Annotated in this window: 58 protein-coding genes, 1 tRNA gene and 1 other RNA gene (2 of these 60 running past the window's edge); 34 read left to right on the top strand and 26 right to left on the bottom strand. The window is 70.9% G+C overall.

Translation table 11 applies throughout. The features are described 5' to 3' along the window. Window positions 1-351: the 5' portion of an ABC transporter permease gene (locus tag AERO9AM_RS11785; protein ID WP_159576306.1), read on the bottom strand. Its footprint begins 480 nt before the window's first position; 351 of the gene's 831 nt are visible here — the first part of the coding sequence; the start codon lies at window positions 349-351; its stop codon lies beyond the left edge, outside the window. Next, window positions 348-1358, bottom strand: a complete 1011-nt coding sequence (locus AERO9AM_RS11780) for an ATP-binding cassette domain-containing protein (protein WP_159576305.1) — start codon at window positions 1356-1358, stop codon at window positions 348-350. The genes AERO9AM_RS11785 and AERO9AM_RS11780 overlap by 4 nt, the downstream gene beginning before the upstream one ends. 138 nt (window positions 1359-1496) lie before the next feature. Here AERO9AM_RS11780 and AERO9AM_RS11775 point away from each other — a divergent pair, with 138 nt between their 5' ends. After that, the gene (locus AERO9AM_RS11775; protein WP_159576304.1) at window positions 1497-1931 is read left to right on the top strand and encodes a hypothetical protein; all 435 of its coding nucleotides are present in this window, start codon (window positions 1497-1499) and stop codon (window positions 1929-1931) included. Between the two features lie 75 nt (window positions 1932-2006). Here AERO9AM_RS11775 and AERO9AM_RS11770 read toward each other — a convergent pair whose 3' ends face one another. The 3 genes from AERO9AM_RS11770 to AERO9AM_RS11760 are packed head-to-tail and all read right to left on the bottom strand — an operon-like array spanning window position 2007 to window position 3483. After that, window positions 2007-2432 carry an OsmC family peroxiredoxin gene (locus tag AERO9AM_RS11770; protein WP_159576303.1) on the bottom strand — a complete coding sequence of 142 codons (426 nt, stop codon included), beginning with the start codon at window positions 2430-2432 and terminating at the stop codon, window positions 2007-2009. Window positions 2433-2476: 44 nt separating this feature from the next. Then, the gene (locus AERO9AM_RS11765) at window positions 2477-3052 is read right to left on the bottom strand and encodes a DUF4395 domain-containing protein (RefSeq protein ID WP_159576302.1); all 576 of its coding nucleotides are present in this window, start codon (window positions 3050-3052) and stop codon (window positions 2477-2479) included. After that, window positions 3049-3483 carry a TlpA family protein disulfide reductase gene (locus tag AERO9AM_RS11760; protein ID WP_159576301.1) on the bottom strand — a complete coding sequence of 145 codons (435 nt, stop codon included), beginning with the start codon at window positions 3481-3483 and terminating at the stop codon, window positions 3049-3051. Before AERO9AM_RS11760 ends, AERO9AM_RS11765 begins: the two co-directional genes overlap by 4 nt. A gap of 138 nt (window positions 3484-3621) precedes the next feature. On the opposite strand from AERO9AM_RS11760, the gene AERO9AM_RS11755 reads away from it, so the two are divergent. Genes AERO9AM_RS11755 through AERO9AM_RS11745 form a run of 3 tightly spaced genes read left to right on the top strand, consistent with a single transcriptional unit; the run spans window position 3622 to window position 5680 of the window. Beyond that, window positions 3622-4431, top strand: coding sequence for a thymidylate synthase (locus tag AERO9AM_RS11755; RefSeq protein WP_159576300.1), 810 nt, complete (start codon window positions 3622-3624; stop codon window positions 4429-4431). Further along, window positions 4428-4904 (top strand): dihydrofolate reductase, encoded by a 477-nt coding sequence (locus tag AERO9AM_RS11750; RefSeq protein ID WP_159576299.1) that lies wholly within the window; start codon window positions 4428-4430, stop codon window positions 4902-4904. Before AERO9AM_RS11755 ends, AERO9AM_RS11750 begins: the two co-directional genes overlap by 4 nt. Before the next feature lie 14 nt (window positions 4905-4918). Next, window positions 4919-5680 carry an SDR family NAD(P)-dependent oxidoreductase gene (locus AERO9AM_RS11745; protein ID WP_159576298.1) on the top strand — a complete coding sequence of 254 codons (762 nt, stop codon included), beginning with the start codon at window positions 4919-4921 and terminating at the stop codon, window positions 5678-5680. A 146-nt stretch (window positions 5681-5826) separates the two neighbouring features. Here AERO9AM_RS11745 and AERO9AM_RS11740 read toward each other — a convergent pair whose 3' ends face one another. Beyond that, a complete protein-coding gene (locus AERO9AM_RS11740) occupies window positions 5827-6366 on the bottom strand; it encodes an NUDIX domain-containing protein (protein ID WP_159576297.1) in 540 nt (179 codons plus the stop codon). A gap of 64 nt (window positions 6367-6430) precedes the next feature. Between AERO9AM_RS11740 and dapA the strand changes: the two genes are divergently transcribed. From dapA to AERO9AM_RS11680, 12 genes are all read left to right on the top strand, one after another. Next, a complete protein-coding gene (dapA, locus tag AERO9AM_RS11735; RefSeq protein WP_159576296.1) occupies window positions 6431-7408 on the top strand; it encodes a 4-hydroxy-tetrahydrodipicolinate synthase in 978 nt (325 codons plus the stop codon). Between the two features lie 77 nt (window positions 7409-7485). Then, a complete protein-coding gene (locus tag AERO9AM_RS11730; protein WP_159576295.1) occupies window positions 7486-9162 on the top strand; it encodes a ribonuclease J in 1677 nt (558 codons plus the stop codon). A gap of 116 nt (window positions 9163-9278) precedes the next feature. Beyond that, window positions 9279-12080, top strand: a complete 2802-nt coding sequence (locus AERO9AM_RS11725) for a DNA translocase FtsK (RefSeq protein WP_159576294.1) — start codon at window positions 9279-9281, stop codon at window positions 12078-12080. Next, window positions 12080-12667: a CDP-diacylglycerol--glycerol-3-phosphate 3-phosphatidyltransferase gene (gene pgsA / locus AERO9AM_RS11720; protein WP_159576293.1), complete on the top strand. Its 588-nt coding sequence runs from the start codon at window positions 12080-12082 to the stop codon at window positions 12665-12667. The genes AERO9AM_RS11725 and pgsA overlap by 1 nt, the downstream gene beginning before the upstream one ends. Further along, the gene (locus AERO9AM_RS11715) at window positions 12667-13194 is read left to right on the top strand and encodes a CinA family protein (RefSeq protein WP_159576292.1); all 528 of its coding nucleotides are present in this window, start codon (window positions 12667-12669) and stop codon (window positions 13192-13194) included. Before pgsA ends, AERO9AM_RS11715 begins: the two co-directional genes overlap by 1 nt. Before the next feature lie 141 nt (window positions 13195-13335). Next, window positions 13336-13644 carry a helix-turn-helix domain-containing protein gene (locus tag AERO9AM_RS11710; RefSeq protein ID WP_045251803.1) on the top strand — a complete coding sequence of 103 codons (309 nt, stop codon included), beginning with the start codon at window positions 13336-13338 and terminating at the stop codon, window positions 13642-13644. 7 nt (window positions 13645-13651) lie between these two features. Further along, complete coding sequence (locus AERO9AM_RS11705) at window positions 13652-13876, top strand: DUF3046 domain-containing protein (protein ID WP_159576291.1); 225 nt, start codon at window positions 13652-13654, stop codon at window positions 13874-13876. 272 nt (window positions 13877-14148) lie between these two features. Beyond that, a complete protein-coding gene (gene recA, locus AERO9AM_RS11700) occupies window positions 14149-15198 on the top strand; it encodes a recombinase RecA (protein ID WP_159576290.1) in 1050 nt (349 codons plus the stop codon). Between the two features lie 225 nt (window positions 15199-15423). Continuing rightward, window positions 15424-16128: a regulatory protein RecX gene (locus tag AERO9AM_RS11695; RefSeq protein ID WP_236602596.1), complete on the top strand. Its 705-nt coding sequence runs from the start codon at window positions 15424-15426 to the stop codon at window positions 16126-16128. 78 nt (window positions 16129-16206) lie between these two features. Beyond that, window positions 16207-17757: a tRNA (N6-isopentenyl adenosine(37)-C2)-methylthiotransferase MiaB gene (gene miaB / locus AERO9AM_RS11690; RefSeq protein WP_159576288.1), complete on the top strand. Its 1551-nt coding sequence runs from the start codon at window positions 16207-16209 to the stop codon at window positions 17755-17757. Beyond that, window positions 17754-18731 carry a tRNA (adenosine(37)-N6)-dimethylallyltransferase MiaA gene (miaA, locus tag AERO9AM_RS11685; RefSeq protein WP_159576287.1) on the top strand — a complete coding sequence of 326 codons (978 nt, stop codon included), beginning with the start codon at window positions 17754-17756 and terminating at the stop codon, window positions 18729-18731. Before miaB ends, miaA begins: the two co-directional genes overlap by 4 nt. Then, window positions 18724-19221 carry a GNAT family N-acetyltransferase gene (locus tag AERO9AM_RS11680; protein WP_159576286.1) on the top strand — a complete coding sequence of 166 codons (498 nt, stop codon included), beginning with the start codon at window positions 18724-18726 and terminating at the stop codon, window positions 19219-19221. The genes miaA and AERO9AM_RS11680 overlap by 8 nt, the downstream gene beginning before the upstream one ends. Before the next feature lie 23 nt (window positions 19222-19244). On the opposite strand, the gene AERO9AM_RS11675 is transcribed toward AERO9AM_RS11680, so the two are convergent. Then, a complete protein-coding gene (locus AERO9AM_RS11675; protein ID WP_159576285.1) occupies window positions 19245-21812 on the bottom strand; it encodes an ATP-binding protein in 2568 nt (855 codons plus the stop codon). Between the two features lie 16 nt (window positions 21813-21828). Further along, a complete protein-coding gene (locus AERO9AM_RS11670; RefSeq protein ID WP_045251811.1) occupies window positions 21829-22080 on the bottom strand; it encodes a DUF4242 domain-containing protein in 252 nt (83 codons plus the stop codon). A gap of 191 nt (window positions 22081-22271) precedes the next feature. Between AERO9AM_RS11670 and AERO9AM_RS11665 the strand changes: the two genes are divergently transcribed. Continuing rightward, window positions 22272-22640, top strand: coding sequence for a helix-turn-helix domain-containing protein (locus AERO9AM_RS11665; RefSeq protein ID WP_159576284.1), 369 nt, complete (start codon window positions 22272-22274; stop codon window positions 22638-22640). Here AERO9AM_RS11665 and AERO9AM_RS11660 read toward each other — a convergent pair. Further along, on the bottom strand, window positions 22622-23287 hold the full coding sequence (locus AERO9AM_RS11660; RefSeq protein WP_159576283.1) for a ClpP family protease: 666 nt from the start codon (window positions 23285-23287) through the stop codon (window positions 22622-22624). The genes AERO9AM_RS11665 and AERO9AM_RS11660 overlap by 19 nt on opposite strands. Window position 23288: 1 nt before the next feature. Then, window positions 23289-23909, bottom strand: coding sequence for a ClpP family protease (locus tag AERO9AM_RS11655; RefSeq protein ID WP_159576282.1), 621 nt, complete (start codon window positions 23907-23909; stop codon window positions 23289-23291). Between the two features lie 151 nt (window positions 23910-24060). On the opposite strand from AERO9AM_RS11655, the gene dapF reads away from it, so the two are divergent. Beyond that, a complete protein-coding gene (gene dapF, locus AERO9AM_RS11650; protein WP_159576281.1) occupies window positions 24061-24933 on the top strand; it encodes a diaminopimelate epimerase in 873 nt (290 codons plus the stop codon). 5 nt (window positions 24934-24938) lie between these two features. Here the strand turns inward: dapF and AERO9AM_RS11645 are convergent, their stop codons facing one another. Further along, a complete protein-coding gene (locus tag AERO9AM_RS11645; RefSeq protein ID WP_159576280.1) occupies window positions 24939-25580 on the bottom strand; it encodes a class I SAM-dependent methyltransferase in 642 nt (213 codons plus the stop codon). Between the two features lie 74 nt (window positions 25581-25654). On the opposite strand from AERO9AM_RS11645, the gene hflX reads away from it, so the two are divergent. Next, window positions 25655-27160 (top strand): GTPase HflX, encoded by a 1506-nt coding sequence (hflX, locus tag AERO9AM_RS11640; protein ID WP_159576279.1) that lies wholly within the window; start codon window positions 25655-25657, stop codon window positions 27158-27160. Between the two features lie 50 nt (window positions 27161-27210). Here hflX and AERO9AM_RS11635 read toward each other — a convergent pair whose 3' ends face one another. Next, window positions 27211-27867, bottom strand: coding sequence for an SIMPL domain-containing protein (locus AERO9AM_RS11635; protein WP_159576278.1), 657 nt, complete (start codon window positions 27865-27867; stop codon window positions 27211-27213). Between AERO9AM_RS11635 and AERO9AM_RS17510 the strand changes: the two genes are divergently transcribed. Beyond that, on the top strand, window positions 27832-28374 hold the full coding sequence (locus AERO9AM_RS17510; RefSeq protein WP_236602595.1) for a hypothetical protein: 543 nt from the start codon (window positions 27832-27834) through the stop codon (window positions 28372-28374). The two genes, AERO9AM_RS11635 and AERO9AM_RS17510, sit on opposite strands and share 36 nt — an antisense overlap. 180 nt (window positions 28375-28554) lie before the next feature. Next, window positions 28555-28924: a transfer-messenger RNA gene (gene ssrA, locus AERO9AM_RS11625) on the top strand. 321 nt (window positions 28925-29245) lie between these two features. Here ssrA and AERO9AM_RS11620 read toward each other — a convergent pair. Both AERO9AM_RS11620 and AERO9AM_RS11615 read right to left on the bottom strand, forming a co-directional pair. Then, window positions 29246-29824 (bottom strand): hypothetical protein, encoded by a 579-nt coding sequence (locus AERO9AM_RS11620; protein ID WP_159576277.1) that lies wholly within the window; start codon window positions 29822-29824, stop codon window positions 29246-29248. After that, complete coding sequence (locus tag AERO9AM_RS11615; protein ID WP_159576276.1) at window positions 29824-30648, bottom strand: inositol monophosphatase family protein; 825 nt, start codon at window positions 30646-30648, stop codon at window positions 29824-29826. Before AERO9AM_RS11615 ends, AERO9AM_RS11620 begins: the two co-directional genes overlap by 1 nt. Window positions 30649-30811: 163 nt before the next feature. Here AERO9AM_RS11615 and AERO9AM_RS11610 point away from each other — a divergent pair. After that, a tRNA-Lys gene (locus AERO9AM_RS11610) sits at window positions 30812-30887 on the top strand. A gap of 176 nt (window positions 30888-31063) precedes the next feature. Here the strand turns inward: AERO9AM_RS11610 and AERO9AM_RS11605 are convergent. The 5 genes from AERO9AM_RS11605 to AERO9AM_RS11585 form a co-directional block, all read right to left on the bottom strand. Then, window positions 31064-31660 carry a M15 family metallopeptidase gene (locus tag AERO9AM_RS11605; protein ID WP_159576275.1) on the bottom strand — a complete coding sequence of 199 codons (597 nt, stop codon included), beginning with the start codon at window positions 31658-31660 and terminating at the stop codon, window positions 31064-31066. 305 nt (window positions 31661-31965) lie between these two features. Next, window positions 31966-32241: a hypothetical protein gene (locus AERO9AM_RS11600; RefSeq protein ID WP_159576274.1), complete on the bottom strand. Its 276-nt coding sequence runs from the start codon at window positions 32239-32241 to the stop codon at window positions 31966-31968. A gap of 124 nt (window positions 32242-32365) precedes the next feature. Then, window positions 32366-33595: an MFS transporter gene (locus AERO9AM_RS11595; RefSeq protein WP_159576273.1), complete on the bottom strand. Its 1230-nt coding sequence runs from the start codon at window positions 33593-33595 to the stop codon at window positions 32366-32368. After that, window positions 33592-34023 carry a MarR family winged helix-turn-helix transcriptional regulator gene (locus AERO9AM_RS11590; protein ID WP_159576272.1) on the bottom strand — a complete coding sequence of 144 codons (432 nt, stop codon included), beginning with the start codon at window positions 34021-34023 and terminating at the stop codon, window positions 33592-33594. Before AERO9AM_RS11590 ends, AERO9AM_RS11595 begins: the two co-directional genes overlap by 4 nt. Before the next feature lie 129 nt (window positions 34024-34152). Then, window positions 34153-34950, bottom strand: a complete 798-nt coding sequence (locus tag AERO9AM_RS11585; protein ID WP_159576271.1) for an IclR family transcriptional regulator — start codon at window positions 34948-34950, stop codon at window positions 34153-34155. A gap of 160 nt (window positions 34951-35110) precedes the next feature. On the opposite strand from AERO9AM_RS11585, the gene AERO9AM_RS11580 reads away from it, so the two are divergent. The 4 genes from AERO9AM_RS11580 to AERO9AM_RS11565 are packed head-to-tail and all read left to right on the top strand — an operon-like array spanning window position 35111 to window position 38229. After that, the gene (locus AERO9AM_RS11580; RefSeq protein WP_159577511.1) at window positions 35111-35899 is read left to right on the top strand and encodes a CoA transferase subunit A; all 789 of its coding nucleotides are present in this window, start codon (window positions 35111-35113) and stop codon (window positions 35897-35899) included. A gap of 1 nt (window position 35900) precedes the next feature. Next, a complete protein-coding gene (locus AERO9AM_RS11575) occupies window positions 35901-36545 on the top strand; it encodes a CoA transferase subunit B (protein WP_201298625.1) in 645 nt (214 codons plus the stop codon). Between the two features lie 2 nt (window positions 36546-36547). Next, on the top strand, window positions 36548-37732 hold the full coding sequence (locus tag AERO9AM_RS11570) for an acetyl-CoA C-acetyltransferase (RefSeq protein WP_159576270.1): 1185 nt from the start codon (window positions 36548-36550) through the stop codon (window positions 37730-37732). A 50-nt stretch (window positions 37733-37782) separates the two neighbouring features. After that, window positions 37783-38229 carry a GNAT family N-acetyltransferase gene (locus AERO9AM_RS11565; protein WP_159576269.1) on the top strand — a complete coding sequence of 149 codons (447 nt, stop codon included), beginning with the start codon at window positions 37783-37785 and terminating at the stop codon, window positions 38227-38229. A 37-nt stretch (window positions 38230-38266) separates the two neighbouring features. Here the strand turns inward: AERO9AM_RS11565 and AERO9AM_RS11560 are convergent, their stop codons facing one another. Then, a complete protein-coding gene (locus AERO9AM_RS11560) occupies window positions 38267-38545 on the bottom strand; it encodes a hypothetical protein (RefSeq protein WP_159576268.1) in 279 nt (92 codons plus the stop codon). 206 nt (window positions 38546-38751) lie between these two features. On the opposite strand from AERO9AM_RS11560, the gene AERO9AM_RS11555 reads away from it, so the two are divergent. The 6 genes from AERO9AM_RS11555 to ilvC all read left to right on the top strand — a co-directional run bounded on the left by AERO9AM_RS11555 (window position 38752) and on the right by ilvC (window position 46145). Further along, window positions 38752-39978, top strand: coding sequence for an MFS transporter (locus tag AERO9AM_RS11555; protein WP_159576267.1), 1227 nt, complete (start codon window positions 38752-38754; stop codon window positions 39976-39978). 69 nt (window positions 39979-40047) lie between these two features. Next, window positions 40048-41466 (top strand): alpha,alpha-trehalose-phosphate synthase (UDP-forming), encoded by a 1419-nt coding sequence (locus AERO9AM_RS11550; protein WP_159576266.1) that lies wholly within the window; start codon window positions 40048-40050, stop codon window positions 41464-41466. Further along, on the top strand, window positions 41463-42251 hold the full coding sequence (otsB, locus tag AERO9AM_RS11545; RefSeq protein WP_159576265.1) for a trehalose-phosphatase: 789 nt from the start codon (window positions 41463-41465) through the stop codon (window positions 42249-42251). Before AERO9AM_RS11550 ends, otsB begins: the two co-directional genes overlap by 4 nt. Before the next feature lie 424 nt (window positions 42252-42675). After that, window positions 42676-44478, top strand: coding sequence for an acetolactate synthase large subunit (locus AERO9AM_RS11540; protein WP_159576264.1), 1803 nt, complete (start codon window positions 42676-42678; stop codon window positions 44476-44478). A gap of 3 nt (window positions 44479-44481) precedes the next feature. Beyond that, on the top strand, window positions 44482-44991 hold the full coding sequence (ilvN, locus tag AERO9AM_RS11535) for an acetolactate synthase small subunit (protein ID WP_159576263.1): 510 nt from the start codon (window positions 44482-44484) through the stop codon (window positions 44989-44991). 125 nt (window positions 44992-45116) lie between these two features. Further along, window positions 45117-46145, top strand: coding sequence for a ketol-acid reductoisomerase (ilvC, locus tag AERO9AM_RS11530; protein ID WP_159576262.1), 1029 nt, complete (start codon window positions 45117-45119; stop codon window positions 46143-46145). Window positions 46146-46299: 154 nt separating this feature from the next. Here the strand turns inward: ilvC and AERO9AM_RS11525 are convergent, their stop codons facing one another. From AERO9AM_RS11525 to AERO9AM_RS11510, 4 genes are all read right to left on the bottom strand, one after another. Next, entirely contained in the window at window positions 46300-47424 is a 1125-nt protein-coding gene (locus AERO9AM_RS11525; protein ID WP_159576261.1) for an ABC transporter ATP-binding protein, read from the bottom strand. Continuing rightward, window positions 47421-48980 carry an ABC transporter permease gene (locus tag AERO9AM_RS11520; protein WP_159576260.1) on the bottom strand — a complete coding sequence of 520 codons (1560 nt, stop codon included), beginning with the start codon at window positions 48978-48980 and terminating at the stop codon, window positions 47421-47423. The genes AERO9AM_RS11525 and AERO9AM_RS11520 overlap by 4 nt, the downstream gene beginning before the upstream one ends. 96 nt (window positions 48981-49076) lie before the next feature. After that, window positions 49077-50129: an iron ABC transporter substrate-binding protein gene (locus AERO9AM_RS11515; RefSeq protein ID WP_159576259.1), complete on the bottom strand. Its 1053-nt coding sequence runs from the start codon at window positions 50127-50129 to the stop codon at window positions 49077-49079. Between the two features lie 123 nt (window positions 50130-50252). Further along, window positions 50253-51110, bottom strand: coding sequence for an amidohydrolase family protein (locus AERO9AM_RS11510; RefSeq protein WP_159576258.1), 858 nt, complete (start codon window positions 51108-51110; stop codon window positions 50253-50255). Between the two features lie 77 nt (window positions 51111-51187). Here AERO9AM_RS11510 and AERO9AM_RS11505 point away from each other — a divergent pair, with 77 nt between their 5' ends. Next, window positions 51188-51865: a FadR/GntR family transcriptional regulator gene (locus tag AERO9AM_RS11505; RefSeq protein WP_159576257.1), complete on the top strand. Its 678-nt coding sequence runs from the start codon at window positions 51188-51190 to the stop codon at window positions 51863-51865. A 36-nt stretch (window positions 51866-51901) separates the two neighbouring features. Here AERO9AM_RS11505 and AERO9AM_RS11500 read toward each other — a convergent pair whose 3' ends face one another. Both AERO9AM_RS11500 and AERO9AM_RS11495 read right to left on the bottom strand, forming a co-directional pair. After that, window positions 51902-52672: an SDR family NAD(P)-dependent oxidoreductase gene (locus tag AERO9AM_RS11500; protein WP_159576256.1), complete on the bottom strand. Its 771-nt coding sequence runs from the start codon at window positions 52670-52672 to the stop codon at window positions 51902-51904. Further along, window positions 52669-53529, bottom strand: coding sequence for a fumarylacetoacetate hydrolase family protein (locus AERO9AM_RS11495; RefSeq protein ID WP_159576255.1), 861 nt, complete (start codon window positions 53527-53529; stop codon window positions 52669-52671). Before AERO9AM_RS11495 ends, AERO9AM_RS11500 begins: the two co-directional genes overlap by 4 nt. 165 nt (window positions 53530-53694) lie before the next feature. On the opposite strand from AERO9AM_RS11495, the gene AERO9AM_RS11490 reads away from it, so the two are divergent. Beyond that, window positions 53695-53864, top strand: the 5' portion of a protein-coding gene (locus AERO9AM_RS11490) for an L-fuconate dehydratase (protein ID WP_159576254.1). Its footprint extends 1138 nt past the window's final position; the window shows 170 of its 1308 coding nt (coding positions 1-170); its start codon is at window positions 53695-53697; its stop codon lies beyond the right edge, outside the window.

Below are 53864 nucleotides of genomic sequence, written 5' to 3'. Positions count from 1 at the left end.
CGAGCGGAACCGATCGAACACGCCCTTGTCCATGTCTTCGCGCAGCTGCACCCCGGTGACGACCGAGGTCGTGATGACGGTCTGCACGAGGATGCCGGGGATGATCACCGGGAGGTAGTTCGTGACGTTGCCCGAGATCGCTCCGCCGAAGATGTACGTGAACATCAGGGTGAACAGGATCGGCTGCACCGTCACATCGACGAGCTGCTCGGGCGTCCGCCGGATCTTGATGAGGCCGCGCGCCGCCATGGTGACGGTGTTGCGGAGGGTCAGCGACAGGCTGGCGCGCGGGCTCAGCCGGCGCTCGGACGCCGGCACGATGCGGCCGGCGACGGGGGAGAGAACGGTCATGCGCGGACCTCCTGGGTGGCTGCGGGCGTGTGGGGGGAGGCGTCGGCGGCGTCCTCCTCGGCCGGGTGGCCGGTGATCGTGAGGAACACCTCGTCGAGGGTGGGCTTCTGCACGCTCATCTCGGCGAGCGAGATGCCGGCTTCGCGGAACATGATCAGCAGTTCGGCGACGCGGTCCGGATCCGCCATGGGGGCGGTGATCCGGGAAGCCTCGGGGGACAGGACCCCGCGGACGCCGAGGGTCTGCTCGATGGCCTTCAGCGCATCGGCCGTGTCGCCGGCGTCGCGCACCCGCAGCTGCAGCGAGGAGGTGCCGACCGATGCCTTGAGGTCGTCGGGGGTGCCCTCCGCGACGACCTTGCCGCGGTCGATCACGGCGATCCGGTCGGCGAGCTGATCGGCCTCATCCAGGTACTGGGTGGTGAGCAGCACCGTGGATCCTGTGTTCACGAGCTCGCGGATCGTGTCCCACATCTGTCCCCGGGTGCGCGGGTCGAGACCCGTGGTGGGCTCGTCCAGGAAGATCAGCGGCGGCTGCGCGAGCAGCGAGGCGGCGAGGTCGAGGCGGCGTCGCATCCCGCCCGAGAAGTTCTTCAGCGGGCGGCGGGCCGCATCGGACAGCCCGAAGCGCTCGAGGAGGTCGGCGGACTTCGCCCGCGCCTCGCTGCGGCTGAGCCCCAGGAGGCGGGCGAAGATCATGAGGTTCTCCGTGGCGGACAGGGACTCGTCGACAGAGGCGAACTGCCCGGTGACGCCGATGAGCTGCCGCACGATGTGCGGTTCGCGGACGACGTCGTGCCCGAACACGCGGCCCGTGCCGCCGTCCGGACGCAGCAGCGTCGCCAGCATGTTGATGGTCGTGGTCTTTCCGGCGCCGTTGGGGCCGAGGACGCCGTAGACGGCGCCGGTGCGCACCTGCAGGTCGACGCCGTCGACTGCGCGGTTCGTTCCGAACACCTTCACGAGTCCGTCGGCCTCGAGGGCCCAGTCGGTGGTGGGATTCGTCATGCTCCGAGCATCCGCCGACCCGCTTTCGCCGTGCTGTCGCGGCGCTGTCACGGTCTTTCGGGCGCTGTCGGGGTGCCGTCCCGCCGAGTCGACGGCAGCGACCCGGTTGCGTCGAACCCGCCGACCTAGGATGGAGGGATGGGATCCCGCATCGGCGTCGCCGTCATGGCCGTGCTCCTCGTGCTGTACATCGCGCTGGTCGGCTGGCGCGCGGTGGTGCTGCTCGGCTCGGGCCAGGTGCTGGGCGTCACGATGGGCGTGGCACTGCTGGTGATGCCGCTGATCGGCGCTTGGGCACTGGTGCGCGAGCTGCAGTTCGGTCTCGCCGCCGACCGGCTGGGGCGCACGCTGGACGCCGAGGGCGGCATGCCCGCTGCCCCCGACCGGCTGCGGCCCAACGGGCGCCTGCTGCCCGAGGATGCGGACCGGCTGCTCGCCGAGTACGGCGCTGCGGCGGCCGCGGAGCCCGCGGACTGGCGCGCCCAGTACCGGCTCGGCGTCGTGCAGGACGCCGCGGGGCACCGCAAGGACGCCCGCGCCGCCATCCGTGCGGCGATCCGGCTGGCGAAGTAGACCTCACGGCCCCGGCACGACGAAGGGCCGCATCTCCGAGGAGACGCAGCCCTTCGCGGAGTGCGGGAACGTCGCTCAGGCGAGCGTCGCCTCGAGGGTGATCTCGATCCCCGAGAGGGCGGCCGAGACGGGGCAGCCCTTCTTCGCCTCCTCGGCGAGACGCTGGAAGGCCTCCGCGTCGAGCCCGGGGACGGATGCGTTCACGTTGAGGTGGCTGCCGGTGATGCCGACGCCGGGCTTGAAGGTGACCGACGCGGTGGTGTTCACGCGCTCGGGCGGGGTCCCGTTCTCGGCCAGGGCGTGCGAGAGCGCCATGCTGAAGCACGACGAGTGCGCGGCGGCGATGAGCTCCTCGGGCGTGGTCGTCGTGTCGGAGCCTTCCGAGCGGGCCTTCCAGTTGATGGGGAAGGTGCCCAGGTGCGAAGAGGAGAAGGAGACGGATCCCTCACCCTCGATGAGACTTCCGGTCCAGGTGGCAGCGGCTTCGCTCGTGACGGACATGGTTCCTCCAGTCGGGGGTGGGTGTGTGGCTGCCAGCCTACCGATCAGCCCAGGGCGGAGGAACCGCCGCGGCCGAGGACGCCGGCACGCTGCAGCAGCAGGTAGATCTGGCACCCGAGGCAGAACCCGAACGCCGCGTTGAGGAACGCCGCGACGAAGGCGAGCGCCGTGGCGATCGGCAGCGCCCACGGCACGCCGAGCAGGTGGAGCAGCAGGCCGGCCGTCACCACGAAGAGTCCGACACCCTGGGCGAAGCGCGGTGGACGCGGATCCTCCAGTTCGGCCGGCGGCGCGACGCGGGGGCGCACGACGCCGCGGAACAGCACGCTCCACGGCTGCGTGCGCGGCGACACCACGCCCCACAGGAACAGGAGCGCGATGACCAGCGTGAGCAGGAACGCGGGCTGAGCGGCGCGGTACTGCAGGAGCAGCCACCACGGGCCGGGGCCCACCGTGAAGCCGGCGCCGGCGAGGGGCTGATACGCGAACCAGCCGAAGGACGCGGCGGTCGACGTCGGCGCCGCGACCAGCCCGAGCACCGTCGCGACGAGCAGCAGGGCGGAGGTGATCCACGCGGCGAAGCGCGGGCCGCGGGGATCGATGCCGGCGGGAGCGGTCATGGGCGGGCCTCCTCGGGAAGGGCGCGGTCGAGTGCGGTCAAGACGTCGGCGCGGCTGGGCGCACCGGTGAAACGGGAGCGGATCCGGCCGTCCGGATCCACGACGAGCGTGGTCGGCGTGGCGAGCACCCGGTAGCGGGCGGCGAGGTCGGCGCGCGAGGTGAGGTCCACCTCGGTGTGCACCACGCCGGGGCGCTCCGCGGCGACGGATCCCAGCAGGCGACGCACCTGCGGGCAGCGCGCGCAGAACTCGGTGCTGAACTGCACCAGCGTCGCGCGGGCGCCCAGCGGTCGCATGAGGTCGGCAGGATCCACGACCCGATCGCCGTGCACGGCGACGGCGCGTCCGTCTCTGCGCCGCAGCAGCACGCCGACGAGCACGGTGGCGGCGAGCAGCGCCGCCACGATGACGAGGGCGATCGGCAGGGACATGGTCAGAGGCTACGTCCGCGACCCGGGCGGTGGGGCGGATATGACGGATCGAGTCAGCGCGCGCGATGCACGTCCCCGTGCGCGCGCGGCCGCCGGTCCACGGCCCGTTCGTCCGCCGTCGCCGGTACGCTGAAACCCATGAGCGCCGCGATCCCCACGCCGTACGAAGACCTGCTCCGCGACGTGCTGGCCACCGGCACGCACAAGGACGATCGCACCGGCACCGGGACGACGAGCGTGTTCGGCCGGCAGATCCGCTTCGATCTTTCGCAGGGCTTCCCGCTCATCACCACCAAGCGCGTGCACTTCAAGTCCATCGCGTACGAGCTGCTCTGGTTCCTCCGCGGCGACTCCAACGTGCGCTGGCTGCAGGAGCACGGCGTCACGATCTGGGACGAATGGGCCGACGCGGACGGCGATCTGGGCCCGGTCTACGGCGTGCAGTGGCGTTCCTGGCCGACGCCGGATGGTGGTCACATCGACCAGCTCCAGCAGGTGATCGACCAGATCCGCACCTCGCCCGACTCCCGCCGCATCATCGTGTCGGCGTGGAACCCGGCGGACATCCCCGACATGGCGCTCGCACCGTGCCACGCGCTGTTCCAGTTCTACGTGGCCGACGGCAAACTGTCCTGCCAGCTCTATCAGCGCAGCGCCGATCTGTTCCTGGGCGTGCCGTTCAACATCGCGTCCTACGCGCTGCTGACCCTGATGGTGGCGCAGCAGACAGGTCTGGAGCCCGGCGACTTCGTCTGGACGGGCGGCGACTGCCACATCTACGACAACCACATCGAACAGGTGCGCGAGCAGCTCAGCCGGCCTCCTTACCCCTACCCGACGCTGCGGATCACGCGGAAGCCCGACTCGATCTTCGACTACGCGTACGAGGACTTCGTGGTCGAGGACTACCAGCACCACCCGGCGATCCGCGCCGCGGTCGCAGTATGACCCGTGTCGGCCTGATCTGGGCGGAGGCGCACGGCGGCGTCATCGGCGCCTCGGGCACCATGCCGTGGCACGTCCCGGAGGACCTCGCGCATTTCAAGGATGTCACCCTCGGCGCGCCCGTCGTGATGGGGCGGCGCACGTGGGAGTCGCTGCCGGAACGGTTCCGTCCGCTGCCCGGCCGCGAGAACATCGTGATCACGCGGCAGACCGGCTGGGCGGCCGACGGCGCGCGCACCGCGGACTCCGTGGCGGCGGCGCTGGCCGGTCTCGACGAGGCGTGGGTGATCGGCGGCGGGGAGATCTTCCGCGAGGTGGTCGGTGAGGCCGACCGGCTCGAGGTCACCGAGCTGGACCTCGACGTCCCGGGCGACGCGTTCGCGCCCTCGCGCGACGGCTTCCGGCTGGTGGCGCAGGGGGAGTGGCAGACCAGCAGGACCGGGATCCGCTATCGCTTCCTGAGCTACGAGCGCTGAGAGGACGGATCCGCATGCCCACAGCCCTCATCACCGGAGCCAGCGCCGGGCTCGGCGCGGAATTCGCCCGGCAGCTCGCCGACCGCGGCGCCGACCTCGTGCTCGTCGCCCGCTCGCAGGACGCGCTGGATGCGCTCGCCGCAGAGCTGCGCGCGCGGCACCGCGTCGCCGTGGAGGTGATCGTCGCCGATCTCGCGGAGGAGCCGGGCGTCGCCCGCGTCGTGGCGCGGATCGCCGACGCCGAGCGCCCGATCGACGTGCTCGTGAACAACGCCGGGTTCGGGCTGCCGCTGCAGTTCGCCGACAACGACATCGCCGACGAGGTGCGGCACCTGCGCGTGCACGTGGAGGCGCCGATGCGGCTCATGCACGCTGCGCTCCGGGTGATGCGCGGCCGGGGCGGCCGAATCATCAACGTGGCCTCCGTGGCCGGCTTCATCTCGCGGTCGACGTACTCGGCCTGCAAGGCGTGGCTGATCGGCTTCAGCCGTTGGGCCAACGACGAGTACGCGCGCGACGGGGTGACCGTCACCGCGCTGTGCCCCGGCTTCGTGCACACCACGTTCCACGCCCGGATGGGCCTCGCGGCCGGGCAGGAGGGCGTGCCAGGGATGCTCTGGCTCGACGCGCCCTACGTCGTCCGCGCCGGTCTGCGCGCCGCCGCCCGCGGGCGATCCGTCGTGATCCCGTCCCTGCGCTACAAGGCGGTCGTCGCACTCTCGCGCCTCGTCCCGCGTGCCGTCACGGCCCGGGTCGCCCGCCGCGGCCGCATGTAGCGGCGATCACCGGCTCGGTCACGCCGGAACAGGCGGACGCGCGAGAACAGGCGGATCGCCCGGCCGATGGCCTGATCCGGCGTGTTCGCCTGTCCCCACGTGCGGCGCGGACGACGCTGGCGTCGACGGACCGGCGGCGCGGATCTTCAGGCGAAGCGCCCGAGCCGGATCCCGGCGTACGCGAGCGCGGCCACGGTCTCGCCGTCGGTGATGCGCCCGTCGGCGACCATGGCCAGGGCCTCGCCGAACGGCACCCACGACACGTCGTCGATGCCCTCCTCGGCCCGGGAGTGCGCGCTGTCGCCCGCCTGGCGCAACCCGCGGGCCAGGAACACGTGCTCGGGCGCGACGGTCACGCCGTTGAGGGCGTTCATGGTGCCGATCGGCGTCCACTCGTCCGCCTCGAGCCCCGTCTCCTCCCGCAGCTCGCGGCGGGCGGCGAGCAGCGGATCCTCGCCGTCGGTGCCGCCGGCGGGCACCTCGACGGAACGCCCCGTGGTGTAGCGGTCGATCGTGACGAGGCACACGCGGTCCTCCTCGTCGAGGGCGACGACGAAGACGGCCGCGTTCTTCAGCGTGACGACGCCGTAGATCCCGTCACCGGCGGGGCCGGTCACCGCATCCTCGCGGACCGAGATCCATCGGTTGTCATAGACGATGCGCGATTCCCGCGTGTGCCAGGCCATGGCGTGAGCCTAACCGGCGGACCGAGGGCCACGTGAGAACCGGCCGACCCGATACGCTGGAGGCATGACGCACACGGGCAATCCCTTCGGACAGGTGCTCGTCGCCCTCATCACCCCGATGACGGCCGACGGCGAGGTCGACTGGCCTTCCGTCGAGAAGCACATCGACCGTGTGATCTCCGACGGCGCCGACGGCATCGTCGTGACCGGCACGACCGGTGAGACGTCGACCCTCACCGACGCCGAGAAGCTGCGTCTGGTCGAGGTCGGCAAGGACGTCGCCGCGGGCCGCGCCAAGATCATCACCGGCGGCGGATCCAACGAGACCGCGCACGCGATCGAGCTGTACAAGGCCAGCGAGAAGGCCGGCGCGGACGGCATCATGATCGTCACGCCGTACTACAACAAGCCCACGCAGGCCGGGATCCTCACGCATTTCCGTCTCGTCGCGGACGCCACCGACCTGCCCGTGATCCTCTACGACATCCCCGGCCGCACGGGTGTGCCGATCAAGTACGAGACGATCCTGCGCCTCGCCAAGCACCCCAACATCCTCGCGGTGAAGGACGCCAAGGGCGACTTCTCCGAGGTCAGCCGGGTGCTCAACCAGACCGACCTGATGTACTTCTCGGGCGACGACGCGAACGTGCTGCCGCACCTGTCGATCGGCGCCACCGGACTCATCGGCGTGACCGCCAACATCACGTCCGCGCCCTACCGCACGATCGTCGATGCGGTGAACCGCGGAGACCTGGCCACCGCCACGGCCGAGCACAAGCGCTTGGAGCCGCTCGTGCGCGCCGCCATGACGCACGTTCCCGGCACGGTCGCGGCGAAGTACATCCTGCACGGCCTCGGCCGCATCACCAGTCCCCGCGTCCGCCTGCCGCTGGTGGGCCCGGAGGAGTGGGAGGCCGCCCTCATCGAAGACGAGCTCGCGCTCGTCAAGGACGTCCCGGGCGCGGACTTCTCCGACTTCCGTCCCGACCGCAACGCCGCCGCCGGCGGCGCTCTCCCCAAGGTGCACGGCACCACCCGCTGAGGGCCGTCCGTCGTGCCCTTCGGCAGGCTCAGGGACCAGATCTTCGGGCGCGCCGCGCCCCGCCTAGGAGGCACCACATGACCCTTCCCCTTGCCGAGCCCGAAGCGCTCGCCCCCGGCACCCTCCGCGTCACGCCCCTCGGCGGGCTCGGAGAGGTCGGCCGCAACATGACGATCTTCGAGTACGACGGGAAGATCCTCGTCGTCGACTGCGGCGTGCTGTTCCCGGAGGAGCACCAGCCGGGCGTCGACCTGATCCTGCCCGATTTCGAGCCGATCAAGGACCGCCTCGACGACATCGTCGGCGTCGTGCTCACCCACGGTCACGAGGACCACATCGGAGCCGTGCCGTACCTGCTGCGGCTCAAGAGCGACATCCCGCTGATCGGCTCGAGCCTCACCCTCGCGCTGGTCGAGGCGAAGCTCAAGGAGCACCGGATCAAGGCCTTCACGCTCACCGTGAAGGAGGGCCAGCACGAGAAGGTCGGCCCGTTCGACCTCGAGTTCGTCGCGGTCAACCACTCCATCCCGGACGCGCTGGCCGTCGCGATCCGCACGCCGGCGGGCCTCGTGCTCGCCACGGGCGACTTCAAGATGGACCAGCTCCCGCTGGACGGCCGCATCACCGACCTGCGCGCGTTCTCCCGCCTGGGGGAGGAGGGCGTGGATCTGTTCCTCGTCGACTCCACGAACGCCGACGTTCCGGGGTTCACGCCGACCGAGCGCTCGATCGGCCCGGTGCTGGACCAGGTCATCGGCAAGGCGCCGCGCCGGGTGATCGTCGCGAGCTTCTCCAGCCACGTGCACCGGGTGCAGCAGGTCATCGACGCCGCGCACGCGCACGGCCGCCGGGTCGCTTTCCTGGGGCGCTCGATGGTGCGCAACATGACCATCGCGGAGCAGCTCGGATACCTCAAAGTGCCCGACGGCGTCCTCATCGACTACAAGAAGGCCCGCGACCTCCCCGACGACCGCATCGTCTACATGTCGACCGGATCCCAGGGCGAGCCCATGGCGGTGCTCAGCCGCATGGCCAACCTCGACCACGCGATCGAGCCCGGTCCTGGCGACACCGTGATCCTCGCCTCCAGCCTGATCCCCGGCAACGAGAACGCGGTCTACCGCGTGATCGACGGCCTCACCAAGCTCGGCGCGAACGTCGTGCACAAGGCGAACGCCCGCGTGCACGTCTCCGGCCACGCCGCCGCCGGCGAGCTGCTGTACTGCTACAACATCCTCTCGCCGCGCAACGTGCTGCCCGTGCACGGCGAGTACCGCCACCTGATGGCGAACGCGAAGCTCGCCCAGGACACCGGCATCCCCGAGGAACGAACCATCCTGGGCTCCAACGGCACCGTGATCGACCTCAAGGACGGCGTCGCCCGCGTGGCCGGGCAGCTCGACATCGGCTTCGTCTACGTGGACGGCTCCACGGTGGGCGAGATCACCGACGCCGACCTGAAGGACCGCCGGATCCTCGGCGAGGAGGGCTTCGTGTCCGTCATCGTCGTGGTCGACTCGACCACGGGCCGGATCATCTCCGGCCCGGAGATCCACGCCCGGGGTGTCGCCGAGGACGACGCGGTGTTCGACGACGTCGCACCCAAGATCGTGGCGGCCCTCAAGGAGGCCGCGTCCAACGGCGTGCGCGACAACCACGCGCTGTCGCAGATCGTGCGCCGCACGATCGGGCGCTGGGTGAACCAGAAGCTGCGCCGCCGTCCCATGATCGTCCCGCTCGTCATCGAGGCGTGATCCCGCTCGCGTCGAAGCGAGACGCGCGGTGGGCCGGGCCGGATCCGCGGTCTGCAATCACCCGGAATGCCGCGTCATTGCGGCGTGATGTCGGCCTGCGGCCCTAGCGTGGAGGCATGCCCAGGAGTTCGAATGCGACCAAGAGCGTGGCCGACCGGCCCTCGACGCGCGGTCGTTCCACGTCCGGGGCGAAGCCGCGCACTCAGGCCAAGGCCGCGCCCGCCCCGAAGAAGTACGTCGACGAGCCCGACAAGCCGCCGGTGATGGTGCGCGCCTGGGTCGGGCTCGCGCACGGAGTCGGCGGGCTGTTCCGCGCCTTCGGGCTGGAGACTCTCGAGAAGGACCAGCGTCGCGACGGCTTCCCGTTCCTGCTCGTGCTGCTCGCCGTGGCCGGCGCCGTGAACGAGTGGTTCTTCATCGGCAACGCCGTCGCGACCAACATCAGCGCCTATTCGGTCGGCGCCCTCATCGGGCGGGCGGCCTTCATCATGCCGGTGCTGCTGCTCCTCCTCGCGGGCTGGCTCTTCCGTCACCCGTCGTCCGTGCACGACAACGGCAGGATCGGCATCGGATTCGGGTTGTTCGTGATCGCCCTGGCCGGCTTCTGCCATGTCGCCGGCGGGATGCCGCAGCCTCGGCAGGGCATGGTCGCGCTGAGCGCCGCGGGAGGGCTCTTCGGCTGGCTGCTCGGTCAGCCGCTCAGCTACCTGACCGCGATCCCCGCGTACATCGTGCTGTCGCTGCTCTCCGGGCTCAGCGTGCTGATCCTCACCAAGACCCCGCCGAACCGGATCGGGCAGCGCCTGGGGGACCTCTACGCCTGGATGTTCGACGCGGAGCGCCCCGCGAAGGCCGAGCCGTCCGATGCCGCCGCGGTCGACGAGGCGGACAAGGTCGACGACCCCGACGTGCTGCCCTGGTGGCGGCGCAACAAGACGGGCCGCGAGGAGGATCCGGAGGGCGGTCTCGGCTCGCAGGACCTCACGGAGCTGCTCACGGCGGCGGACGATACGCCCACCGCCGCGCAGGCGACGGCGTACGACCAGGCGGTCATCACCGACGATCCGTATGACGCGGCCACCGAGGTGCTCACGGACGTGCGCGCGGTCGCCGAATCCCTCGCCGAACAGCAGTCCACCGCGCTCCTCGACGACGGCGACACCGGAGAGCTCGAGCTGGCCGGCTTCGACGGGTTCGGCACCGACGGCCCCGGCAAGGACGGCCCGCAGGCGCCCGTGGCGCCGTACATCCTGCCGTCTCCGGCCACGCTGAAGGCGGGCCCGCCCTCGGTCGCACGCTCGGAGGCGAACGACCGCGTGGTCGAGCAGATCACGAACGTGCTCACCCAGTTCAACGTCGACGCGAAGGTCACCGGCTTCTCCCGGGGTCCGACAGTGACCCAGTACGAGGTCGAGGTGGGGCATGGCGTCAAGGTCGAGAAGATCCTGCAGCTGAGCAACAACTTCGCCTACGCGGTGGCGTCGAACGACGTGCGGATCCTCTCGCCGATCCCCGGCAAGAGCGCGATCGGCATCGAGATCCCCAATGCCGACCGCGAGACGGTCGCGCTCGGGGATGTGCTGCGCTCGTCGGCGGCGCAGAAGAGCACCCACCCGCTGACCATCGGCGTCGGCAAGGACGTCGGCGGCAACTTCGTCGTCGCAAACCTCGCCAAGATGCCGCACCTGCTCGTGGCCGGATCCACCGGATCCGGAAAGTCCAGCTTCGTGAACTCCATGATCACGAGCCTGCTGATGCGGGCGCGCCCGGCGGACGTGCGCATGGTGCTCATCGACCCGAAGCGTGTGGAGCTCACCAGCTATGCCGGCGTCCCGCACCTGATCACGCCCATCATCACGAACCCGAAGAAGGCCGCCGAGGCGCTGCAGTGGGTCGTGAAGGAGATGGACATGCGGTACGATGACCTCGCGTCGTTCGGGTTCCGCCACATCGACGACTTCAACCGCGCGGTCCGCGCGGGAGAGGTCGAGGTGCCTCCCGGCAGCGAGCGCGTGCTCAAGCCGTACCCGTACCTGCTCGTGGTCGTGGACGAGCTCGCCGACCTCATGATGGTCGCCCCGCGCGACGTCGAGGACTCGATCGTGCGCATCACGCAGCTCGCCCGCGCGAGCGGCATCCACCTGGTGCTGGCCACGCAGCGCCCGAGCGTCGACGTGGTCACGGGGCTCATCAAGGCCAACGTGCCGTCGCGCCTCGCGTTCGCGGTGACGAGCGTCACCGACAGCCGGGTCATCCTGGACAGCCCCGGAGCCGACAAGCTGATCGGCCAGGGCGACGCGCTGTTCTCCCCGATGGGGTCGTCGAAGCCCTTCCGTCTGCAGGGCGCCTGGGTGGACGAGAGCGAGATCGACGCCGTCGTCAAGCACGTCACCGGTCAGGCGCGGCCGGAGTACCGCCCGGACGTCGCCGAGGCCGTCGAGGGCAAGAAGAAGGAAGTCGACGAGGACATCGGCGACGACCTCGAGCTCCTGCTCGCGGCCGCGGAGCTCATCGTCTCCTCGCAGTTCGGGTCGACCTCGATGCTGCAGCGCAAGCTGCGCGTCGGCTTCGCCAAGGCCGGGCGCCTCATGGATCTCCTCGAGTCGCGCGAGATCGTCGGGCCGTCCGAGGGGTCCAAGGCCCGCGACGTGCTCGTGACGCCGGAGCAGCTGCCCGGGGTGCTGGCGAAGCTGCGCGGGGAGGATGTCCCGTCCGTTCCGGCGGCCCCCTCAGCCGCGGCGGCCCCCGCGGCCCCGGCCGCGGCGCTGCCGCCCCGTCCGGCCGATCCGGTCCCGGCGGCGTCGGGGTACGGATCCGATCGCTACGGCGAGGACCCGCTGGAGGCGCAGTACCGCGGCCTCCCTGAGGTCGAGGCGGAGTCGGATGAGGACGCCTGGGGTCTGACGGGACGCGACTGATGGCCATCCCGCGGCAGCTGCCTAACGCGATCACCGTCGCTCGCATCCCGCTGGCGGTCGTCTTCTTCGTCCTCCTGCTGCTGGGCGGCACGAACGGCGCGGCCCAGCCCGTGCTGCGCTGGGTCGCCGCCGCGCTGTTCATCCTCGCGATCTCGACGGACTGGGTGGACGGCTACCTCGCTCGCAGATACGACCTTGTCAGCGACTTCGGCAAGCTCTGGGATCCGATCGCGGACAAGCTGCTCACCGGAGCGGGCTTCATCGGCCTCGCCATCCTCGGCGAGGTGTGGTGGTGGCTCGTGCTGATCATCCTCGTCCGGGAATGGGGCATCACCATCCACCGGTTCACGATCGTCAAGGAGCACGTCGTCGCCGCGGCGTGGATGGGCAAGATCAAGACCACGGTGCAGGCGATCGCGCTCTCCTGGGCGCTGCTGCCGCTGCACGTGTGGATCGGCCTCCCGGTGTGGTCCGTGACGACCACCGTGCTCATGGTGATCGCGCTGATCCTCACGATCCTCAGCGGGATCGACTACATCGTGGCTCAGGTGCGGGGATCCCGGGCTGACCGCGATGCGGCGTCCTGATGCGTGACGCGGCGGCCGAGGCGCTCGACGCCCTGCGCGACCGCGGCTTGACCCTGGCGGTCGCCGAGTCGCTCACCGGAGGCGCGCTCTCGGCGGCCCTCGTCGGGGTGCCCGGCGCCTCGGATGTGCTCAACGGCGCGGTCGTCGCCTACGCGACGCCGGTCAAGGCGTCCCTGCTCGGCGTGGACCGCGCGCTGCTGGCGGCGCACGGTCCGGTGGATCCGGAGGTCGCACGGCAGATGGCCGCAGGGGCCCGCGTCGCGCTGGCCGTCGATGGGCGCGCGGCGGACGTCGGCGTCGCCACGACGGGGGTCGCCGGTCCCACGGCGCAGGGCGGGCAGCCGGTCGGCACCGTGCACATCGGGGTGAGCGCGGGGGCGCGCACCACCAGCCGCGCCTTCCTGTTCACCGGGGAACGGGCGGCGATCCGCGCGGCGACCGTGGACGCGGCGCTCGCACTGGTCGTCGAGGCGCTGACCGAGCTGGATCCGGATGGCGGCGCGCCCGGGGGCGTCGACGGGGAATAGACTTCCTGTCAGAGAAGTTGAGTCGAGTGTGCTCACATTCAATGCACAGGACGAAACACTAGTGTCGAACATGTCAGGTCGGGTTAGACTGACCATCCGATCCGGCGGCCACGCCGGGGCGATGGGGGAGAGGAGGTCCCGATGATTCTCGTACGACAGGAGATCGGTGACGTGCTGCGGGACTTCCGTCTGCAGAAGGGCCGCACCCTCCGCCAGGTCGCCGGCAAGGCGTCGGTCGCTCTCGGATACCTCAGCGAGGTCGAGCGCGGTCAGAAGGAGGCGTCGAGCGAGATCCTCGCCTCGGTCGCCGAGGCGCTCGACGTGCCTATCTCGACGATCATGCGCGAGGTCGGCGACCGTATCGCCGTGCTCGAGGGCCTGCAGGTCATCCCGGACGTCGTCCCGGACGAGCTGGTGGCATCGGTCGAGTCCGAGCTGTCCCTGCGCTGATCGTCGGATGCGGCGAAGCGAATTCCTCCGCGCGGTGGACGCGGAGTTCGGCTCGCGCGGTGCTGCCCTCGTGGCGGATCTCGTGCTGACGGCCGTCGGCGGCCGCACCGCTGCGCAGGCTATGGAGGCCGGCGTGCCTCCGCGTGAGGTGTGGCTGGCGCTGTGCGCCGAGACGGATGTGCCGGAATCGCGGCGCTACGGGGCGGGGCGGCTCGAGCCGAAGCGGCGCTGAGCCGGCACCGCGGGTTCCCCGGTGTTCGATCCCGGATCCGTCTCGTGCCGGCGTGTCGTCGAAGACATGTTCGAGATGCGGGTATCGTCCTGCACAAATGGTTTCGTGATCGGGTTCCCCACGGATCGAGGCGATTCCGGCGCTATGTCGGTGGCCCCTCCTACCGTGTTCCTCATGACCACGAGGTCATACGCCTTGTCGGAGAGTTCGCCCCAGCCGGGGCGGCCGCGACAGCCTACAGGCGGCAGTTCACGAGCACGAAGGAGCACGTCATGCCCTCACCCGCAGACCGCGAGAAGGCCCTGGAGTCGGCACTCGCCCAGATCGACAAGCAGTTCGGAAAGGGCTCGGTCATGCGGCTGGGCAGCGACGAGCGCGCCCCCGTCGAGGTCATCCCGACCGGTTCGATCGCCCTCGACGTGGCCCTCGGCGTCGGCGGACTGCCGCGCGGCCGCATCATCGAGATCTACGGCCCCGAGTCCTCGGGTAAGACCACGCTGACCCTGCACGCGATCGCGAACGTGCAGCGCGCGGGCGGCATCGCGGCCTTCGTCGATGCGGAGCACGCGCTCGACCCCGACTACGCGAAGAAGCTCGGCGTCGACATCGACCAGCTGCTGGTCTCCCAGCCCGACACGGGTGAGCAGGCGCTCGAGATCGCCGACATGCTGATCCGCTCCGGCGCGATCGACCTCGTCGTCATCGACTCCGTCGCGGCCCTCGTGCCGCGCGCCGAGATCGAGGGTGAGATGGGCGACTCGCACGTGGGTCTGCAGGCGCGCCTGATGTCTCAGGCGCTGCGCAAGCTGACCGGTGGCCTGAACCAGACCAAGACGACCGCGATCTTCATCAACCAGCTGCGCGAGAAGATCGGCGTGTTCTTCGGCTCCCCGGAGACCACGGCCGGTGGAAAGGCGCTGAAGTTCTACGCGTCTGTCCGCCTCGACATCCGTCGCATCGAGACGCTGAAGGACGGCGCCGAGGCGGTCGGAAACCGCACCCGCGTCAAGGTCGTGAAGAACAAGATGGCTCCGCCGTTCAAGCAGGCCGAGTTCGACATCCTGTACGGCACGGGCATCTCCCGCGAGGGAAGCCTGATCGACTTCGGTGTCGACCACGGCATCGTGAAGAAGTCGGGTGCCTGGTACACCTACGACGGCGACCAGCTCGGCCAGGGCAAGGAGAACGCCCGGAACTTCCTGCTGAAGAACCCGGACATCGCCGAGACGATCGAGACGCAGATCAAGCAGAAGCTCGGCATCGGCGGCGCCGCGGCGACCGTCGCGGCGACCGACGAGCTGGCCCAGCGCCGCCCGGCTTGATGTTTCGACGTCGCTCAACAACCGTGTTTCGACGTCGCTCAACAACCGTGTTTCGACCTCGCTCAACAACCGTGTTTCGACGTCGCTCAACAACCGGGGTGAGCTATGGATAACGGGAGCGGGGCGCCGTCCGACGGCGAGCGCCTCGCCCCCGTGATCCCGCTCTTCGGAGCACGCCGGTCCGAGGCTGCGGGTCGACCGGGCCCGGCAGGTGCGGGCGCCGGCATGCCCAGGACCGAGGCGGAGTGGCGCTCGACCTGGGCTGAGGAGTCGGCGGCGGAACGACGCGGACCCAGCCTTCGGCACCCGGCTGCAGCGGCCCTTGCGGCCGAGGAGTCGGACGGCGAGGCGCAGCATGCGACCTCGGGCCAGCGACGCGGTCTGCGCGCCGTCGGGCGGCACCAGGAGGCGGAGGCTGCCGCGGCGGATGATCCGATCGCGGCGGCGACGGAGTCTCTGGTCCGCAGGCTGCGCTCCAAGCAGCTGTCGAGCAGAGAGGCGCGGGACGCGCTCCGCGAGTTCGGCGTCTCCGCAGAGGACAGAGACTCGATCATCGGGGAGTTCGAACAGCGCGGCTATCTCGACGACGTCTCCCTCGCCGAACTGCTGGTGACCTCGGGCTCGCAGCGGAAGGGCCAGGGGAGGGTCGCGATCGCGCGGACGCTCAGCCAGCGGGGGATCCCGCGCGAGATCGCCGATGAGGCGCTCTCCGTGCTGGAGGACGATGATGCCGAGCGCGCCCTCGACTACGCGCGGTCCAAGGTCTCGAGCCTGCGCCGCTACGACGAGGACACGGCCATCCGGCGCCTCGTGGGTCAGCTGTCCCGCCGGGGCTACGGCGGGAGCACCGCGCTGACGGCGGCTCGCACCGCATGGCGCGAGGCGCAGCGCGGCGCGGGCGTCGGCAGAGTGCGGTTCGAAGAGAGCTGACGTCGCCGCGCCGACCGTTCGCGCCGCACGCTCCGAGCGATCCGATTCCCACCGGGCGAAAGTAGAATGGCAGGCACTATGACCATTCCCCTCTCAGAGCCCACGATCATCGCGCCTTCCGCCGCGGCGCTCGATGAGGCCGGGCGTCCGCGCACCTACGAGGTGCGCACCTTCGGCTGCCAGATGAACGTGCACGACTCCGAGCGGCTCTCCGGATCGCTGGAGAGCGCAGGCTACGTCCGCGCCGGGGCCGACGACGAGGCCGACATCGTCATCATCAACACCTGTGCCGTGCGCGACAACGCCGCCGGCAAGCTGTACGGCACACTGGGCCACCTGAAGAGCCGCAAGGACAAGCACGCGGGCATGCAGATCGCCGTCGGCGGCTGCCTCGCGCAGATGGACAAGCAGGCCGTGCTCGACAAGGCCCCCTGGGTCGACGTCGTGTTCGGCACGCACAACATGGGGTCGCTCCCGGGGCTGCTCGAGCGCGCCCGCCACAACGGTGAGGCCGAACTGGAGATCCTCGAGTCGCTCGAGGTGTTCCCGTCCACCCTGCCGACCCGGCGCGACTCGGCGCACAGCGGCTGGGTGTCGATCTCCGTCGGCTGCAACAACACGTGCACGTTCTGCATCGTGCCGAGCCTGCGCGGCAAGGAGAAGGACCGCCGCCCCGGCGACATCCTCAACGAGATCCGCCTGCTCGTCGAGGACGGTGCGATCGAGGTCACCCTGCTCGGCCAGAACGTCAACTCCTACGGCGTCGAGTTCGGCGACCGTCAGGCGTTCGGGAAGCTCCTCCGGGCGGCGGGGGAGATCGAGGGCCTGGAGCGGATCCGCTTCACCAGCCCGCACCCGGCCGCCTTCACGGACGACGTCATCGATGCCATGGCCGAGACGCCGAACGTCATGCCCCAGCTGCACATGCCGCTGCAGTCCGGCAGCGACCGGATCCTGCGCGCCATGCGACGCTCGTATCGCAGCGAGAAGTTCCTCGGCATCCTCGACCGCGTGCGGGCGAAGATCCCGAACGCGGCGATCTCGACGGACATCATCGTCGGCTTCCCCGGTGAGACCGAGGAGGACTTCGAGGACACGATGCGCGTCGTCGAGCAGGCCCGTTTCGCGAGCGCGTTCACGTTCCAGTACTCGATCCGCGAGGGCACGCCCGCGGCGACGATGGAGGACCAGGTTCCGAAGGAGGTCGTCCAGGCGCGCTACGACCGCCTGATCGCCCTGCAGGAGCGCATCTCTCTCGAGGAGAACCAGAAGCAGCTCGGCCGCGAGGTCGAGGTGCTCGTGTCCGTGGGCGAGGGCAAGAAGGACGCCGAGACCCACCGTCTCACCGGACGCGCCGAGGACAATCGGCTCGTGCACTTCGAGCTTCCGAACGGATCCGAACGGCCTCGTCCCGGCGACGTTGTCACGGTCACCATCACGCACGCCGCGCCGTTCCACCTGCTCGCGGACGCGCCCGACGGCGCGCCGCTCCGCATCCGGCGCACCCGTGGCGGCGACGCGTGGGACCGTGCGCAGTCCGAGTCCTGCGCGGTGCCGGCCGCGCCCGCGGCGGACGGGAAGCCGCGGGCGGTGTCCCTGGGCCTGCCGACGCTCCGCGTCGGCGTGTGACCGAGCCCGCAACGGTGCCGGTCGCCGCTCCCCTCGACGGATCGGCGACCGTGCCGCGGCTGTGGGCGGTCGTCGGGGCGACGGGCACGGGGAAGAGCGACCTCTCCCTGGATCTCGTGGAGGCCCTCGCCGCGCGCGGTCGCCGCGCCGAGATCGTGAACGCCGACGCCATGCAGCTGTACCGCGGCATGGACGTCGGCACGGCCAAGGTCCCGGTCGCGGAACGCCGCGGGATCCCGCATCATCTCCTGGACGTGCTCGATGTGACCGCAGAAGCAGCGGTCGCCTGGTACCAGCCGCGCGCCCGTGAGGCGATCGCCGAGATCCACGGCCGTGGCGCCGACGCCGTCCTCGTCGGCGGATCCGGGCTCTACGTCTCCAGCGTGCTCTACGACTTCCGCTTCCCGCCGCGGGATCCCGGGCTGCGCGCCCGGCTCGAGGCGGAGCTGGAGGAGCACGGTACGGGCCCGCTGCTGGCGCGCCTCCAGGAGCAGGATCCGCAGACCGCTGCACGGATCGACCCCCGAAACGGCCGGCGCATCGTTCGCGCGCTCGAGGTGCTCGCCCAGGGCGAGCGCACGCACGGCGCCGCGTTGCCGGATCAGCCGGTGCTCTGGCACCCGCAGACGCGTGTGCTGGCCCTCGGCGTCGACCGCACCGCGCTGGTGCAGCGGCTCGACCGCCGGGTGGAGCGGATGTGGGCCGAGGGCATGCTCGCCGAGGTGCAACAGCTGCGCGAGGAAGGGCTCGAGCAGGGCACGACCGCACGCCGCGCCATCGGGTACGCGCAGGCTCTCGCGCAGCTCGAGGGCGCCCTCACCGAGGACCAGGCGATCGCCGAGACCCAGGCGCTCACCCGGCGGTATGCGCGTCGGCAGGTGTCGTGGTTCCGGCGGTACACGGAGGCGGAGTGGATCGACGCCCTTCAGCCGATCGACGTGCACGCCATCGTGGGAGGGGGAGCGGATGAGTGAGGGCATCAGGATCCGGGCGTTCGAGCGTCGCGACACGGATGCGGTCGTCGCGCTCTGGGAGGACGCCGGCCTCACCCGGCCGTGGAACGACCCCCGCGCCGACATCGAGCGGAAGCTCGCCGTGCAGCCCGAGCTCTTCCTCGTCGCCGAGGAACCGGCGCCCGTCGGGGCCGGAGCGAAGGGCGCAGCAGCGGAGGAACCGGATCCGGAGACGACGGATGCCACGCGCATCGTCGGATCGGTGATGGCGGGCTACGACGGACACCGCGGCTGGCTCTACTACCTCGCGAGCGCATCCGAGCGGCGCGGTGCGGGAATCGGCCGCGCGCTGGTCGCCGAAGCGGAGCGGCTCCTGCTCGCGATGGGCTGTCCGAAGGTGCAGCTCATGGTCCGCCGGGGGAACGAGCACGTGCTCGGCTTCTACGACGCGCTCGGCTACGAGCGCTTCGAGGTGAGCAACACCGGCAAGCGCCTCATCCACGACGTCTGAACGGCCGCCGCGCGCAGGCGCCCTCAGACCGGCAGCAGTCCTAGACGCGTCGCCGCGGCGACGGCGCGGCCCCGTGTCGGTTCGCCGAGCTTTCGGAGCACCGCGGCGATGTGGTGCTCGACGGTGCGCCGGGACAGGATCAGGCGCTCGGCGATGTCCGGGGTCGACAGGCCCTCGCCCAGCAGCCCCAGCACCTCGAGCTCCCGCGCGGTGAGCTGAGCCGGGTTGCCGCGCGCCTGCGCCCGGGGCCGGCGGGGGAGCGCCAGACCGCGCTCGCGCCGGGTGCGGAGGATCGCGTCGACCACGGCGGCGGCGCCGAGCCCGTCGAGCACGCGGATGCCGTGGTCCACTGCGGCCGGATCCGAGTCGAGCATCGCGGCGTATGCGGCCCACACCGGGCAGCCGCGTTCGGACCATGCCGAGACGGCCCTCGGGTCTCCGGCGAGCATGAGCGCGAACGGCTCCGCCACGCGCCGGCCCGCCTCGAAGTCCGCGCCGCCGAGCATGCGCCACCAGGCGAGCTCACCCACGGCCCATTCCTCGTCGTGGGCGAGAGCGAGCTCCCACGTCGATGCGGTCAGCGCGCCGATGGCCCCCGCGTCGCCGGTGAGCCAGGCGTGCTCGGCGGCAGCGCACACCGCGGGGGCGAGCCGCTGCAGCTCGCCGGCCTCCACGGCCAGCTGCTGGGCGAGCGTCAGCCGCGCCGTCGCGTCGGATCCCCGTCGGGCCAGCACTCGGGCCGCCGCTCCCGCCGCGGGCATGAGGGAGACCGGAGCGGTTCCGATGTGGTCGAGCAGCGAATCGGCGGCGGCGAGGGCCTCCTCGAAGCGGCCCTCGTCAACGAGGGCGAGGCTGAGGCACGCGGACATGTAGCAGGCCCAGGAGTCGAGGTCGCGGTCCTCGCAGAAGGCGATCCCGGCGTCGAGCGCGGCGTGCGCGTCGGCGAAGCGCTTCTGCAGCACGGCCGACGAGCCGAGGTTCGTGTACGCCCGCGCGACGTGCTCGGGAAGATCGGCGGCGCGGGCGATCTCGAGACTGCGGGTCAGGTCGCGCTGCCCCTGTTCCACACGGCCGGACTGGAGCTCCGCCGTGCCGAGGTTGTTCAGCGCGTGGCTCTCGATGTCCTGCCGGCCCAGGGCCCGGGCGAGGTCGAGGGCCTTGCGTCCCCAGAACTCGACCTCCTCCGGATCCTCGGCGAGCATCCGCAGCTGGGCGTAGTTGCTGTACGCCCACGCGAGCTCCACGCCCGGTGGCTCCTGTTCCAGGGTCGCGACGGCGCGGCGGCCGTACCGCTCCGCGTCCCCGCCCCGCCCGGAAAACCAGGAGAGCCGAGAGAGCCACCGCTCGTCGTCTCCGCGGCGCAGCGTGTCGCCCACGAGCTCGTGCAGTTCCAGTGCCTGCTGCCTCGCGGTGAGCGCCTCCGGCAGCTGGTCGGTCAGATAGCACTCGTAGGACAGCGCGACGAACAGCGCCGCCCGCTCGGCGCTGCCGATGCAGTGCCGCAGCGCGAGCCGGTAGTGCTCCGCCGCCTCCCTGTGCGCGCTCGCATGCGCGGCCTTCTCCGCGGCGGCCGCGGCGTGCGCGACCACCGCTGCCTCGTCCCCGCAGCCTGCCGCGTGGTGGGCGAGGGCGCGGTGGTCCTCCGGAGTCCGCTCGGTGAGCGCGTGCAGCGCACGCCCGTGCAGCTGCCGGCGGCGCACGGCCGAGAGGCTCGCCTCGACCGCCTCCCGGGCGAGCTCGTGACGGAACCCCAAGGCTCCGTCGAGTTCGATCAGCACGCCGGCGTCGACGCACTCGTCCACGGCGTCCACCGACTGCGCGCCGACTCGCGCGAGCAGATCCGCGTCCGCGCCGGGGCCGACGATCGCGGCGGCGGCCGCCACGTCCTGGGCGGCGGGGGTCAGCCGTGCGACGCGGGCGAGGATGGCGTCGCTGACCGTGGCGGGCAGCGCGACCCCTCCGACCGCCAGGCTCTCCGTCACGAAGAAGGCGTTCCCTCCGGTGCGCAGATGCAGGGCGCCCGGATCGACGGCATCGCCCGAGGCCGCGACCAGCCGGGCGACGCCGTCGACGGTCAGCGGCGGCACGAGCATCCGGCGCACCTCGCTCACCGTGGCGAGGTCGCCGAGCAGCGCGGTGAGCGGATGCCGCGCCGTGATCTCGTCGTGCCGGTAGGTGACCACCACCAGCACCGGCGCGGACTCGATCCGTCGTGCGAGGAAGCGGAGCGCGTCCAGCGTCGCCTCATCCGCCCAGTGCAGGTCCTCGAGGACGAGCAGGCCGGGCGTCGAGCCGATCAGATCGCGGAGCTTCTGGAACAGCCGGATCCGGTCCCCGCCGGCCGTGACCGAGGCGGAGATCTCCGGTATCGCGTCCTGGACGGCGCCGAGCGGACCCGGTGTCGTGATGTTGTCCGCACCCCCGATGCGCACACGGCAGCGGGAGCGCACGGCCCGGGCGAGTGAGCGCACCAGCGCGGTCTTGCCGACTCCGGCCTCGCCGCCCAGGAAGACGACGCGACCGGATCCGGCGAGCGCGTCGTCGAGATCGGTGACGAGCTCGGCCAGGAGGGCCTCCCGTTCGACGAGCACGCTCTCATTCAACCGCTCAGACACCCTCGTTGACGAGATGGATCTCGTCGGCGACGAGACCGTGCGCCTCGCGGTGCACCGTGTTCGCGGCTTCCGCGTCGGGCGCGTCGACGAGGCAGAAGATCTTCCCCGCGGACTCGTCGACCCAGTAGCGCAGGTAGTGCACGCCGTGCTGGTCCTGCGTGGCGAGGTCGGCGGCGTGCGCGGCGGCGACATCGGCCATCGTGACCGGGCCGTCGAGAGTGTGGACATCCATGTAGAGCGCCATGAGCGTCTCCTTTCGGTGAGATCGCGGGGTTGTCCCGCTCTTCGATTCCATCTCTCGAGCGCAGATCCGGGATCGGGGAACTCACCCATCTTTCGAGGCCGCCGTGGCGGCATTCGGCCGTGCGCGGCGCAGGGTTCTGCTCAGAGCGGATCCGCTCGCGGCGTCGGAAGCACCGTGCCTACCATGGCGCCATGACCGCCACACCGGAGATCCCCCGCATCGACCGCACCGCGCAGGACGACCGCCCGCATCGTGCCACCGAGCCGGAACGGCTCTGGCGCTCCGTGGTGGGGGAGCTGCTGCGCGATGCCCGCGCCGATCGCGGAGAGACGCTCGCCGAGACCGCTCAGCGCGCCGGCGTCTCCCCGCAGTACCTGTCCGAGATGGAGCGGGGTCTCAAGGAGCCGTCCAGCGAGATGCTCGCCGCGGTGTCCGGCGCCCTCGAGCTGACCCTGCTCGATCTCACCCTCGGGGTCGCCGAGCGGATCTCCGCGGGTGCCTCCGTTCCGGCGCGCGCGGCCGCGCAGCCCGTTCGCGCGGCCTACGCGCTGGCGGCCTGACCGGCCCCGGCACCGGCGCTCGCGCCGGCGCTCGCCGCGGGCAGCGCGCTCCGCTGCGGCGGGGCCTGCTCGACCACCTGGTCCACGAGGCCGTAGTCGCGTGCGCCCGCGGCCGTCAGCACCAGATCCCGGTCGGTGTCCGCCCGCAGACGCTCCGCGCTCTGCCCGGTGTGCGCGACGAGGATCTGCTCGAGGCTGTCGCGCACCCGCACGACCTCGTCCGCCTGCAGGATGAGGTCGGGGATGGTGCCGCGGCCCTGCGCGGCCGGCTGGTGCAGGATCACCCGGGCGTGCGGCAGCGCGGCCCGTTTCCCGGCGGCCCCGGCGGCGAGCAGGACCGCCCCGACCGCCACGGCCTGACCGACGCAGAACGTCGCGACATCCGAGCGGATGAAGCGCATCGTGTCGTACACCGCGAGCATGGCGCTCGGATCCCCGCCTTCGCAGTTGATGTAGAGCTGGATGTCCCGGTCGCTTCCGGTGGAGTCGAGGTGCAGAAGCTGCGCGACGAGGACGTTCGCGACGTCCGCGTCGAGCGGGGTGCCGAGGTAGATGACGCGCTCGGCGAGGAGGTGCGAGTACACATCGAGGACGCGGTCGCCGCGCGGGGAGCTCGCGATGACGTTCGGGACGAGGAACGAGGCCATGTCAGGCTCCTTCTGCGGTCAGGCCGATGGTGCGGCGGGTGAGGGGCGGCAGCACCGCCGCGAAGCCGGTGGCGATCTCGTCGATGAAGCCATAGGCGAGGGCCTCCTCGGCGCTGTACCAGCGGTCGTGCAGGGAATCCTCGAAGACCCGGTCGAGCGGTTGTCCGGTGTCCTCGGCGATGAGCCCGAGCACGGTGTCCCGGGTGTGCCGGAGGTCCGCCGCCTGCAGCTCGACGTCGACCGCCGTCCCGCCGATCCCGGCGGAGCCCTGATGCAGCAGGATCCGGCTGTGCGGGAGGGCGCGGCGCTTGCCCTTCGTGCCGGCCGAGAGCAGGAACTGGCCGGCGCTGCAGGCGAGCCCGAAGGCGACGGTGGCGACGTCGCACGGCACGGTGCGCATGAGGTCGCGGATCGCGAGCATCGCCGGGACGGACCCGCCGGGCGAGTGGATCCAGAGCGTGATTTCTGCGTCCGGATCCTCGGCGGCGAGGGCGAGCAGCTGCGTCATGAGCAGCACGCCGTTGTCATCGTCCAGGACCCCGTCGAGCACGAGCACCCGGCGGGCGAACAGCATCCGGCGCGTCTCGGCGTCGAAGAGGTTGCGGGGCATGTCATCGGTCATGCCCCCAGCGTGCGGCGGCCGCCGGCGACGGCGCCAGCGGATCTGCTCCGGGCGGATCCGCCGCAGGCAGAGCCGGATCGGGGAGCCGCAGGGGGCGGCGGCGGTCGTCGCGCACGGCGGGCGCACCGGCGCGCCACCCTAGAATCGACGCATGGTCGCATTCACCAAGGGGCAGGGCACCGGCAACGACTTCGTGATCATCGCCGACCCCGACGGCTCCCTGGACCTCAGCGCCGATCAGGTCGCCGCGCTGTGCGACCGTCACTTCGGCATCGGCGCCGACGGGTTGCTGCGCGTGGTGCGCTCCGCAGCGCTCCCGGAGGGGACTGCGGCGCTCGCCGAGGACCCAGCGGCCGAGTGGTTCATGGACTACCGCAACGCCGACGGCTCGATCGCCGAGATGTGCGGCAACGGGGTGCGCGTGTTCGTGCACTACCTGCTGCGCACCGGGCTCGCCGACCTCGACGAGGGGGCGTCCCTCGCGATCGGCACCCGTGCGGGCGTGCGCATCGTCACACGCAGTCCGGAGGGGTACCGCGTGGACATCGGCGCCTGGCGCCTGTCCGGGCACGACCCGCTGGCCCGCGCCGCGGGGCTCGACGTGCCGCGGCCCGGCCTGGGCATCGACGTCGGCAACCCGCATGTCGTGGTCGCGATCGCCTCCGACGCCGAGCTCGACGGCCTCGAGCTGACCCACGGGCCCGAGCTCGCGCCGATGCCCGAGCACGGCGCGAACGTCGAGTTCGTGGTCCCTGCGGAGCCGCTCGTGCAGGACGGCATCGGCCGGGTGCGCATGCGCGTGTTCGAGCGCGGCGTGGGGGAGACCCTCAGCTGCGGCACCGGCATCACCGCGACCGCTCTCGCCGTGCGGCATTGGGCGGGCGCCGGGGCGCCGGACGAATGGCTCGTCGAGGTCCCCGGCGGCACCCTGCGGGTCACCATGGGGCCCGGTGCGGACGGGGAGCACGTGTTCCTGTCCGGTCCTGCGCAGCTCGCGTTCTCCGGGGAGATCGAGCTCGCCTGAGACCGCTACGGCAGCGTGATGGACTCCGTGCGCGGCGTGCCGTGACGGCGGACCTTGAGCACTCGGAAGCCGCGGCCGGTGGTCGCCCGCCACACGCTGTAGCCGTCGTCGAACGTCGCGGCCAGCCAGCGCTGCAGGGAGTCCGCGCCGAGGTTGCGGCTCACCACGAACCAGCCGTCCGCACGCTCGTCGAGGCGGGGGATCCAGCGCTCCAGCAGATCGTGCAGTTCGCTCTTGCCGACCCGGATCGGGGGATTCGAGCGGATCGTGCGGAACGTCACGTCGGCGGGAACATCGTCGGGCGTCACGGCGTTGACATTGTCGAGGCCGAGTTCGGCGGCGTTGCGGCGAACCAGATCGAGGGCGCGCTCGTTCACGTCGACCGCCCACACGGTGGCGTGCGGAGCGGCGAGCGCGAGGGACAGTGAGATCGGCCCCCAGCCGCAGCCGAGATCCAGCAGGTGCCCGCCGGGCGGCGGGGGCGGGGTGTTGGCAAGGAGCACAGAGGTGCCGACGTCCACATGATCGGGGCTGAACACCCCTGCCGCGGTGGTGAGTTCGACCTCTCGGCCCGCAAGGGTCACCCTGATCCTGCGGAGGTTCTCGGGGCTTGCGGGAGCCGCAGTGAAGTAGTGGTCCGACCCCATGCAGCGAGCGTAGCGGACACTCCCAGATAAAGTTAAGGCGCCCGCGCGAAACGTCGGGCGCAAGAAAGGTGCGGATGACGCAGTCCACAACACATGACGAGCACGGCGACGCTGTCGAGCGCGTCCTGCAGGCGGCCGAACGACGGGCGGAATCGCACGTGTTCGGAGCGGCTCAGGCGCTGCAGGACACAGCCACCGCCGGGCACACCTCTGCGGACGGCGAGCAGTGGGACCTGGAGGAGCGGCACGCGCTGCGACGCGTGGCGGGCCTGTCCACCGAGCTTGAGGACGTCACGGAGGTCGAGTACCGCCAGCTCCGTCTGGAGAACGTGGTGCTCGTCGGCGTGTACCCGCAGGGTGCGCAGGAGGACGCCGAGAACTCGCTCCGCGAGCTCGCCGCGCTGGCGGAGACCGCTGGTGCGGTGGTGCTCGACGGCCTGCTGCAGCGGCGGCCGCACCCGGATCCGGCGACCTACCTCGGCCGCGGCAAGGCGCAGGAGCTCAAGGACATCGTGGCCGCCGTCGGCGCGGACACGGTGATCGCCGACACCGAGCTCGCCGCGAGCCAGCGGCGCGCGCTCGAGGACGTCGTCAAGGTGAAGGTGATCGACCGCACCACGGTGATCCTCGACATCTTCAGCCAGCACGCGAAGAGCCGTGAGGGCCGCGCTCAGGTGGAGCTCGCGCAGCTGGAGTACCTGCTGCCGCGACTGCGCGGCTGGGGTGAATCGATGAGCCGCCAGGCCGGTGGCCAGGTCGGCGCGGGTGGTGCGGGCATGGGCTCGCGCGGCCCCGGTGAGACGAAGATCGAGCTCGACCGCCGTCGCATCCGCACCCGGATGGCGATGCTGCGCAAGCAGATCCGCGAGTTCAAGCCGGCACGCGAGGCCAAGCGCGCCGAGCGCAGGCGCCACACCATCCCGTCCGTGGCGATCGCCGGCTACACCAACGCCGGGAAGTCCAGCCTGCTCAACGCGCTCACCAGTGCCGGGGTGCTCGTGGAGAACGCGCTGTTCGCCACGCTCGACGCGACGGTGAGCCGGTCCGAGACCGCTGACGGGCGCGTCTACACGCTGACCGACACCGTCGGGTTCGTGCGCAACCTGCCGCATCAGCTCGTGGAGGCGTTCCGCTCCACGCTGGAGGAGGTCGCGGACGCCGACGTCATCGTGCACGTCGTGGACGGATCCCACCCGGATCCGGCCGGGCAGATCAAGACGGTGCGCGACGTCATGGGCGACGTGGGTGCACGCAGCATCCCCGAGATCGTGGTGTTCAACAAGGCGGATCTGCTCGACGACGATGAGCGGATGGTGCTGCGCGGACTGGTTCCGGCCGCGCACTTCGTGTCGTCGCGCAGCGGCGAGGGGATCGCCGAGCTACGCGCCGCGATCGACGAGGTGCTGCCGAAGCCGGCCGTCGAGATCCGCGCGGTCGTGCCCTACGACCGGGGCGACCTGGTCGCGGCGGTGCACGAGACGGGGCTGTTGCTCGAGGTCGCGCACGAGGAGGCCGGCACCCGGATCCACGCGCACGTGGGCGAGCGCCTCGCGGCCGAGCTCGCGCCCTACGCCGCCTGAGACCGCTCGGCCCCTGGGCGCGCGCCCGTCCGCATTGCGGTGCCCGGCGGTCAGGCGGCGACGAACCTCGCCTCGACGGTCGCGGACACCGTGATGTCGTCGCCGTGCAGCTCGAGGCCCGAGGGCGTCGGAGGCGCAGCGAATGCCCGCATCGCCTTCGGTGACGCGTCGGTGGCGCTGGAATCGCTGATCAGACCGGCGTCGGCGATCTCGATCGGTTCGACCGAGGCCAGCCCGAGCGCCGAGGCGTAGGCGGTCGCCCGCTTCACGGCCACCCGGACGGCCTCGGCGGCGACCTCCTGCTCGACACGGGTGCGGGTCTCCGGGGTGAGAGTCCACTGCGTGCCGTCGACGGACACCCCTTCCTCCGCGGACACATCGGCGACCCAGGACGAGAGGTCGGCGAAGTCGAGGAACGTCGCGCTGAAGTCGACGGAGGCATGGTGCACGAGGGCGAGGCGCGTGCCGTCGTTGCTCCACGGGCGCTCCGCGCGGACGGCGAGGCGTCTGCTCGACCACGCCTCCACGGTGCCGTCGGCCTGACGACGGGAGAGCGCTTCACGGACGGGTTCGGAGAGCGCCACGGTCCGCGCGATGACGGACTCGCGATCCGGGCCATCGAGTGCGACGGACAGTGTGACGACGGCTCGCTCGGGCGCGATGCGCACCTGGTGCTCGCCCCGGACGGTGATGACGACCTCGCTCATGCCGCGACTCTACGGCACGCCTCGTGTGCGACCGCCGAGGCCGATGCCTGCGCGGGCCGGCGAGAACCGGCCTGCTCTTCACGCCGCCGGGCCGCGCGCGTAGACTTCGGCCACCGCGGCGCAGTTCCGCGCCTCGGCGAAGGAAACTGCGTGAAGGAGGAAGACCAGATGAAACGACTGGCGATCGGCTGTGCGATCGCGCTGGGGCTCGTTGCAGCGGGATCCAGCGCGGCTTATGCAGGTGAGACGAACGGGAATGGAGATCCGACCTCCGGCCCGTCCCATGCGGCGTCCGAGTGCGCCTATTCCGGACTCGATCGGCTGGACGCGATCGAGGCGAACCCTCCCGGCTTCGATGACGATGCCATCGCGATGCGCGGGAACCAGAGCCCGGGCGGCGTCGACCGGTATCACGGAGTGCAGTCCTACGGGTCTTTCGTGAAGGCCGGCCTGAAGGAGTTCGTGCCGTCACCGGGGATGGCGTGCAACGGCAGCGGCGGGAAGTGATCGCGCCGTACTCCGGTCACTGGTGAGCAGAGGTGCCTCGGCGAAGGGGCCGGGGCACCCTGTCGGCGCGGCCGGGAATGGCGGAGTCTCCGGATCCGTTGTAGTCTGTGATGCTCGGGTGCTGCGGCGCCCGCTGGTAAGTCAACAGTGCGACAACGGTTCCTTCGCGAGAAGGTCCACGGGGCTGATCGGTTTCGACAGCGCCTGTGAATCCACGAGAAGCGGGCCGAGGATGCAGGGTTATCTCGTGAACGCCCCCTGCAAAACAATAAGTGCCAATGCAAAGCGCACTGACTTCGCCCTCGCTGCCTAAGCGAGCCCGATAGTCCGTCAGACCGTATGTGATTCCGATACGGATCCTGGCGTCATCTAGGAATCTTGCTGCGTGACGGCGTCTGGACGTCACGTGGGACTCTTCCCAGGCTGGGCTTGTCGACTTAGGTGTCTGTGACAAAGGTCGGAGCCGAGTAGAACGTCTGCACAGACTGCGCCCGGAGAAGGCGTGGAGACTCAGCGTTGGACGGGGGTTCGATTCCCCCCAGCTCCACCACACCGTTGTCGCGGTTGGAAGCCCCCGGATCCCAACTCGTATGGGATCCGGGGGCTTTTTCGTGCTGAGCGCGCGGCGTTCCCGGCCAGGCGATTCGGTGCGGCCGGTGGGACGACCGGCCGCACCCGCCATCCCCAGTGGCGTAACACGGCAACGGGATGCGCCGATCGGCATCTGGAACCGAGGGCGCGGAAGCCGTGCAATGGATGAGACCGCGCGGAGGCGACTTCATTACGCGCGTTCTTCACCCATTGCGAGAAATGTCGCGCGAACGGTGAGGCCGGTCCTCGTGAGTCATGGTCGCAGGGAGGGTCGTGTTCCTCAGCCCTTCGGGTCGATCAGGATGAGGCCCTGTTTCGTGTCCGAGACGGACACCCATCCGCGGCCGAACAGGTAGGTCATGCCGTAGCCCTCCGCATCCTTGCTGAGCGAGGTGCGCGGATCGGCCGTGATGTAGACGCCCCGGTCGCTGTCCTCGCGAACCCAGCCCTCCGAGACCAGCTCCGCTTCGCGAGCCACGGCATCGGCACCGGAGATCGGCGCCCAGCCGTACAGCAGTCCGTGGTCGGAGGCAGTGGTCGGATCCGCCCACAGGCAGGCGATGCCGCCGGGGATCGTCGCGGATCCGATCACGAAGTCGCGCTGCGCGGCCGCCCAGCCCTGCTTGTGCAGGGCAGCCACGGTGTCGGACGGGATCAGGGTCTCGCAATTCAACGGCCGCGGCGAGGCGGCCGGCACGTCGGTCGCATCGGGGGACGGCGAGGGCGAGGCGGATGAGGCGGTCGCCGCCGAGCGTGTCGCGGAAGGTGCGGGGGAGGCGCCCCCGCTGCACGCCGTCGCGGCCGCGAGCACGCCGGCGGCGAGAACCGCTCCGGCCAGCACCCGGGACGCGCGACGCATCAGCGATCGGCCGCCGGAGGGGCCTCGGTCCCGTGCAGCTGCGTCAGGAACGCGTCATGCAGCACGCCGTTCGTGGCGAGGGCCGAGAGCCCGGCGAGCGTGGGGGTGCCGTCGAACGCGGTCGCCGTGCCGCCGGCCTCCGTCACGATCGCGAACGCTGCGGCGATGTCGTACTCCTTGACGCCGAACTCGGCGACCATGTCGATGCGCCCCTCGGCGAGCATCATGTACGAGAACACGTCACCGTAGGCGCGATCGCGCCAGACCCGCCGGCTCAGCGCGATGAGGGCGTCGAGGTGCCCTGCCTCATCCCACTGCGCGATGCTCTGGAAGCTCACGCTCGCGTCGTCGAGGGTCGCGACGTCCGACACCCGGATGGCGCGCGGCTCGGCGTCGGTCGACGCCCAGGCGCCGAGGCCCGGCGCCGCCCACCAGCGGCGGCCGAGGGCGGGCATGCTGACCACGCCCACCTGCGCGACCCCCTCGATCGCGAGGCTGATCATCGTGCCCCACATCGGCACACCGCGGAGGAAGTTCGCCGTCCCGTCGATCGGATCGATGATCCACTGGCGGCGGGCATCTCCCGAGGTGCCGAACTCCTCGCCGAGGATCCCGTCCTCCGGGCGCTCCGCCTGCAGGATCTCGCGGATCGCGCGCTCGGTCGCGAGGTCGGCGTCGGTGACATGGGAACGGTCCGCCTTCAGCGACACGTTGAGGTCTGCGGCGTCGAAGCGCGGCAGCGACTGCGCGTCGGCGGCATCGGCAAGGCGGAGAGCGAGGTCGAGGTCGCTCTGGAAATCGGCATCGGCGCGGGTCTCAGACACCGCTCCAGGATACGGGCGTGAGCGGCGGCACCCTGACCGGATCCGGCTCGGAGCGCAATCGGAACCGGCGACACGCCAGGGATGCACGCCGAGGCGGCCCCGATTTCGCTTCCATCGGATCCGCTGGTAATGTGATTCCTCGGTCGGGGAACCGGCCCGCCGAGCACCTCTAGCTCAATCGGCAGAGCAACTGACTCTTAATCAGTGGGTTCTGGGTTCGAGTCCCAGGGGGTGCACCAGCGCAGAAGGCCCGGTCGGAACTCCATTCCGATCGGGCCTTCTGCATGCGTGCACCGCTCAATCCCGCCGCGCTCCGAGGGATGGGAAAGCGCCCGGATGGCGATCCGGCCGGCCGCGGGTACGGACTAACCGCGAGGCAAGGCTGTCGCTGCTCGAAGAGCCGGAGATTCCGCTCTCAGGCCGGACTGGAGATGCCCTTGAAACGGCCGAAGTTCTGCGTCCAGGCGGGCTCGCCGATGACTCGATATGGTTTGCCGTCGAAGATGGAGCGCTCGAGCGTGTTGGCGTTGCCGAGATTTCGATACGTCATGTTGAGGTGGTCGACGAGCAGGAGCGAGTTGGTCGGGGTATACAGCCAGAGCTGGACGGACATGTCTTCTTCCTCATCGATCGGAGTCGGGTCTTGTGGGGAGTAAATACCATTGAACTCCCAGTGCCAGTTCTCGACTTGGCTGAAATCTCGGCCGGCCCACCACCAGTTGAAGCGTGCCGCGTTGGACTGGAGCCATCGGTGCCCGGCGCTCGTCGAGCTGGTGAAGACTTCGCCGCCGAAGTCGACGGCGATGCCCCAGCCGTGGTTCGAGGTCCCCGGGTAGGCAGCGAGAGCCCCGCCGTGCAGGTAATCGTTCCACGCCGCCCACTGGCCGGCTAGGTCGCGGTAGCCGTCATTGATGATCAGCGCGCGTCCGACCGCGGAGGAATAGGCCTCCCGCATCGCGGCTAATGCTCCGCCGGCATCGGTGCGGAAGTAGAAGCCGGCAACCTGCGTCATCGCGCTGAGCGGGATCTGACCGTTCGAATACCCGCCCCAGCCGACAGCCGCAGCCGCGGGCGATGGAGGGCTCAGCCCGACGATGGAAGACCCCGCGGCAATGCCGGCTCCGGCGAGAAGGGCACGGCGGGAGATCGCAGAGCCCGCGAGCGGGCCCTGTTGCGAGCGAGGCGAATGTGGCATATCGGAATATCAGAGCGGAACGCGCATGGCCGGCGCGAGGTTTGTGGGCGGACGGCGTCGTCGCGGATCCTGAGGCTGAGAGAGCCGGTCCGGTTCGAGCGTACCGCGACTCGGGCGAGGAATCAGACGGCGCGCACCGAGAGGAGCTGATACCCCTCGGGGACCTTCGCCTCGAGCGCGGTCATGTCGTCGGCTTCGATCTCGCGCACTCCGTCGCGGCGGACGATCGTACCCACAGCGGTGAGGACCGTATCCTTCTTCGCCATGGCGACCGGAGCGGAGGCGAGCTGCCATCCCTCCGGCGTCTCGGCGGCGAGGAGATCCTGGATCTCGTCCAGCTCCTCGGCCTGCACGGTGTGGGTCTTGGATTCGACAGGGCGGATGACACCGATGAGCATGTCTCCAGCGTAGAGCGCGTGGCCGTGGATGCGGCCTCCGACGTCCCGTGCCGACGACGAAGCCCGTCCCGCGCAGCGGTGTGCGGGACGGGCTGTTCGCGGCGCCTCGGGCAGGCGCGGATCCTCAGGCGGCGTCGCCGATGAGGATCGCCTCGGCGTCTTCTGTGGAGTCGTGCGAGCCGCGATCGATGTGGGCGAGGGCCCGGCGGCCGAACAGCACCACGGCGGCAGCGACGAGCACCGACACTCCTGCGAAGAGGTACGGCACGGTGTCGCCCCACAGGTGCGAGAGCAGCGCGGCCAGCGGCGGGGCGACGGCGCCGCCGATGAAGCGGACCGCCGAGTAGGCGGACGACGCCACCGAGCGGGGCAGGTCGGTCGCCTCCATGACCGCCTCGGTGAGCACCGTGTTCATGATGCCCAGCAGCAGGCCGCCGATGATGATGCAGACGACCAGCGCTGCCGGGATCGCGACCAGGATCCCCGCCACGATCAGGTCGACGGCGAGCAGCGGCAGCACGAAGAGGATGATCCGCGTGATCGGCATGCGGCGCAGCAGGATCGGCGCCACCCAGACGCTCGTCACCGCCAGGGCCACACCCCAGCCGAAGAAGGTCAGTCCGATCCCGATCGCCCCGAAGCCGAGCGGGAACGGCGAGAACGCCAGGAGCACGAAGAACCCGATGTTGTAGAACAGCGCGGCGACCGCGAGCACGGTCAGCGCGGGACGACCGAGCGCCTTGAACGGGGCGGAGAACGGCACGGGTTCGCGCTTCTCGAACGGGCCGCGGAGCAGGGTGAGCACCGCGATGAAGCCGATCGCCATGAGCGCGACGACGCCGAAGAACGGGCCCTGCCAGGCGATCTCGCCGAGGAGTCCGCCGAGGAGGGGGCCGATCGCGATGCCCAGGCCGAGGGCCGCCTCGTACAGGATGATGGCGGCGCTGGATCCGCCGCTGGCCGCCCCCACGATCGTGGCGAGCGCGGTGGAGATGAACAGCGCGTTGCCGAGTCCCCATCCGGCGCGGAACCCGATGATGGCGTCGACGCTGCCGCTCAGCGCGCAGAACAGCGCGAAGACGACGATGAACGCGAGCCCGACGAGCAGGGTCGCCTTGGCGCCGATCCGGCTGGAGATCCAGCTGGTGAACAGCATCGCGACACCCGTGACGAGCAGGTAGCTGGTGAACAGCAGCTCGGTCTGCACCGGCGTGGCCTTCAGGGATTCGGCGATCGCGGGCAGGATCGGGTCGACCAATCCGATGCCCATGAACGCCACGACGCAGGCGAAGGCGACGGCCCACACCTGGGCGGGCTGTCTCCAGATCGATACCGAGGAATCGGTGGAACTCAACGTGCTGTCCTTTCCAGAAGCGAATGCGTGCGCAGGATCTCCGCGGCGCGGGCCAGGTGGTGCCAGTCCGTGTCGTCGAGGTCGCTGAATCTCGGGGCGAGGACGCGCTGCAGCTCATCGCGCCAGGCGTGCAGCGCCTGCCGGCCGGCGTCGGTGATCGTGACCACCGTCGCCCGGGAGTCCTCGGGGTCGGGGGAGCGGAGCACCAGTCCCTCCTGCTCGAGCTGGCCCAGCATGCGGGTCATGCCGGGCTGCGTGGTGCGGCTGGCCTTCGCCAGCTCTCCCACGCGCTGCCCGTCGCGGCCGTCGAGCAGGCTCAGTGCCCGCCACTGCGCCGCAGGAGCATCGTTGCCGGCCTCCTGGGCCGCGATGCGGGTGAGCGCGTGCGCCGAGAACACGATCGACTGCAGGATCTCGCCGTGATTCATACCAAAAGTATATATCTGTCGGTATATAAATGGCAAGGTCATCTCTGTTCGGGTCGCAATAACTGCTGTTCCGGATGGTGCGGAGCAGCAGATATTGCGACCTGAGCGCCGGGACGCGGGAGAACGGCGTCAGCGGGCGGTGCGACCGGCGATGCGCGCGGAGAGCTGGTGCGCGTGGGCGAGCAGTGTGCGGCCGAGCGTCGGCAGCCGGTCCGGGCCGAAGCGGAACTCCACCCCGGTGAGACTCAGCGCCCACTCCGGCCGCCCGTCGCGGTCGAACACCGCGGCGCCCATGCCCCAGCTGCCCTCGACGATGAGCCCGGGATTGACGGCGTACCCGCGTGCCTTGGTCTCCTCCAGGCGTCGCCGCAGCGGCTTCTCGGCGTGAGTGTGCCCCCAGCGCTCGCCCAGCTCGGAGTGCCGGGCCAGATAGGCATCCACATCGTGGTCGGGGAGGAAGGCGAGGATCGCCAGTCCCGCGCTGGCGACGCCGAGCGGGAAGCGCACGCCCTCGCTGAGCACGAAGGAGCGGATCGGGAAGGCGCCCTCCTCGCGCAGCAGGCACACCGTCTCATCCGCCCGGCGCACGGAGAGGAACGCGCTCTCCTCGGTCTTCACCGCGAGGGAGCGCACGATGTCGCGCGCGATCTCGGTGATGTCGTAGCGCGCCGCGGCCACTGTTCCCATGAGATAGAGCTCCGGCCCGGGCATCCACAGGGCGGTGTGCGGATCCTGGTCGACCAGGCCCTCGGCACGCAGCGCGGAGAGCAGGCGGTGCGCCGTGGAACGGCTGAGGCCGGAGGTCGCGGCGAGGCGCTGCAGCGCGGCGCCCTCCGGGGACGCGGTGACGAGGCGCAGCAGCTCGGCGGCGCGGGCGATCGCCTGTGCGCCGGGCACGGTGCGCTTGGTCGAGGCGGGCTGTTCCATGATGTGGACGCTACCGACGGCGGCGCCCACATCGCAAGCGCGGGCTTGAGCGCCCCCTCGCCTCGGCGCACAGTGGAGGGGAGATCCCACGAAGGAGTGACGCGTGATCGACAAGCCCTCCAGCCATCGCGGCATTGACAAGCCCTCCAGCCATCGCGGCATTGACAAGCAATGGCCCTCCGCGGCCGAGGCTGTGGCCGACATCCCGAACGGCGCCTCGCTCGCCGTCGGCGGGTTCGGGCTCTCCGGCAATCCGAGCGCGCTCATCCGGGCGCTGCTGGCGCAGGGGACCTCCGAGCTCAGCGTGGTCAGCAACAACTGCGGCGTGGACGACTGGGGGTTGGGCCTGCTGCTCGGCGCCCAGCGGATCCGCAAGATGACCTCCTCCTACGTGGGTGAGAACAAGGAGTTCGAACGCCAGTTCCTCTCCGGTGAGCTCGAGGTCGAGCTCACGCCGCAGGGAACGCTCGCCGAGAAGCTGCGCGCCGGCGGATCCGGCATCGCGGCGTTCTACACCCAGACCGGCGTCGGCACGCAGGTCGCCGAGGGCGGTCTGCCGCGACGGTACGCGAGCGACGGGTCCGTCGCGATCGCGTCGCCGGTGAAGGAGGTGCGCACCTTCGAAGTGAACGGGGTACCGCGCGAGTTCGTGCTCGAGGAGGCGATCACGACAGACTTCGCGCTCGTGCACGCGGCCGTGGGCGACCGGCACGGGAACCTGATCTTCAACAAGGCGGCCCGCAACTTCAACCCGCTCGCGGCGATGGCCGGCCGCGTCTGCATCGTCCAGGTCGAACGGCTCGTCGAGCCGGGGGAGCTGGATCCCGATCGCGTGCACCTGCCGGGCGTGTACGTGCACCGGATCGTCGAGGTCGGTCCGGACATCGAGAAGCGCATCGAGCGCCGCACGGTGCGTGCGGCTGCCGCTGCGGGAACCGGGGAGGCCTGACATGGCGCTCACACGCGACGAGATGGCGGCGCGCGCCGCGCAGGAGCTGGCCGACGGTTCCTACGTGAACCTCGGCATCGGGCTGCCGACCCTCGTGCCCAACCACGTGCCGGACGGCGTCACGGTGGTGCTGCAGTCGGAGAACGGCATCCTGGGTGTCGGGCCGTATCCCACCGAGGACGCGGTCGACCCCGACCTCATCAACGCAGGCAAGGAGACCGTGACGACGCTGCCGGGCGCCGCGTTCTTCGACTCCGGTCTGAGCTTCGGCATGATCCGGGGCGGCAAGATCGACGCCGCCATCCTCGGCGCGATGCAGGTGAGCGCCGCGGGGGACCTCGCGAACTGGATGATCCCCGGGAAGATGGTCAAGGGGCCGGGCGGCGCGATGGATCTGGTGCACGGCGCCGGTCGCGTGATCGTGCTGATGGAGCACGTCGCCCGTGACGGCTCCGCCAAGATCGTGAACGAGTGCTCGCTGCCGCTCACCGGCCGCCGCGTCGTGCACCGGATCATCACGGATCTGGCCGTGATCGACGTCACGCCCGAGGGGCTCCGGCTCGTGGAGCTCGCCCCCGGTGTGAGCGTGCAGGATGTGAAGGCTGCGACGGAGCCCCCGCTGCTCGTCGCCGAAGGACTGGAGTGATCATGAGTGCAGAGGACATCGTCATCGTCGCCGCGGCACGCACGCCGCAGGGACGTCTCAAGGGACAGCTGGCCTCCTTCACCGCCCCGCAGCTCGGCGCGCTCGCCATTCGCGGCGCGCTGGATCAGAGCGGCATCGACCCGGCCGACATCGACGCGGTCATCGTCGGGCAGGTGCTCGCCGCCGGATCCGGGCAGAACGCCGCGCGGCAGGCCGCGATCGGCGCCGGCATCGGGTGGGACGTACCGGCGCACTCCGTGAACAAGGTGTGCCTGTCCGGGCTCACCGCGGTCATCGACGCCGCACGCATGATCCGCACCGGCGATGCGCTCACCGTGGTCGCCGCGGGCATGGAGTCGATGACGCGTGCACCGCACCTGCTCATGGGCTCGCGCGACGGCTGGACCTACGGATCCGTCGAGGTGCTCGACCACATGGCGTACGACGGTCTCACCGACGCCTACGACGCGGAGAGCATGGGGGCGTCGACGGAGCGGCACAATGAGCGCTTCGGCATGACTCGCGAGGCGCAGGACGAGGTGGCGGCGCGTTCGCACCAGCGCGCCGCCGCGGCGCGCGAGGCCGGCGTGTTCGAGGGCGAGATCGTCACCGTCTCGGTGCCGCAGCGGAAGGGGCCGGCGCTGCAGCTGACCGCCGACGAGGGCGTGCGCCCGGACACGACGGTCGAGTCGCTCGCGGGGCTGCGCCCGGCGTTCGCCGAGGGCGGCTCGATCACGGCCGGCAATTCCTCGCAGATCTCCGACGGGGCATCCGCCGTGATCGTCACGACCCGCGGCAACGCCGAGAGCCAGGGCTGGCCCGTCTTCGCCACGATCGGCGCGAGCGGTCAGACCGCCGGCCCGGACAACTCGCTGCACGAGCAGCCGGCCAGCGCGATCCGGCGCGCCCTCGAGAAGCACGGCATCACGGTCGAGGATCTGGATCTCGTCGAGATCAACGAGGCGTTCGGGGCCGTGGTGGCGCGCAGCGAGGCCGCGCTCGGCCTGGATCCGGAGATCGTCAACATCCACGGCGGCGGCATCGCGATCGGCCACCCCATCGGCGCGAGCGGCAACCGGCTCGTGGTGCACATGGCGCACGAGCTGGTGCGCCGCGGCTCGGGAACGGCCGTCGTGGCGCTCTGCGGCGGCGGTGGCCAGGGCGAGGCGCTGATCCTCACGCGCTGACGGCAGGGGCACCGGGGCACGTGCGCCCCGGTGCCCCGTAGGATCGGCGGATGACCACGATCCACGCGCTCACCGAGGCCGACCGCGACGACTGGCTGCCGCTGTGGCAGGCGTACCTGACGTTCTACGAGTCGACCCTCGCCGACGATGTCACCGCGTCCACCTTCGCGCGGATCGCGGATCCGGACGGTGCCATCCACGGAGCGATCGCGCGTGACGACGACGGGCGTGCGGTCGGCATCGTGCACTGGTTCGCGCACCCGGCCACGTGGTCGAAGACGGGCTACACCTACCTCGAGGACCTCTACGTGGAGCCGTCGGCCCGCGGCGGAGGCGTCGGGCGCGCGCTGATCGCGCATGTCGCCGACGCGGCCAGGGCGGCCGGCAGCGACAAGCTCTACTGGCTCACCGCCGAGACCAACGCCACGGCCCGGGCTCTCTACGACCGGGTCGCCGAGCGCAGCGGCTTCATCCACTACCAGATCGACCTGCACTGACTCCGGCCGGGCAACCACCGGAACGGTCTCAGGGCGGTCAGCGGCCGGATTTGCGCGCCTTCTGCGCGGCCTTGAGCTCCTTCTTGGCACGCTTGAACTGCAGCGGTGCGACGGGGGAGTCGTAGGCGACCTGCTCGCCGCGCTGATCGCGACGGAAGTCGACGATCGCCCCGATCGCGAGTGCGACCGTGATGCCCCAGCTGACCCACGCCAGCACGGCGCGCCAGGTGACCGGTGCGTCGCGCGTGCCCCGCAGCATCGCGATCCCGCTGGTGACCGCGCCGAACAGACCGCTTGCGAAGAGGTAGTTGCGCATGCCTCCACGCTACCTCGCGGTGGCGTGTTCGGTCGCGGTCGCCACGGCGGTCCAGACCGGGGACGCCCCCTCATCCGCCAGGACGGGACGACCTGTATCCTCGGACGCGGGTCCCTCGCGACCCGCAGCTGTGCATCTACCGGACGTCGGCTCCCCGACGGGCAGCGGCGGCACCCGTACCCCGCGTCGGAGACGCGTGAGAGCCCATGACACAGAACAGCAAGATCAGTCTGCTGCGCATCGCAGGACTGCCGTACTTCCTCATCGCCTTCGTCGCGCGCCTGCCGTTCGCCATGATGGTGGTCGGCGTGCTCACCGTGGTGGTCGCCGCCCGCGAGTCCGTGGCCCTCGGCGGACTCACCTCGGCGGCCGTGGGTGTCGGGACCGCCTGCTTCGGCCCGCTGCTCGGGGCCGCCGCCGACCGCCGCGGGCAGCGCATCGTGCTCGGCCTGCTGGCATTCGCCAACGCCGCCGCCGTGATCGGATTCACGATCATCGTCTACTCGACGGCGCCCGAGCCGCTCGTGCTGCTGAGCGCCTTCGCGATCGGCGCCACCGCGCCGCAGGTCTCGCCGATGTCGCGATCGCGGCTGGTGACGATCATCGCCGAGCGGATCCCCGCTGAGCGTCAGGCTCGCACCACGTCGTCGACGATGTCGTACGAGTCGGCCGCCGATGAGACCGTGTTCGTGTTCGGGCCGTTCCTGGTGGGCGTGCTCGCCACCGCGATCGCCCCGTGGATGCCTCTGGCGGTCGCCGCCGCCCTCATCCTCCTGTTCGTCGGCGCTTTTGCCCTGCATCCCACCGCCGCGCACGTCTCCGCCCAGCGCCGTGCTGACGGCCGGGCCACCTCCCGGGCGTCCGAGCTGTTCCGGCCTCGACTGCTGATCGTCCTCATCGGCATGTTCGGCGTGGGCCTGTTCTTCGGCGCCATGCTCACCTCGCTCACCGCGTTCATGACCGCGCACGGGCGTGCCGAGGAGGCCGGCCTGCTGTACGGCGCGATGGGCGTGGGATCCGCGATCCTCGCTCTCGGAGTCGCGTTCCTGCCGGCGCGGTTCCCTCTGCCGGCACGCTGGCTGCTGTTCGCCGCGGTGCTGTTCGGCGGCAGCCTGATGCTGCCCTGGGTGCACGACGTCACGGCGATGCTGATCGCCCTGACGGTGATGGGGTGCGGCATCGGCCCGACCCTCGTCACGCAGTTCAGCCTCGGCGCGGCCTTCGGCCCCGCCGACCGCTCCGCCACGGTCATGACGATGCTCGGATCCGCGCTGATCGTGGGCCAGGCGATCGGCGCGGTCGCGACCGGGCAGGTCGCCGACAGCGCGGGCGCATCGCCGGCCCTCCTGCTGCCGGTGATCGCCGCGGCCCTGGTGCTGGCGGCGGGCGTGGTGAACGTCGTGCCGGCCCTCTCCCGCCGCGCCGCGGGGTGACCCGCGCGACTCCGGCGGCCGGTGTGGATAGCCTGGAGAGGCAACCACCGCTGCCGTGAGGAGCGTTCCATGCCTTCGTCCACACACACCGCGCCGTTCGTGATCGTCGCCAACCGCCTTCCCGTCGACCGTGTGCCAGGCCCGGATGGAGCCGAGGTCTGGCGGCGTTCGCCCGGCGGACTGGTCGCCGCGCTCGAGCCCGTCATGCAGTCCGTCGACGGGGCCTGGGTGGGCTGGGCCGGGCAGCCCGACCTCGAGCTGAAGCCGTTCACGGAGGACGGGATCCGCCTGCTGCCGGTGACGCTGTCCGCGCAGGACGTGGAGGAGTACTACGAAGGCTTCTCGAACGACACGATCTGGCCGCTGTACCACGACGTGATCGCGCCGCCGCAGTTCCACCGGGAATGGTGGGACGCCTATGTCCGCGTGAACCGGCGCTTCGCGGAACGGGCCGCCCAGGCGGTGTCCGAGGGCGGCACGGTGTGGGTGCACGACTACCAGCTGCAGCTCGTGCCGGCGATGCTGCGGGAGCGCCGTCCCGACCTCACGATCGGCTACTTCCACCACATCCCGTTCCCCGCGCACGGCCTGTACGCGCAGCTGCCGTGGCGCGACCAGGTGCTGCAGGGGCTCTTGGGCGCCGACGTGGTGGGCTTCCAGCGCGCGCAGGACGCCACCAACTTCCTGGCGGCCGTGCGCCGCCGGCTGCGTCTGGACGTGAAGGGGGCGACCGTGTCGGTGCCGTACGGCGGGCCGCGCACGACCGTGGCCCGCGCGTTCCCCATCTCCATCGACACCACGCCGTACACCGAGCTCGCCGCGCGGCCCGACGTGCGCGCCCGCGCCGCGGAGATCCGCGAGGGGCTCGGCAGCCCGAGGAAGATCCTGCTGGGCGTCGACCGCCTGGACTACACCAAGGGCATCCGGCACCGGATCAAGGCGTTCGGGGAGCTGCTGGATCAGGGCAAGGTGTCCGTCGAGGACGTCACCCTCGTCCAGGTCGCGAGTCCGAGCCGGGAGCGGGTCGACGCCTACGTGCAGCTGCGGGACGAGATCGAGCTCGCCGTGGCCCGGATCAACGGCGACCACGACACGATCGACCACACCGCGATCCGCTACCTGCATCAGGGCTTCCCGCGCGAGGAGATGGTCGCGCTGTACCTCGCCGCCGACGTGATGCTCGTGACCGCGCTCCGCGACGGCATGAACCTGGTGGCCAAGGAGTACGTCGCCGCCCGCGGCGACCACCGGGGCGTGCTCGTGCTGAGCGAGTTCACCGGCGCGGCGGACGAGCTGCGCCAGGCGGTGCTGGTGAACCCCCACGACATCGAGGGGCTCAAGGACGCCATCATGCGGGCCGTCGACATGCCGCCGCGCGAGCAGGCGCGGCGCATGCGGGCCCTTCGCAAGCGGGTGCTGGAGAACGATGTGAACGCCTGGTCGCGAGACTTCCTCACGGCCCTCGAGAACGTACGGAGCACTCGATGACCCGCGACTGGACGCCCGGCACCACCGATCCCGCCCTCTCCGCGCTCGCCCGCACACCGCGCCTGCTGGTCGCGCTCGATTTCGACGGCACGCTGTCGCCGCACGTCGCCGACCCCATGACCGCACGCGCGCTGCCCGAGGCGGTCGCCGCGGTGAACCGCCTCACCGCGCTGCCGGACACCTTCGTGGCCTACGCGTCGGGACGGAGTCTGCACGATCTGCGCGAGGTCACCGAGCACGACGACTCGTCGCGGATCCTGCTCGCAGGCTCGCACGGTGCGCAGTTCTGGTTCCCCGACACCGGGGAGGAGACCGACCTGTCCACGGAGCCCGCCGACAAGGCGGAGGTCATCGACGAGCTGCGGTCGCTGATCGCGGATCTGGACGGCGTGGTCTACGAGCCGAAGACCTTCGGGTTCGGCGTGCACACGCGCACTGCGGCGCCGGGTCAGGAGGAGCTCGCGTTCGTGCGGGTCGAGAAGTGGGCGCCGCAGCGGATCCCGACCTGGCGGCGCCGCACCGGCCACCACCTGCGCGAGTACTCCTGGCGCGACGAGGGCAAGGACGTGGCGCTGTCGCGGCTGCGGTCGCACGTGCAGGCCACCGCGGTGCTGTTCGCCGGTGACGACGTCACCGACGAGGACGGCATGCGCACCCTCTCCGGCGAGGATGTGGGGGTGCGGATCGGTGCCGGCGAGACCGCGGCGACGCTGCGGGTGCCGGATCCGGCAGCCTTCGCGGTGCTGCTCGATGCGCTGGCCGATGCCCGGGCGGCCGCGCAATAGACTGCTTCCATGCGCGCTCAGCACGGATCCGGTCGTCCGACCGTCGCGTGCGCGAGCGTCAGGACCCGCCGCGATCATGCGTTAGGCTTGATGCACGTTCGATGCGTGATCGGCACAACCGGATCCCGGGTCGGACGCAGAGCTCCGGCGGTCCTGCGGGCCGTCGGGCGCGATGGTGATCTGATTCGGGTCGATATCGCGGCTCGCGCTCTCGGCCCACTCGCCGGGACGCCTGAGCCGGGCTCCTACCGCGACGGTGTTCGTCGCGATGTCGAGCCGACTTCTCCGCGCTGCACCCGAGGCGTTCCAGCCCTGTCTTACCGACCCCTGTGGTCCGCTTCCGGCGGACCGGGTCGGAGAGCCGTCCGCGGCGGGGTTCTGACCCGCCGCTTCCGTCGATCGTCCATCACCGCAAGGAACCCAGATGACCGCTGATACCGCTCCAGCCGTCCCTCGCCCGCCCGCCCGTCCGGCGGCGGCCCCCGTTCTCACCGGCGCGCAGGCCGTCGTCCGCTCCCTCGAGCTCCTCGGCGTCACCGATGTGTTCGGCATCCCCGGCGGCGCGATCATGGAGGTCTACGACCCCCTGATGGCGTCGACCGAGCTGCGCCACATCCTCGTGCGCCACGAGCAGGGCGGCGGGCACGCGGCCGAGGGGTACGCCACCGCCTCTGGCAAGGTCGGCGTGACCATCGCCACCTCCGGTCCCGGTGCGACGAACCTCGTCACGGCGATCGCGGACGCCTACATGGACTCCATCCCGATCGTCGCGATCACCGGTCAGGTGTTCTCGCGTCTGATGGGCACGGACGCGTTCCAGGAGGCCGACATCGTCGGCATCACCATGCCGATCACCAAGCACTCGATCCTCGTCAAGCGGCCGGAGGACATCCCGGGCGCCATCGCGGCGGCGTTCGAGATCGCGGCGACGGGCCGCCCGGGCCCCGTGCTCGTGGACATCACCAAGGACGCGCAGCAGGCCACCGCCCCGTTCGTGTGGCCGCCGAAGTACGACCTGCCCGGCTACCGCCCCGTGACCAAGGCGCACGGCAAGCAGATCCAGGCCGCGGCGACGCTGCTCGCGGAGGCCAAGAAGCCGGTGCTCTACGTCGGCGGCGGCATCATCCGCGGTCGCGCCTCCGAGGAGCTGCTCGCACTCGCCGAGCTCACCGGCGCCCCGGTCGTCACCACGCTGATGGCGCGCGGCGCGTTCCCCGACTCGCACCCGCAGCACGTCGGCATGCCGGGCATGCACGGCACGGTGCCGGCCGTGCTGGCGCTGCAGGAGGCCGATCTGCTGGTCGCCCTCGGCACGCGCTTCGACGACCGCGTCACGGGCAAGGCGGAGCTGTTCGCGCCGAACGCCAAGGTGGTGCACGTCGACATCGACCCGGCCGAGATCTCCAAGATCCGCACCGCCGACGTCCCGATCGTGGGCGGCGTGCGCGAGGTCATCACCGACCTGGAGGCGGCGTTCCGCGGCCTCACCGGTGGCGCCAAGGGCGACATCGCGGAGTGGTGGGCCTACCTCGACGGTCTGCGTGCCGAATTCCCGCTCGGCTACACGCCGCCGGAGGACGGCCTGATGTCGCCGCAGCACGTGATCCAGCGCATCGGCGAGCTCACCGGCCCCGAGGCGGTGTACGTCGCCGGCGTCGGCCAGCACCAGATGTGGGCCGCGCAGTTCATCAAGTACGAGCGCCCGAACTCCTGGCTGAACTCGGGCGGCGCCGGGACCATGGGCTACGCCGTGCCGGCGGCCATGGGCGCGAAGGTCGCCGAGCCGGACCGCGTGGTGTGGGCGATCGACGGCGACGGCTGCTTCCAGATGACCAACCAGGAGCTCGCCACCTGCGTCATCAACGACATCCCGATCAAGGTCGCGATCATCAACAACTCCTCCCTGGGCATGGTCCGCCAGTGGCAGACCCTGTTCTACGAGGGGCGGCACTCCAACACCGACCTGAACACCGGTCACGGCACGATCCGGATCCCCGACTTCGTCAAGCTCGCCGAGGCCTACGGCTGCCTCGCGATCCGGGTGGAGAAGGAGGAGGAGATCGACGCCGCCATCAAGCTCGCGCTCGAGACGAACGATCGCCCCGTCGTGATCGACTTCGTCGTGAGCGCCGACGCCATGGTGTGGCCGATGGTGCCGCAGGGAGTCAGCAACAGCTACATCCAGTACGCGCGCGACCACGCGCCCGCCTTCGACGAGGAGGACTGATCCATGTCCACGCATGTGCTGAGCCTCCTGGTGGAGGACACACCGGGTCTGCTGACCCGCGTCGCCGGCCTGTTCGCGCGCCGCGGCTTCAACATCGAGTCGCTCGCCGTGGGCGTGACCGAGGTGCCCGGGATCTCCCGGATCACGGTCGTCGTCGACGTCGACGAGTTCCCGCTCGAGCAGGTGACCAAGCAGCTCAACAAGCTCATCAACGTCATCAAGATCGTCGAGCTCGAGCAGAACGCGTCCGTGCAGCGTGAGCACATGCTCATCAAGGTGCGCACGGACAACAACAACCGCTCGAACGTGCTCGAGGTCGTGAACCTCTTCCGTGCGTCCGTCGTGGACTACGCCCCCGAGGCGCTGGTGGTCGAGGTCACCGGTGACAAGGGCAAGGTCGACGCCCTGCTGCGCGCGCTCGAGCCTTTCGGTATCAAGGAGCTCGCCCAGTCGGGCCTGCTCGCGATCGGCCGCGGCGGCAAGAGCATCACCGAGCGCGTGCTGCGCAGCTGACCCACCGGACTTCCGAAACCCAGCCGGTCCCTGAGCCTGTCGAAGGGCCCGGCGCCAAACCACCCTGCTTCGCACGGTTGCTGAGCGAGCGAAGCGAGACGAAGTACAACAAGGAGAAACACACAGTGAGCACCGAGATCTTCTACGACGCCGACGCGGACCTGTCGATCATCCAGAACAAGAAGGTCGCGATCGTCGGCTACGGCTCGCAGGGCCACGCGCACGCGATGAACCTGCGCGACAGCGGCGTCGAGGTCGCGATCGCCCTCAAGGAGGGCTCCAAGTCGATCGCCAAGGCGGAGGAGGCCGGCTTCCCGGTCAAGTCCGTCGCCGAGGCCACCCAGTGGGCCGACCTCATCATGATCCTCGCGCCGGACCAGCACCAGCGCGGCATCTACAGCGAGTCGATCGCCCCGAACCTGACCGCGGGCAAGACCCTCGCATTCGCGCACGGCTTCAACATCCGCTTCGGCTACATCGACGCCCCCGAGGGCGTCGACGTGATCCTCATCGCCCCGAAGGCCCCGGGCCACACCGTGCGCCGCGAGTTCGTCGCGGGCCGTGGCATCCCGGACATCATCGCCGTCGAGCGCGACGCGTCCGGCAACGCCTGGGCCACCGCGCTCTCGTACGCGAAGGCCATCGGCGGCACCCGCGCCGGCGTCATCAAGACGACGTTCACCGAGGAGACCGAGACCGACCTCTTCGGCGAGCAGGCCGTGCTGTGCGGTGGCATGAGCCACCTCGTGCAGGCCGGCTTCGAGACCCTCACCGAGGCGGGCTACCAGCCGCAGATCGCCTACTTCGAGGTGCTGCACGAGCTCAAGCTCATCGTCGACCTGATGTGGGAGGGCGGCATCGCCAAGCAGCGCTGGTCGATCTCCGACACCGCCGAGTTCGGCGACTACGTGTCCGGCCCGCGCGTCATCGACGCCGGTGTCAAGGAGCGGATGAAGGAGGTCCTCGCGGACATCCAGTCCGGTGCCTTCGCCAAGCGCTTCATCGAGGACCAGGACAACGGGGCGGTCGAGTTCCTCGCCCTCCGCGAGAAGGAGCAGGGTCACCCGATCGAGGCCACCGGCAAGGAGCTGCGTGCGCTGTTCGCCTGGAAGTCCCAGGACGAGGACTACGTCGAGGGCAGCGCTGCGCGCTGACCCGCGACGTAGTCCGAGGACTGTGCTGGTGGGCCGCAGAGCGGCCGCCGGCCCTTCGGGCCTGGTGTCGAGGGCAGCGCTGCGCGCTGACCCATCGATCCATCGGAACGGGCGTCCCTTCGGGGGCGCCTGTTCTGCGTTTCGCGGGCTGCGGCTAGACGGGGAACGCGACGCCCTCGCCGACCACGCGCAGCGCGACCCGCTGGCCGGGACGGGCGAGGGCGGTGTTCGCGTGCCGGATCGTGATCACCGGCGGCACAGGGTCGAGGCGGGGATCCGCGTCCGGACGGGGCTCCAGCCGGATGCGGGCGGAGGTCTCGGATCCGAAGTACACGCCCTCTTCGACGGTTGCGCGGATCGGAGAGTCGGCGACGAGCTGCACCTGCTCCGGGCGCAGCATGAGCTGCACGTGCCCCTGCGCCGGCGGATTGCGCACCGGCACGTAGCCCAGCGCACAGGAGGCGAGGGAGCCGTCCAGCCAGGCGTCCAGCACGATCGCCTCGCCGAGGAACTCGGCCACGCCGCGGTCGACGGGGCGCGTGTACACGACGAAGGGATGACCGGTCTGCACGAGCCGGCCGTCGCGCATCACCGCCACCTGGTCGGCGAAGCTCAGCGCCTCAGACTGGTCGTGCGTGACGAGGATAGTGGTCGTCCCGGCGTCCGTGAGGATTCGGGCCACCGCTTCGCGGGTCGCGGCGCGCAGCCCGGTGTCGAGGGCGGAGAACGGCTCGTCGAGCAGCATCAGCTCGGGCTTGCGGGCGAGCGCGCGGGCGATCGCCACGCGCTGCTGCTGGCCCCCGGAGAGCTGATCGGGGCGGCGCTCCGCGACGTCCTGCGGCAGCGAGACGAGGTCCAGGAGGTCGGAGACCCGCTGACGGCGCTCCGTGCGGCTGAGGTCGTCCAGGCCGAAGGAGATGTTGCGGGCGACCGACAGGTGCGGGAACAGACCCCCGTCCTGCGTGACGTAGCCGATGTCGCGACGATGCACCGGAACCCAGGATCCGGGCCCCGCCACGGTCGTGGATCCGAGGACGACCTCGCCGCTGTCGGGCCGCTCGAAGCCGGCGATGATCCGCAGCAGCGTCGTCTTGCCCGACCCGGAGGCGCCCACCACGGCGGTGATGCCGCCGTGCTGCACGGCCAGGTCGACGCCGTGCAGCACCCGGCGTCCGCCGTACGAGGCGGTGACGCCGGCGATCTGCAGGTGCGCGGTCGGCAGCGGTCCGGTGCCCGGGGAGGGCACGGCGCCGAAGGATCCGAGGTTGCGCGCCGTCATGCGGTGTCCGCCTTCGTGGATGCGGGCTGCGCCGACCCGGCACCGGTCGCGCTGCGGCCCGCGGTGGAGAGTGCGGCGGACTGCCGGAACAGCAGGTACGTCATGGGCGCGGACAGCACGATCAGCAGTGTCGCATAGGGCGCGGCTCCGGCGAAGTCGATCTCGCTGGACAGGCTCCAGAACCGGGTGGCCAGGGTCTGCACGCCGATCGGGGACAGCAGCAGCGTCGCGGTGAGCTCGCCCGCGACGGCGAGGAACACCATCGCGAGGGCGGCGGCCGTCGCCGGCGCGACCAGGCGCAGCGTCACGCCGAGGAACGCGCGCAGGGGACGTCGTCCCAGTGCCTGTGCGGCCTCTTCGAGGCTGCGGGGCGCCTGCGCGATGCCGGCCTGCAGCGGCACCAGGGCGCGGGGAAGGAACAGCAGGGCGTACGCGAGGAGCAGCAGCGCGGTGGTCTGGTACAGCGCCGGGGCAAAGAACAGCGAGACGGTCACCAGCGACAGGGCCAGCACGATCCCGGGCATCGAGCTCGTAATGTAGTTCGTCCGCTCCAGCAGCCGGCTGAACGCGCCGGGCCGGCGCACGGCGAGCCAGGACAGCGGGAATGCGGCGGCGACCGTGACCACGCCGCCGCCGAGCGCGAGGGTGAGGGTCTGCAGCAGGGTGGACGCGAGATCCGGCGACTGCCAGACCGCCGCGCCGCCGTGCGCGAGCCAGCTGCCGATCACCACGGCCGGCACGCCGAGCGCGGCGAGGCCGAGGGCGAGCAGCACGAGCTGCACCGGGAGCTGCGCGATGCCCAACCGGATGCGGCGCGGGGGAGATGCGGTGCCTGAGCCGATCCGCGCGTAGCGCGCCCGTCCTCGCGCCCGGCTCTCCAGCAGGAGCAGGGCGAAGCAGAGCAGCATCAGCACGCCGGACAGCATGCTTCCCGCGGATCCGTTGAAGGTCGACCGGTACTGATCCATGATCGCGGTGGTGAACGTGTCAAACCGGATCAGGGCGAACGCGCCGTATTCGCTGAGCAGGTGCAGGCCGACCAGCAGTGCACCGCCGAGCAGCGCGAGCCGCAGCTGGGGCAGCACGGTTCCGAAGAACACGCGCACCGGTCCGCGACCCAGGCTCGCCGCCGCCTGCTCGAGTGCAGGGTCGAGCCGGGCGAGGGCGGCACGCACCGGCAGATACACGAGCGGGAAGTACGACAGCGTCGCCAGGAGCACACCGGATCCGAGCCCGGCGAGCGAGGGAATGGCCGACACCCAGGCGTAGGAGTTGACGAACGCCGGGATCGCGAGAGGCATCGCGAGCACGGCCCCCCAGGCGCCCGCACCGGCCAGCGAGGTGCGCTCCACGAGCCAGGCGCCGCCGACGCCGATCACCGCGCACAGCGGCACCGCGATGGCGACGAGCAGCACGGTGTTGGTGAGCAGCTCGCCCACGCGCGGGCGGAAGACGAGCGCCGCGGACTGCGCCCAGCCGATCTGCGCCGCAGTGCCGACGACGAACGCCAGCGGCAGCAGGGAGAGCAGCGCGACGACGACGCCCGCGGCGACCACGACGGCGCCGGCGAGGCCGCCGGGGACGACGCGGGGCGGGCGGAGCCGATGCGCTCCGCCCGCCCTCTGCGGTGTCGTGGTGGCGATGTCCGTCCCTTAGAGGAGGCCGGCCTTGGTCATCAGGTCGGTGACCTGCTTGGAGTTCAGGGTAGCCGGATCGATCGTGGGCGCCTGCAGGTCCTCGAGCGGCACCAGCTTCGGGTTCGCGGCGACACCGGATCCGACCGGGTACTCGAAGGACGTGCCGGTCTGCAGGATCTTCTGCCCCTCGGCGCCCGTGACGAACGCGAGGAACTTCTGCGCGGCCGCCTCGTGCTTGCTGGACTTCAGCACGCCGCCGCCGGAGATGGACACGAAGGCGCCGGGATCCTGGTTCTTGAAGTAGTGCAGCTGCACGTTCTTCGAGTTCTCGCCGGTGGAGGCCTGGTCGCCGAACCAGTAGTAGTGGTAGATGACCGCGCCGTCGACCTCGCCGGCGTTCACGGCCTTCATCGCGGTGGAGTTGCCCTTGTAGGCGACCGAGTTCGTCTTCATCGCCTGCAGCCAGGCCTCGGCGGCGTCGGCGCCCTTGAGCTGCACGAGTGCAGAGACGATGGCCTGGAAGTCGGCGCCCGAGGGCGACGCGGCCCAGCGGCCCTTCCACGACGGATCGGCGAGGTCCATGAGCGACTTGGGCAGCTGCGCCTCGGTGAGCTTCGCGGTGTTGTACGCGAACACGGTGGAGCGTGCGGCGATGCCCACCCACTTGCCCGAGGAGGGGCGGTACTCGGCGGGCACGTTCTTCAGCGCCTCTTCACCGGGCGAGGTGAACAGGCCGGCCTTCTCGACGGCCGACATCGCGGGGGAGTTCTCGGTGAGGAACACGTCGGCGGGGGAGCGGTCGCCCTCCTGGATGAGCTGCTGCGACATCTCGGTGTCGTCGCCGTTGCGGACCTGGACCTTGATACCGGTCGACTTCGTGAAGGCGTCGATCCACGACTTCGTGAGCTCCTCGTGCTGGGCGTTGTAGACCGTGATGGTCTGCCCAGCGAGGTCGCCGCCGCTGGAGGAGCTCGCGGCGGGAGTCGAGGAGCCGCTGCACGCGGTGAGAGCGAGCGCGACGGCGGAGGCGGCCGCAGCGGCGGAGAGGAGGCGGAGCGAACGGTTCACAGGAAGATCCTTCGAGGAGGGGGCGGGTCGCGACTCCAATATAGGTAAGGCATGCCTAATCCGCCAACTCGATGACGTTCGGCCGGCCGCGCCCCGTTCCGTGCAAGTTCGATGCAAGCCCGTTCAGTGCAGGCCGTAGAACCGCGCCGCGTTGCCCCAGAACACCGCGTCGAGATCCGCACCGCGCCGCTCCGCCCAGTCCGCGACCGCCCGCGCCCACGCTGCTCGGGCGTCGGCGCGAAAGCCGTCGTCGGCGACCGAGGACACGGGCCAGTCGCTGCCCCAGAGCAGCCGCTCCGCGCCGAACGCCTCGGCGACGGCGTCGAGGAACGGCGCTATCTGATCGCGATCCCAGTGCCCGCCCGCCTCGGCGGGCAGCCCGGACAGCTTCACCGAGACCTGAGGGTGCGCGGCGAGCGCACGGATGTCCCGCAGCCAGGCGGCGTCGGGCCTTCGCGGATCCGCGGCGGTGCCGACGGCAGGCTTGCCGAGGTGGTCCAGCACGACCGGGAGCTCGGGTACGGCCGCGGCGAGGGCCACCACGTCCGGGAGCTGGTGCGCGCGCACGCAGGCGTCGAAGCGGAGCCCGTGCGCCGCGACGGCCGCGGCCCCGGCGAGGAAGGCCGGGCTCATCGCGGTGCCGTCGGGCTCGCCCTGCAGCAGATGACGCACCCCCACGACGAGGGGGAGCTCGGCGAGGCGCGCGAGGTGCGCGGCGGTGTCCTCGCCGCGGTCCAGTCGCGCCCCGGCCACGATCCCGATCACTCCGGTGCGGGGTGCGGTCTCGGCCACCCAGCGCACCTCGTCGAGGAACTGCGTCTCCACGCATTCCGCCTGGACGAACACCGCCGCGCCTTCGTCGCCGACCGGCGCCTGCGCCAGCTCCGCGGCGGCGAAGCGGCGCGCGAGCGGGCCCTCGAGCCAGTCGTAGTCGAGCCGGGACGGATCCCACAGGTGCAGGTGGGCATCGAGCACGCGCATGCTCACATCCTTTCGCAGTTCCGGACGCGGCGCGGCATAGACATCCGATGAATACGCCGTACCCCTATGATGACGCCATGGCAGTGACCGACGAGGCGATCGAGAAGATCAAGGCGATGATCGTGTCGGGCGAACTCGGGCCGGGGGACCGCCTTCCTCCGGAGAAGGAGCTCGCCGAGCGGCTCGGGCTGTCCCGCAACTCCATGCGGGAGGCCGTGAAGGCGCTCGAGGTCATCCGCGTGCTCGACGTGCGCCGCGGCGACGGCACCTACGTCACCAGCCTCGAGCCGCACCTGCTCCTGGAGGCGATCAGCTTCGTCGTGGACATGCACGACGACGACTCCCTGCTCGAGCTGTTCGCGGTGCGTCGGATGCTGGAGTCGCAGGCGACGGGGCTGGCCGCGACGCACGGCAGCGATGAGGCCATCGCCGCGCTGCAGGCGGAGATCGCCGGCGTCGACTCCGGCGTCTCCATCGACGACCTGGTCGCCCACGACATCCGCTTCCATCGGGAGATCGTGCAGATGACCGGCAACGGCTACCTCGCCAGCCTCATCGACAGCCTGTCCAGCCAGACGATCCGGGCGCGGGTGTGGCGCGGGCTCACCGAGCAGGGCGCCGTGGAGCGAACCCTGTCGGAGCACCGCGCGATCGCCGACGCCATCGCGCAGCACGACCCGGCGCTGGCGACCTCGCTCGCCACGGCGCACATCGCCGGCGTGGAGCGCTGGCTTCGCCAGGCCGCCCAGGCCTGAGCACGGCTCGGGCCAAGGCGGCTCAGCACGAGAGCGTCACTCCGGGCGCAGGCGCAGCTGGGCCATGCCGCCGTCGACCTCGATGAAGGTGCCGGTCGTGGATCCGGACGCGGGGCTCACCAGGTACAGCACTGCGCCGGCGACCTCATCCGGCGACACCAGCCGGCCGTGCGGCTGCCGGGCGTTCAGCGCGGCGCGCTCGGCCTCGGGGTCGGCGGCGGCATCGAGCAGTCGGCCCACCCAGGGGGTGTCCGCCGTGCCGGGGTTGACGGCGTTCACGCGGATCCCCTCCCGGAGGTGGTCGGCGGCCATCGCGCGGGTGAGCGCCGAGACGGCGCCCTTCGACGCCGAGTACAGCGCGCGCTGCGGGAGCCCCGTGGTCGAGGCGATGGAGGCCGTGTTGCAGACCGCGGCGGCCGGCGACTTGCGCAGCCAGGGGAGTGCGGCGCTGGTCACCCGGGCGATCCCGGTCACGTTGATGGACAGCACGCGCGCCCACTCGTCGTCGTCGTTCGCCGCGATGTCCCCCTGCGCGCCGATCCCGGCGTTGTTCACGACGATGTCGATCCGGCCGAAGCGCTCTGCGATCGCCGCGACGGCCGTGTTCACGCTCGCGCGGTCCGACACATCCGCAGTGAAGGCCGCGAAACGGGGATCCGCGTGTGCGACGTCGCGGTCCAGGATCGCCACCTGAGCGCCCTGTTCGTGGAGCTGCGCGGCGATGGCCGCGCCGATCCCGGATGCGCCGCCCGTGACGATCGCGACGAGCCCGTCGAGCTGCGGTGCCTGAGCCTGCTGAACGGTCATGCCTGTGCCTCCCATGCCGTGAACTCCTGACGCTGGCGTCCCAGCCCTTCGATGTCGACCTCCACGACGTCACCGGCGCGGAGGTAGGGGAACTTCCCGCCGAACGCCACACCCTGCGGGGTGCCGGTGAGGATGAGGTCCCCGGGCTCCAGCGTCATGTACTGCGAGATGTGGTGCACGATCTCGGCCACGGAGAAGATCATGTCGCTCGTCGACGAGTCCTGGCGGGGCTCGCCGTTCACGAAGCTGCGCAGCCGCAGGTTCTGCACGTCGACCTCGTCCGGCGTGACCAGCCACGGACCCGTGGGGTTGAATCCGAACGCCGCCTTGCCCTTGGACCACTGCCCGCCCGACACCTCCATCTGGAAGGCGCGCTCGGAGACGTCGTTGCAGACGACGTACCCGGCGATGTGCGCCTCTGCGTCGCCGGGGGAGTCGAGGTAGGCGGTGCGCGCGCCGATCACGACGCCGAGCTCCACCTCCCAGTCCGTCTTCTCGCTGCCCCGAGGGATCGTCACGGCGTCGTCGGGGCCGACCACGGTGTTCGGCGTCTTCAGGAAGAGGATCGGCACCGCCGGCGGCTCCGCCCCGGATTCGCGGGCGTGCGCCGCGTAGTTCTGTCCGACGCAGATCACGGCGCTCGGTCGCGCGATCGGGGATCCGATCCGGCGCGCCGACGCGTCGGCGAGCTCCGGCAGGGATCCCGACTCGAGCGCGGCACGGGTGCGGCCCACCGGGTCGTCGGCGAGGAAGTCGCCGTTCACATCGGAGGTCACGGGCCTCAGGTCGTAGTGGACGTCATCGACCATGACGACGGGGATCTCGGATCCGACGTCGCCCAGACGCGCGAACTTCATGGTTCTCCTGCCTTCTCGGGGGGATGGGCGGGAGCCGAGGCGACCGAGAGTGCGCGAAGGATCCCTGCGTTGACAGTATAGACATCCGATGTTTACACTCCAACTGTCGGGAGCACGGTCATCCGAGCCGGCCGCTTCCCGACGCAGGCCCAGAACAGGAGAACCGTGAGCCGCATCGTCGCGCTGGAGACCAGCGACATCCGCTTCCCCACGTCGCTCAGCCTCGACGGCTCCGACGCGATGAACCCCGACCCTGACTACTCCGCGGCCTACGTGATCGTGCGCACGGACGCCGCAGACGGCCTCGAGGGGCACGCCTTCGTGTTCACGATCGG

It is taken from the genome of Microbacterium sp. 8M (assembly GCF_902506375.1).
In the GTDB taxonomy this organism is placed as follows: domain Bacteria; phylum Actinomycetota; class Actinomycetes; order Actinomycetales; family Microbacteriaceae; genus Microbacterium.
This window is presented reverse-complemented; position numbering and strand designations above follow the sequence as displayed.

Excerpts from the sequence above, each read along its gene's own strand:
- AERO9AM_RS11765 (WP_159576302.1), bottom strand. The coding sequence starts at position 3,052 with ATGACCGCTCCCGCCGGCATCGATCCCCGCGGCCCGCGCTTCGCCGCG.
- AERO9AM_RS11745 (WP_159576298.1), top strand. The coding sequence starts at position 4,919 with ATGCCCACAGCCCTCATCACCGGAGCCAGCGCCGGGCTCGGCGCGGAA.
- AERO9AM_RS11775 (WP_159576304.1), top strand. The coding sequence starts at position 1,497 with ATGGGATCCCGCATCGGCGTCGCCGTCATGGCCGTGCTCCTCGTGCTG.
- recA (WP_159576290.1), top strand. The coding sequence starts at position 14,149 with ATGCCCTCACCCGCAGACCGCGAGAAGGCCCTGGAGTCGGCACTCGCC.
- AERO9AM_RS11730 (WP_159576295.1), top strand. The coding sequence starts at position 7,486 with ATGACCCTTCCCCTTGCCGAGCCCGAAGCGCTCGCCCCCGGCACCCTC.
- AERO9AM_RS11605 (WP_159576275.1), bottom strand. The coding sequence starts at position 31,660 with ATGACGCAGGTTGCCGGCTTCTACTTCCGCACCGATGCCGGCGGAGCA.
- hflX (WP_159576279.1), top strand. The coding sequence starts at position 25,655 with ATGACGCAGTCCACAACACATGACGAGCACGGCGACGCTGTCGAGCGC.
- AERO9AM_RS11770 (WP_159576303.1), bottom strand. The coding sequence starts at position 2,432 with ATGTCCGTCACGAGCGAAGCCGCTGCCACCTGGACCGGAAGTCTCATC.
- AERO9AM_RS11575 (WP_201298625.1), top strand. The coding sequence starts at position 35,901 with ATGGCGCTCACACGCGACGAGATGGCGGCGCGCGCCGCGCAGGAGCTG.
- AERO9AM_RS11505 (WP_159576257.1), top strand. The coding sequence starts at position 51,188 with ATGGCAGTGACCGACGAGGCGATCGAGAAGATCAAGGCGATGATCGTG.
- AERO9AM_RS11550 (WP_159576266.1), top strand. The coding sequence starts at position 40,048 with ATGCCTTCGTCCACACACACCGCGCCGTTCGTGATCGTCGCCAACCGC.
- AERO9AM_RS11755 (WP_159576300.1), top strand. The coding sequence starts at position 3,622 with ATGAGCGCCGCGATCCCCACGCCGTACGAAGACCTGCTCCGCGACGTG.
- AERO9AM_RS11495 (WP_159576255.1), bottom strand. The coding sequence starts at position 53,529 with ATGAAGTTCGCGCGTCTGGGCGACGTCGGATCCGAGATCCCCGTCGTC.
- AERO9AM_RS11540 (WP_159576264.1), top strand. The coding sequence starts at position 42,676 with ATGACCGCTGATACCGCTCCAGCCGTCCCTCGCCCGCCCGCCCGTCCG.
- otsB (WP_159576265.1), top strand. The coding sequence starts at position 41,463 with ATGACCCGCGACTGGACGCCCGGCACCACCGATCCCGCCCTCTCCGCG.
- ilvN (WP_159576263.1), top strand. The coding sequence starts at position 44,482 with ATGTCCACGCATGTGCTGAGCCTCCTGGTGGAGGACACACCGGGTCTG.
- AERO9AM_RS11620 (WP_159576277.1), bottom strand. The coding sequence starts at position 29,824 with ATGCGTCGCGCGTCCCGGGTGCTGGCCGGAGCGGTTCTCGCCGCCGGC.
- AERO9AM_RS11570 (WP_159576270.1), top strand. The coding sequence starts at position 36,548 with ATGAGTGCAGAGGACATCGTCATCGTCGCCGCGGCACGCACGCCGCAG.
- AERO9AM_RS11665 (WP_159576284.1), top strand. The coding sequence starts at position 22,272 with ATGACCGCCACACCGGAGATCCCCCGCATCGACCGCACCGCGCAGGAC.
- pgsA (WP_159576293.1), top strand. The coding sequence starts at position 12,080 with ATGGCCATCCCGCGGCAGCTGCCTAACGCGATCACCGTCGCTCGCATC.
- miaB (WP_159576288.1), top strand. The coding sequence starts at position 16,207 with ATGACCATTCCCCTCTCAGAGCCCACGATCATCGCGCCTTCCGCCGCG.
- AERO9AM_RS11565 (WP_159576269.1), top strand. The coding sequence starts at position 37,783 with ATGACCACGATCCACGCGCTCACCGAGGCCGACCGCGACGACTGGCTG.
- AERO9AM_RS11740 (WP_159576297.1), bottom strand. The coding sequence starts at position 6,366 with ATGGCCTGGCACACGCGGGAATCGCGCATCGTCTATGACAACCGATGG.
- AERO9AM_RS11715 (WP_159576292.1), top strand. The coding sequence starts at position 12,667 with ATGCGTGACGCGGCGGCCGAGGCGCTCGACGCCCTGCGCGACCGCGGC.
- AERO9AM_RS11710 (WP_045251803.1), top strand. The coding sequence starts at position 13,336 with ATGATTCTCGTACGACAGGAGATCGGTGACGTGCTGCGGGACTTCCGT.
- dapF (WP_159576281.1), top strand. The coding sequence starts at position 24,061 with ATGGTCGCATTCACCAAGGGGCAGGGCACCGGCAACGACTTCGTGATC.
- AERO9AM_RS11660 (WP_159576283.1), bottom strand. The coding sequence starts at position 23,287 with ATGGCCTCGTTCCTCGTCCCGAACGTCATCGCGAGCTCCCCGCGCGGC.
- AERO9AM_RS11645 (WP_159576280.1), bottom strand. The coding sequence starts at position 25,580 with ATGGGGTCGGACCACTACTTCACTGCGGCTCCCGCAAGCCCCGAGAAC.
- AERO9AM_RS11560 (WP_159576268.1), bottom strand. The coding sequence starts at position 38,545 with ATGCGCAACTACCTCTTCGCAAGCGGTCTGTTCGGCGCGGTCACCAGC.
- AERO9AM_RS11585 (WP_159576271.1), bottom strand. The coding sequence starts at position 34,950 with ATGGAACAGCCCGCCTCGACCAAGCGCACCGTGCCCGGCGCACAGGCG.
- AERO9AM_RS11725 (WP_159576294.1), top strand. The coding sequence starts at position 9,279 with ATGCCCAGGAGTTCGAATGCGACCAAGAGCGTGGCCGACCGGCCCTCG.
- AERO9AM_RS11600 (WP_159576274.1), bottom strand. The coding sequence starts at position 32,241 with ATGCTCATCGGTGTCATCCGCCCTGTCGAATCCAAGACCCACACCGTG.
- AERO9AM_RS11525 (WP_159576261.1), bottom strand. The coding sequence starts at position 47,424 with ATGACGGCGCGCAACCTCGGATCCTTCGGCGCCGTGCCCTCCCCGGGC.
- AERO9AM_RS11670 (WP_045251811.1), bottom strand. The coding sequence starts at position 22,080 with ATGGCGCTCTACATGGATGTCCACACTCTCGACGGCCCGGTCACGATG.
- AERO9AM_RS11590 (WP_159576272.1), bottom strand. The coding sequence starts at position 34,023 with ATGAATCACGGCGAGATCCTGCAGTCGATCGTGTTCTCGGCGCACGCG.
- AERO9AM_RS11555 (WP_159576267.1), top strand. The coding sequence starts at position 38,752 with ATGACACAGAACAGCAAGATCAGTCTGCTGCGCATCGCAGGACTGCCG.
- AERO9AM_RS11655 (WP_159576282.1), bottom strand. The coding sequence starts at position 23,909 with ATGACCGATGACATGCCCCGCAACCTCTTCGACGCCGAGACGCGCCGG.
- dapA (WP_159576296.1), top strand. The coding sequence starts at position 6,431 with ATGACGCACACGGGCAATCCCTTCGGACAGGTGCTCGTCGCCCTCATC.
- AERO9AM_RS11760 (WP_159576301.1), bottom strand. The coding sequence starts at position 3,483 with ATGTCCCTGCCGATCGCCCTCGTCATCGTGGCGGCGCTGCTCGCCGCC.
- AERO9AM_RS11680 (WP_159576286.1), top strand. The coding sequence starts at position 18,724 with ATGAGTGAGGGCATCAGGATCCGGGCGTTCGAGCGTCGCGACACGGAT.
- AERO9AM_RS11750 (WP_159576299.1), top strand. The coding sequence starts at position 4,428 with ATGACCCGTGTCGGCCTGATCTGGGCGGAGGCGCACGGCGGCGTCATC.
- AERO9AM_RS11510 (WP_159576258.1), bottom strand. The coding sequence starts at position 51,110 with ATGCGCGTGCTCGATGCCCACCTGCACCTGTGGGATCCGTCCCGGCTC.
- AERO9AM_RS11635 (WP_159576278.1), bottom strand. The coding sequence starts at position 27,867 with ATGAGCGAGGTCGTCATCACCGTCCGGGGCGAGCACCAGGTGCGCATC.
- AERO9AM_RS11705 (WP_159576291.1), top strand. The coding sequence starts at position 13,652 with ATGCGGCGAAGCGAATTCCTCCGCGCGGTGGACGCGGAGTTCGGCTCG.
- AERO9AM_RS11500 (WP_159576256.1), bottom strand. The coding sequence starts at position 52,672 with ATGACCGTTCAGCAGGCTCAGGCACCGCAGCTCGACGGGCTCGTCGCG.
- AERO9AM_RS11780 (WP_159576305.1), bottom strand. The coding sequence starts at position 1,358 with ATGACGAATCCCACCACCGACTGGGCCCTCGAGGCCGACGGACTCGTG.
- AERO9AM_RS11695 (WP_236602596.1), top strand. The coding sequence starts at position 15,424 with ATGCCCAGGACCGAGGCGGAGTGGCGCTCGACCTGGGCTGAGGAGTCG.